32 protein-coding genes, 7 tRNA genes and 1 other annotated feature are annotated in these 43124 nt (G+C 31.2%); all 39 genes read left to right on the top strand.

The features are described 5' to 3' along the window. Positions 1–395 precede the first annotated feature (395 nt). The 39 genes from glmU (at position 396) to murD (ending at position 42571) form a co-directional block, all read left to right on the top strand. Positions 396–1763, top strand: a complete 1368-nt coding sequence (glmU, locus tag CPJCM30710_RS14440) for a bifunctional UDP-N-acetylglucosamine diphosphorylase/glucosamine-1-phosphate N-acetyltransferase GlmU (protein WP_212904874.1) — start codon at positions 396–398, stop codon at positions 1761–1763. Positions 1764–1834: 71 nt separating this feature from the next. Continuing rightward, positions 1835–2794 carry a ribose-phosphate diphosphokinase gene (locus tag CPJCM30710_RS14435; RefSeq protein ID WP_212904873.1) on the top strand — a complete coding sequence of 320 codons (960 nt, stop codon included), beginning with the start codon at positions 1835–1837 and terminating at the stop codon, positions 2792–2794. A gap of 224 nt (positions 2795–3018) precedes the next feature. Next, positions 3019–3705, top strand: a complete 687-nt coding sequence (locus tag CPJCM30710_RS14430; protein ID WP_212904872.1) for a response regulator transcription factor — start codon at positions 3019–3021, stop codon at positions 3703–3705. Beyond that, a complete protein-coding gene (locus CPJCM30710_RS14425; RefSeq protein WP_212904871.1) occupies positions 3706–5127 on the top strand; it encodes a sensor histidine kinase in 1422 nt (473 codons plus the stop codon). Between the two features lie 36 nt (positions 5128–5163). Then, positions 5164–6345: a S1C family serine protease gene (locus CPJCM30710_RS14420; RefSeq protein ID WP_212904870.1), complete on the top strand. Its 1182-nt coding sequence runs from the start codon at positions 5164–5166 to the stop codon at positions 6343–6345. A gap of 244 nt (positions 6346–6589) precedes the next feature. Beyond that, positions 6590–7156 carry an aminoacyl-tRNA hydrolase gene (pth, locus tag CPJCM30710_RS14415; protein ID WP_212904869.1) on the top strand — a complete coding sequence of 189 codons (567 nt, stop codon included), beginning with the start codon at positions 6590–6592 and terminating at the stop codon, positions 7154–7156. Positions 7157–7251: 95 nt separating this feature from the next. Beyond that, positions 7252–10770 (top strand): transcription-repair coupling factor, encoded by a 3519-nt coding sequence (gene mfd, locus CPJCM30710_RS14410; protein ID WP_212904868.1) that lies wholly within the window; start codon positions 7252–7254, stop codon positions 10768–10770. 102 nt (positions 10771–10872) lie between these two features. Next, on the top strand, positions 10873–11868 hold the full coding sequence (locus tag CPJCM30710_RS14405; RefSeq protein ID WP_212904867.1) for a peptidylprolyl isomerase: 996 nt from the start codon (positions 10873–10875) through the stop codon (positions 11866–11868). Between the two features lie 186 nt (positions 11869–12054). Then, on the top strand, positions 12055–12627 hold the full coding sequence (gene spoVT / locus CPJCM30710_RS14400) for a stage V sporulation protein T (RefSeq protein WP_212904866.1): 573 nt from the start codon (positions 12055–12057) through the stop codon (positions 12625–12627). Between the two features lie 141 nt (positions 12628–12768). Then, positions 12769–14310: a putative polysaccharide biosynthesis protein gene (locus CPJCM30710_RS14395; protein WP_212904865.1), complete on the top strand. Its 1542-nt coding sequence runs from the start codon at positions 12769–12771 to the stop codon at positions 14308–14310. Positions 14311–14324: 14 nt separating this feature from the next. Beyond that, positions 14325–15779 carry a bifunctional methyltransferase/pyrophosphohydrolase YabN gene (gene yabN / locus CPJCM30710_RS14390; protein ID WP_212904864.1) on the top strand — a complete coding sequence of 485 codons (1455 nt, stop codon included), beginning with the start codon at positions 14325–14327 and terminating at the stop codon, positions 15777–15779. 221 nt (positions 15780–16000) lie between these two features. After that, on the top strand, positions 16001–16276 hold the full coding sequence (locus CPJCM30710_RS14385) for an HU family DNA-binding protein (RefSeq protein ID WP_212904863.1): 276 nt from the start codon (positions 16001–16003) through the stop codon (positions 16274–16276). 65 nt (positions 16277–16341) lie between these two features. Next, entirely contained in the window at positions 16342–16611 is a 270-nt protein-coding gene (locus CPJCM30710_RS14380; protein ID WP_212904862.1) for an RNA-binding S4 domain-containing protein, read from the top strand. A 524-nt stretch (positions 16612–17135) separates the two neighbouring features. Then, entirely contained in the window at positions 17136–17429 is a 294-nt protein-coding gene (gene yabP, locus CPJCM30710_RS14375; protein WP_212904861.1) for a sporulation protein YabP, read from the top strand. A gap of 8 nt (positions 17430–17437) precedes the next feature. Further along, the gene (yabQ, locus tag CPJCM30710_RS14370; RefSeq protein WP_212904860.1) at positions 17438–17827 is read left to right on the top strand and encodes a spore cortex biosynthesis protein YabQ; all 390 of its coding nucleotides are present in this window, start codon (positions 17438–17440) and stop codon (positions 17825–17827) included. 91 nt (positions 17828–17918) lie between these two features. After that, positions 17919–18215 carry an FtsB family cell division protein gene (locus tag CPJCM30710_RS14365; RefSeq protein WP_212904859.1) on the top strand — a complete coding sequence of 99 codons (297 nt, stop codon included), beginning with the start codon at positions 17919–17921 and terminating at the stop codon, positions 18213–18215. A gap of 56 nt (positions 18216–18271) precedes the next feature. Then, entirely contained in the window at positions 18272–18679 is a 408-nt protein-coding gene (locus CPJCM30710_RS14360) for a S1 domain-containing RNA-binding protein (protein WP_212904858.1), read from the top strand. 275 nt (positions 18680–18954) lie between these two features. Beyond that, positions 18955–19043, top strand: a tRNA-Leu gene (locus CPJCM30710_RS14355). A gap of 9 nt (positions 19044–19052) precedes the next feature. Continuing rightward, positions 19053–19128, top strand: a tRNA-Met gene (locus CPJCM30710_RS14350). A gap of 8 nt (positions 19129–19136) precedes the next feature. After that, positions 19137–19213: transfer RNA gene (locus CPJCM30710_RS14345), tRNA-Met, on the top strand. Positions 19214–19235: 22 nt separating this feature from the next. Then, a tRNA-Leu gene (locus tag CPJCM30710_RS14340) sits at positions 19236–19324 on the top strand. Between the two features lie 9 nt (positions 19325–19333). Beyond that, positions 19334–19409: transfer RNA gene (locus CPJCM30710_RS14335), tRNA-Met, on the top strand. Positions 19410–19849: 440 nt separating this feature from the next. Beyond that, complete coding sequence (gene spoIIE / locus CPJCM30710_RS14330) at positions 19850–22246, top strand: stage II sporulation protein E (protein ID WP_212904857.1); 2397 nt, start codon at positions 19850–19852, stop codon at positions 22244–22246. 260 nt (positions 22247–22506) lie between these two features. Beyond that, a complete protein-coding gene (gene tilS, locus CPJCM30710_RS14325; protein ID WP_212904856.1) occupies positions 22507–23940 on the top strand; it encodes a tRNA lysidine(34) synthetase TilS in 1434 nt (477 codons plus the stop codon). Further along, positions 23924–24463, top strand: coding sequence for a hypoxanthine phosphoribosyltransferase (hpt, locus tag CPJCM30710_RS14320; protein WP_212904855.1), 540 nt, complete (start codon positions 23924–23926; stop codon positions 24461–24463). The genes tilS and hpt overlap by 17 nt, the downstream gene beginning before the upstream one ends. 73 nt (positions 24464–24536) lie before the next feature. Further along, positions 24537–26339, top strand: a complete 1803-nt coding sequence (gene ftsH / locus CPJCM30710_RS14315; protein ID WP_212904854.1) for an ATP-dependent zinc metalloprotease FtsH — start codon at positions 24537–24539, stop codon at positions 26337–26339. Positions 26340–26590: 251 nt separating this feature from the next. Beyond that, a tRNA-Ala gene (locus CPJCM30710_RS14310) sits at positions 26591–26667 on the top strand. A 172-nt stretch (positions 26668–26839) separates the two neighbouring features. Then, a complete protein-coding gene (gene ybaK, locus CPJCM30710_RS14305; protein WP_212904853.1) occupies positions 26840–27316 on the top strand; it encodes a Cys-tRNA(Pro) deacylase in 477 nt (158 codons plus the stop codon). A 366-nt stretch (positions 27317–27682) separates the two neighbouring features. After that, on the top strand, positions 27683–29353 hold the full coding sequence (locus CPJCM30710_RS14300) for a formate--tetrahydrofolate ligase (RefSeq protein ID WP_212904852.1): 1671 nt from the start codon (positions 27683–27685) through the stop codon (positions 29351–29353). A 518-nt stretch (positions 29354–29871) separates the two neighbouring features. Beyond that, entirely contained in the window at positions 29872–31503 is a 1632-nt protein-coding gene (locus tag CPJCM30710_RS14295; RefSeq protein ID WP_212904851.1) for a DEAD/DEAH box helicase, read from the top strand. A 379-nt stretch (positions 31504–31882) separates the two neighbouring features. Beyond that, on the top strand, positions 31883–32662 hold the full coding sequence (locus tag CPJCM30710_RS14290; RefSeq protein WP_212904850.1) for a type III pantothenate kinase: 780 nt from the start codon (positions 31883–31885) through the stop codon (positions 32660–32662). A 16-nt stretch (positions 32663–32678) separates the two neighbouring features. Next, entirely contained in the window at positions 32679–33659 is a 981-nt protein-coding gene (gene dusB / locus CPJCM30710_RS14285) for a tRNA dihydrouridine synthase DusB (RefSeq protein WP_212904849.1), read from the top strand. 62 nt (positions 33660–33721) lie between these two features. Then, on the top strand, positions 33722–34540 hold the full coding sequence (locus tag CPJCM30710_RS14280) for a hypothetical protein (RefSeq protein WP_212904848.1): 819 nt from the start codon (positions 33722–33724) through the stop codon (positions 34538–34540). Positions 34541–34708: 168 nt separating this feature from the next. Next, entirely contained in the window at positions 34709–35191 is a 483-nt protein-coding gene (gene greA, locus CPJCM30710_RS14275; RefSeq protein ID WP_212904847.1) for a transcription elongation factor GreA, read from the top strand. 14 nt (positions 35192–35205) lie between these two features. Beyond that, positions 35206–36708 carry a lysine--tRNA ligase gene (lysS, locus tag CPJCM30710_RS14270; RefSeq protein ID WP_212904846.1) on the top strand — a complete coding sequence of 501 codons (1503 nt, stop codon included), beginning with the start codon at positions 35206–35208 and terminating at the stop codon, positions 36706–36708. A 198-nt stretch (positions 36709–36906) separates the two neighbouring features. Next, positions 36907–36981, top strand: a tRNA-Asn gene (locus CPJCM30710_RS14265). 183 nt (positions 36982–37164) lie between these two features. Beyond that, positions 37165–37333 (top strand) — a binding site (T-box leader). Positions 37334–37554: 221 nt separating this feature from the next. After that, positions 37555–38946 (top strand): glycine--tRNA ligase, encoded by a 1392-nt coding sequence (locus CPJCM30710_RS14260; RefSeq protein ID WP_212904845.1) that lies wholly within the window; start codon positions 37555–37557, stop codon positions 38944–38946. 443 nt (positions 38947–39389) lie between these two features. Beyond that, the gene (locus CPJCM30710_RS14255) at positions 39390–40799 is read left to right on the top strand and encodes an amino acid permease (RefSeq protein ID WP_212904844.1); all 1410 of its coding nucleotides are present in this window, start codon (positions 39390–39392) and stop codon (positions 40797–40799) included. A 392-nt stretch (positions 40800–41191) separates the two neighbouring features. Then, positions 41192–42571, top strand: a complete 1380-nt coding sequence (murD, locus tag CPJCM30710_RS14250; protein WP_212904843.1) for a UDP-N-acetylmuramoyl-L-alanine--D-glutamate ligase — start codon at positions 41192–41194, stop codon at positions 42569–42571. Positions 42572–43124 lie beyond the last annotated feature (553 nt).

The raw sequence follows: 43124 nt of genomic DNA, 5'->3' as shown, positions 1-43124 counted from the left end.
CTTTCTCGTATCATTTGAATAACTCCTATGAAATAAAATTCTATACTTTTAATTTTACTTCATAATTCAGTAAAAACAAAGACTGCTGACACTTTGTCAGCAGTCTGAATAAAAGGAAGTTTTACTTCCTTTTATTTTTTTTGTCTTAAATTACAAAAAAGTCTACGACAAGTTTGATATAATCTACACTATTGTATATTTTCGTGTAAAATGTGATAAAATCCATTAAATTTTATCAAAAATGTATAAATTAAATTTTATTATGGAATGTATAACTTATAAGGTTGCAATACTTTTTTATATAAAATATAATATAATAGGTATAAATATGTCGGTTTGTTTTATAACGAATTTAATTATTTTATAAATGAATGCTTTGCACAAGAGGTGATTTTATGAATAAGTGTGCACTAATTTTGGCTGCAGGCCAAGGAAAGAGAATAAAATCAAACCTTCCAAAAGTTTTACATAAGGTTTGTGGAAAAGAAATGGTAAACCATGTTATAGACACTATGAGAGTCGCAGGACTAGATGAAGTAAATGTGATAGTAGGAAAAGGGGCTGACTTAGTAAGAGAAGGCACAAAGGATAGAAACGTTTCCTATTCACTTCAAGAGGAACAACTAGGAACAGGTCATGCTGTTAAATGTGCTAAAGAATTTTTAAGTGGTAAAAAAGGTGTTATAGCAATATTCACTGGGGATGCACCTCTTATTACTGCAGATACAGTAAAAGATGTTATAGAAACACATATTAAAGAAAACAATGGAGCTACACTTTTAACATCAATCATAGATAATCCAACAGGGTATGGAAGAATAATAAGAAAAGACAATCAAGTAGAAAAAATAGTAGAACATAAAGATTGTAATGAGCAAGAGTTAAAAGTAAATGAGATAAATGCGGGTATGTATTGTTTTGACATAGAACTTTTATTAAGCTCTCTAGAAAAACTTTCGAATAATAATGCTCAAGGTGAATATTATTTAACTGATGTAATAGGTATATTAAAGAGCGAAGGAAAGAAAATAGGTGCAATGGTAACTGAGTTTGAGGAAACAATAGGAGTTAACTCAAGAGTAGAACTTGCTATTGCTGAAAACATATTAAAAGAGAGAATTAATAAAAAACATATGGAAAATGGTATAACAATCATTGACCCTTCAAACACTTATATAGGGGCAGATGTTGAGATTGGTCAGGATACCATAATATACCCAGGGAATATTCTTGAAGGAAATACAAAGATAGGAGAAAACTGTGTGTTGTATCCTAATTCAAGGATAGCTAATAGTACTATAGGTAATGAAGTAGAAATACAAAGTTCAGTTATTCTAGATAGTCAAGTGGGAGATGAAACTACTGTAGGACCATTTGCGTATATAAGACCTGAAAGTAATATTGGTAAAAAGGTTAGGATAGGTGATTTTGTAGAAATTAAAAAATCTACAATTGGTGATGACACTAAGGTTTCACATTTAACTTACATTGGAGATGCAAAGGTAGGAAGTGGATGTAACTTTGGGTGTGGAACAGTAGTAGTTAATTATGATGGAAAGAATAAACATAAGACGATAGTTGGTAACAATGCTTTTATAGGATGTAATACAAACTTAGTATCACCTGTAGAAGTTAAAGATAATAGTTACATTGCTGCTGGCTCAACAATAACTAAGGATGTACCAGAAGGTAATCTTGCTATAGCTAGAGCAAAACAGACAAATATAGAAGGATGGGTAGAAAAAAAATCATCAAAGAAATAGTGGGGTTATAAAAAAGAGAGAGGTAGGGCTTAACCAATATTTTGTTAAAGGTTTAAGGAGGTCTTCAAATTATGATATCCCATGGAAGAAATATTAAAATATTTACTGGAAACTCACATCCAGAATTAGCTCGTGAAATTGCTGAAATATTAGGCGTTTCAATGGGGGATTGTCAAGTAGGAACTTTTAGTGATGGAGAAATATCAGTAAATATTAATGAAACTGTTAGAGGTACTGATGTATTCGTGGTTCAATCAACAAGCGCACCTGTTAATAATAACCTTATGGAGCTACTTATAATGATTGACGCATTTAAGAGAGCTTCAGCAGGAAGAATTACGGCAGTTATACCGTATTATGGTTATGCAAGACAAGATAGAAAAGCAAAATCAAGAGACCCAATCACTGCAAAGTTAGTTGCTGATATTTTAACAGCAGCTGGGGCTGATAGAGTTCTTACTATGGATTTACACGCTGCACAAATTCAAGGATACTTCAATATACCAGTTGATCATTTATTGGGTTCCCCAATTCTTGCTAAGTATTTCTTAGAAAAGGGATTAGGAGATAGAGATGATGTAGTTGTTGTTTCACCAGATCTTGGTAGCGTAACAAGAGCAAGAAAGTTTGCAGATAGGCTACATGCTCCAATAGCAATTATTGATAAGAGAAGACCAAAGGCTAATGTTTCAGAGATAATGAACATAATTGGAGAAGTAGAAGGTAAAATATGTATACTTATAGATGATATGATAGACACTGCTGGAACTATCACTAATGCAGCAAATGCTCTAAAGGACTTAGGTGCTAAGAATGTTTATGCATGCTGCACACATGGTGTTCTTTCAGGTCCGGCTTTCGAAAGAATAAACAATTCATCTATGGAAGAATTAGTAATGTTAAACACAATAGCTCTTCCAAAGAGAGATGATCTTAAAAAGTTTAAATCTCTTTCAGTAGCACCACTTATTGCAGAAGCAATAAATAGAATTTATGACGATCAACCAATAAGTAAGTTATTTGAAGGATAAGAGTTTAGAGAACTAGGGTAACCATAAGGTTGCCTTGATTCTTTATTTTCTGTCATTTCATGAAGTGAAGTTTGACTCAAGCTAAGTAGGCTCGCTATGCCTACTTAGCTTTATTTTTACTTATATAACTTTTATAAATATTTTGTAACTTTTTTGAAAACCTATATAAATAGGAAGGAGAAGTGTGATAAATTTATTATATATAATAGATGAGGAGTGTTAGTATGGATGGAATATTAGGAAGAATTCTCATTGTTGATGATGATGAAAATATATGTGAGGTAATAAAGATGTACCTTGAAAGCGCAAATTATGAAACAAGAGTTGTGCATAATGGAAAGGCGGCAGAAGATGTTTTTGTGGAGTATAAGCCAGATCTAGTGTTGCTAGATATAATGTTACCGCATATAGATGGGATAGATGTTTTAAAGTGGATTAGAAAGGAATATGAAACCCCAGTTATTATGCTTACAGCAAAAGGAGAAACCTTTGATAAGGTATTAGCTCTAGAACTTGGTGCAGACGATTATGTAGTTAAACCTTTTGAACCCAAAGAAATGATTGCAAGAGTAAAAGCAGTTATGAGAAGATACAATGTAGATTCTTCAAGTAAAGAAACAATTTATCATTCAGATCTTGTAATAGATGCAAACTCCTATAATGTTGTTTATAGAGGATCTGAAATAAAGATGCCACCTAAGGAGTTTGAACTTTTGTATTATTTAGCAAGTAATAGAAATAGAGTTTTTACAAGAGAACAATTATTATGTGAAGTATGGGGATACGACTATCCAGGTGATTCTAGAACTGTTGATGTTCACATTAAGAGACTTAGAGAAAAACTTTCAGGAGGTTCAAATTGGCAACTTGAAACAGTATGGGGTGTAGGTTATAAGTTTGAGGTGAAATAGATGAGAAAAAGTAGTTTGGTTGCTAAACTTTTAGGAACTTTTACTATAATTATTGGAATAAGTTTTATTATAACGGCAACAGTACTTTCTTTTTGGTTTCAGGACTATCATTTTCAACAGAGAAAAGATCAGCTTGATAGTGAAGGGAAATTTATAGCTACAGCAGCCATCTCTCATCTAAATCAACAAAAAGAAGATACCTTAGATGAGCTGTTAGGTTTAATGAATTTTGTTAGCAAATCTATGAATGCAGATATTTTAGTTACAGATTATAGAGGCATAGTTTATGCCGTAACTAATTCTCAAGATAGTGATTTGATATTTACGAAGTTGGATATAACTGCAATGGATTTACTACAAAAGGGGCAGCCTGTTGAAGAAAGAAATGTAAAAAACAAGTCGTCGGGAAGGACTGAATATATCTATTATAAGCCAATGTTTTTGGGTAACCAATTTAGTGGAGTTATTATAATGGTGACACCTTTAAGTCAAATTAAAGAGCCGTTGAAGAAAGTATATACAATAATATGGCTTTCAGCAATACTTGCACTTATATTATCTAGTATAGTAATATACTACTTTTCTGAGAAAATTCTCATAAACCCACTAGGTAAAATTAATGTAGCTGCTAAAAGGATTGCAAAAGGTGAAGTTGAAAATCGTGTTTACATAAATTCAAATGATGAAATTGGGGAATTGGCAAAGTCATTTAATATAATGGCAGATTCTCTTGAGGAAGTGGAGAAAAATAGAAGAGAATTTATTTCAAATGTTTCTCATGAACTTCGCTCACCGATAACCTCAATAAAAGGATTTATAGCAGGAATTTTGGATGGAATAATTCCCAAAGATAAAGAAAATTATTATTTAACTATTGCCTATGATGAAATTCAGAGGTTAGCTAGGTTAGTAAATGATCTTTTAGATTTATCAGCTATGGAAGCTGGAAAGTTAAAACTTAATATTTCAAAAATAGATGTAAATGAGATATTAAAGCATTGCGTGATAAATTCTGAACATAAAATTAAAACGAAAAAGCTTAAAGTTGATGTAGTTTTAGAAGGTGACAATCTTTATGCTTTAGGTGATAGAGATAGGCTCATTCAGGTGATAACAAATCTTATTGATAATGCAATAAAGTATTGTAATGAAAATGGTAATTTAAAAGTAATTACAAAATCTAGAGGTAGTAAGGTGCTAGTTAGCGTATATAATGATGGTCCAGGAATACCAGAGATAGAGATGAAATATATTTGGGATAGATTCTATAAATCGGATAAATCAAGGACTAACAAGATAAGTACTGGATTGGGATTACCTATTGTAAGACATATATTAAATCTTCATGGAGAAGATATTTGGGTTGAAAATAAAACTGTTGATTTTGGTGTGACATTTACTTTTACTTTAAAGAAAATTTGATATGTTATATTTTTATGCTAGCATAGGAGGTGCTGCATGGAGAATGAAGATAAGGTTATGCGATTCTCTGTTAAAAGAAATAAGAGGGAGATTTGTAGTGAGGAAGGGGTAATTAGGTTTAAGCAAAATAAAACAAAATCTAACCTAAAATCACTTACTAAAGTTATAACTTTAGTATTAGTTGCTTCAATCACGGGAGCAATAGGAGGAGCATATATTGTTGAAAAAAGATATGGGATAAATCTTAAGGATAATAATCGAACCATATTTCAAATAGTAAATAACAGAAGTAGTTTTATGAACAGTAGTGAAGGTTCTTTTACTACATCAATAGAAGGTGTAGCACCGTCTATTGTTAGTATAAGTAATAAAGAAGAAAACTTTAAGGAAAATAGGGGTATTAATTGCAGTGGAGTAATAATGAGACCTAATGGATATATAGTGACTAGTTCTAGTGCTATTGCAAACTATGAAAAAATTATAGTTAAACTATCACAAATTGGTTCTAAGCCTATTCAGGCCAAACTTATAGGATCTGATCCTATTTCAGATATAGCTGTTTTAAAAATTAATGCTAGTAATCTACCTTCTGCAAAAATTGCTGAAGCAAATAAAGTAAGTGAGGGAGATGTAGTTATTACTGTAGGAAATTCCACTGCTGATGATTACGTAGGTTTTGTTACGATGGGAATTGTTACATCAACAAATAGAAAAATACAAGTAGGGAAAGGATATTCTGCAGATAAAACCACTTTTAAAGTTATTCAAACTGATGCTTTAATAAATCGTGAGAATACAGGTGGTGTACTTATAAATAGTTATGGTGAGGTTATAGGTATTAATAGTGAGGAATTATCAAAAAAATATTCATCAGATGGATTAAGTCTTGTTTTGGAAGTTCATGATTTGAAAAATATTATGAATTCTATAATAAGTTGTGGAGAAGTTAAAAGAATAGCATTAGGTTTTAATGGAGCAACTTTAGGTAAAGGTGCTGAAGGTGTATATGTTCAAACTATAACTCCTAATGGTAGTGCTGCAATGGCTGGAATGAAACCTACTGATATTATAGTGGAGATGGATGGAAAAAAGATAAAGAATTTAGATGACATAATTTCTATAGTTGGGTCCCATAAGGTAGGAGATAGAATCACCTGTAAGGTGCTAAGGACAGGTACTGCTCAGGAATTGACAATAACTCTTGTTGAGAATAAATAAACGTAATATTATTATGTTATATATTTTGGTGTACAAATAATAAAAGTATAATATTATAGAAAAGCGTGCATTCTACAAAATATAAGGTAGAAAATGCATGCTTTTATTTACAAGTGTACTTGCAGAAGGGATAATAAGAAATAAAGGTTTATTTTAAAGGGACTCTAAAAAGTCTCTTTATTATTGCTTTAATGTATTATAATATTAAATATATTGTTTAGTTTTTTTAGAATGGAGGCATATTATGTTTTTGATCGTAGGACTAGGGAATCCGGGAAGTGAGTATGTAGGAACAAGACATAACATAGGTTTTGATGTTGTAGATTACTTGGCAGATAAGTATAATATTGAGATAAATAGGATAAAATTTAAAGGTGTATACGGTGAAGGCTTTATAGCTAATGAAAAAGTGATTCTTTTAAAGCCTACTACATATATGAATCTTAGTGGAGAAAGTATAAGAGAGATTGTTAACTTCTATAAGTTAGATAACGAACAGGTAATAGTAATATATGATGATATAAGTTTAGAAGTAGGAAGGTTAAGAATAAGAAATCAAGGAAGTGCCGGGGGGCATAATGGTATAAAAAGTATTATAGCAAATTTAAATTCAGATACATTCCCTAGAGTAAAAGTAGGAGTGGGACAACCTAAACATGATTTAGTATCTCATGTGTTAGGAAAATTTTCAGGTGACGAGAGAAGCATCTTACAAAGAACTGTTCCAGCTGCTGTTGAAGCTATAGAAACTATTATAAGGGAAGATGTAAAGGAATCAATGAATAAATATAATAACTTTAAATATGAATAAAACTGAATAGGTATAGAACTTATTCAGTTTTAATCAGGTTTCACTTTGTGAAATGACAGCAAATAAAACAAGTGTTAATGAACGGTGGTGTTAGCATGAGATTAAAAGGGCTTATGGCTCCATTGATGGAATGTGAAGAATTTGGAGAAGTATTATCTAATATTGAAATGAATAAATTTCCTATAAGCATATGTGGGCTAGGAGACTCTGGCAGGAATTACTTAATTGATGGGGTTTTTGAGAAAGTAGATAAGTCAATAGTAGTTGTTACTCATAGTGATATAGAAGCTCGTAATTTTTATGAAGATTTATCTTTTTATACAACAGATGTTTACTATTTCCCTTCAAAGGAAGTGGTGTTCTATAATATTGATGCTATTTCGGGAGATTTAAGATGGGCAAGACTTAAAGTTATCAAGGAGATTCTTGATAATAGCAAAAAGAAGATTATAGTAACTTCTATTGAATCCTTTGCATCCTACTATACTCCTATGGAACTCTATAAAAATCATAGATTCTCCTTAAGTGTAAGAGATGAAATTGATTTTAAAGATTTTGCAAAAAAGCTTGTAGAGTGTGGATATGAAAGAATGGATATAGTAGATGGTAAAGGTCAATTTTCTGTGAGAGGAGGGATATTAGATATATATCCTCCTGATTCATCCATACCATTTAGAGTAGAGCTTTTCGGGGATGAAATTGATTCTATAAGAACCTTTAATGTGAAGACACAAAGAAGTGTAGAAAAGGTGGAAAAGATAGATATTTTTCCTGCAAAAGAAATAATATTAGATGAAGAAAGCATAAATGAAGCAGTTGAAAAGATAAAAGATGAGTTAAGTAATTTTATAAAGTTGAGAGATAGAAGTGAGAAAGATATTATAGACAAGATAACTTCTGTTGTTAAGTCTAATTTAGAAAATCTTAAGGAAACTTGGAGTTTTGAAACTATAGATAGTTATCTGCCATTTTTCTTTAAAAAGCCTTCAGACTTATTTCAGTATTTTAAAGATTATATAATCATAATGGATGATTCTCAAAGATGCAAAGGAAAGTTGGATAGTGTTATCTTTGAATTTGAAGAAAATTATGCTGCCTTTCTTGAAAGAGGCGATATCTTACCTTCACAAGGAAACTTGATTATGAATAGGGAGAGAATTATAGAAAATTTTAATACAAGTAATATAATAACTCTTAATCCATTTGCAAATGCTACTGATTTTTTAAAACCACTTTCTGTATGTACCTTTTCACAGTTAACCATACATAACTATCATGGACAGTTAGATTTGCTTATAGAAGATATTAGAGAGAAAAAGAGTAAGGGATATAAAACATTAATACTGTCAGGAACAAGACCTAGGGGAGAAAGATTAGTTGATACTTTAATGGAAAGAGGAATAGAAAGTATCTATAAAGATGTAGTTGGAGAAATTCAATTAGGTGAAGTTATTATAACCTTTGGAAATCAGTTGAAGGGCTATGAGTATCCAGAATTAAAAGTATGTGTTATTTCTGATAAGGAATTTTTTGGAGAGACTAAAAGAAAAACTAGTAAAAAACCTTCTAAGCAAAAGGGTGTTGCAAAGATAAAAAGCTTTGCAGAACTTAAGCTTGGAGATTATGTGGTACATGTAAATCATGGTATAGGTGTTTATAAGGGAATAAAGCAGATAGAGGTTGAAGGGCATAAGAGAGACTACCTTGATATTGAGTATGAAAAGGGAGATAAGCTCTATGTTCCAGTTGACCAACTTGATCTTGTACAAAAATATATAGGAAGTGAAGGGAAATCACCTAAGATTAATAAACTAGGTGGTAGTGAGTGGCAGAAAGCTAAGGCAAAGGCTAGGAAATCGATAAATGAAATTGCAGAGGATTTGGTTAAACTTTATGCTGCTAGATCTACATTAAAGGGACACAAGTTTTCAAAGGATACGGAATGGCAGAGGCAGTTTGAGGATGAATTTTCTTATGAAGAGACACCTGATCAATTAACTTCATTAGAAGAGATAAAAAAAGATATGGAATCTGATAAAGCAATGGATAGGCTTCTATGTGGAGATGTAGGTTATGGTAAGACTGAAGTTGCATTAAGAGCTGCTTTTAAATCTGTAATGGATGGAATGCAGGTAGCATTTTTAGTTCCGACTACTATATTAGCAGAACAGCATTATAATAACATGAAAAAGAGATTTTCAGATTTTCCTATAAAAATAGATATGATATCGAGATTTAGAACTGCTAAGCAGCAGAAAGAAACACTTCAGGCTGTGAAGGAAGGAAATGTAGATATTCTTATAGGAACCCATAGACTTGTTTCTAAGGATATTCAATTTAAAGATTTAGGACTATTAATTGTTGATGAAGAGCAGAGATTCGGTGTAGCTCAAAAGGAAAGGATAAAAAACTTAAAGAAAAATTTAGATGTTCTTACTCTAAGTGCTACCCCTATACCAAGAACTCTACATATGTCTTTAACAGGTGTAAGAGATATTTCGGTTATAGAAACACCTCCAGAGGAAAGGTATCCAATTCAAACCTATGTAGTGGAACAAAATGATCAGCTTCTGAGGGATGCTGTATTGAGAGAAATAAATAGAAATGGTCAGGTTTACTTTGTATACAATAGGGTAGATGACATCCATAACATGGGTGATTATTTAAGAAACTTGATACCAGAAAGCAGGGTAACTATAGCGCATGGACAGATGACTGAACGTCAACTTGAAAATGAAATGATGGCATTCATGAATCATGAATATGATGTTCTTCTTTGTACAACAATTATAGAAACTGGTATTGATATACCTAATGTAAATACTATGATTGTTTATGATGCAGATAAGATGGGACTTTCGCAGCTTTATCAACTTAGAGGAAGAGTTGGCAGAAGTAATAAAATAGCTTATGCTTATTTTATATACAAAAAAGATAAGATTTTAACTGAAGTAGCAGAAAAGAGATTGAAAGCATTAAAGGATTTTACAGAACTTGGCTCAGGTTTTAAAATAGCGATGAGAGACCTAGAGATAAGAGGCGCAGGTAATATGATGGGTTCTGCTCAGCATGGTCATATGGCTTCAATAGGATATGATTTATATTGCAGAATGCTTGAGGATACTATAAAGCTTATTAAGGGAGAAATTGAACAAGAGCCAGTGGAGACATCTATTGATATAAAAGTAGATGCGTATATTTCTTCTGAGTATATTGAAGATGAGCTTCAAAAGATTGAAATCTATAAGAAGATTGCAGCTATAGAAAATCTTGAAGACTATATGGATATTAAGGATGAACTTGAAGACAGGTATTCAGATATACCGCAGCCAGTATATAATCTAATGGATATAGCTTATATAAAGAGTAGAGGGAGAATTCTTGGAATTGAGGATATAAAAGAAAGAGGTAGTGAGGTTACGTTTGAATTCCAAAGTAGAGAGAGAGTTAAACAAAATTTATTTAAAGAGCTTTTAGAAAAACATAAGAATAATATCATTATAAAGTTAGGTGATAAACCTGCTTTTGTATATAAACTTAAGGATATAAAGAAAGTGGATATGCTTGGAGTATTTAAACAGCTTTTAGATAGTTTAATAAAAATTAATAATTAATAGTTGTAAATTGAAATTACACATATTAACTGATATACTAATTTTATCTCTAAAGATTGAGAAGAATAGAAATAATATAAATAGAGAAGTGAGGGATTAAATTTGAGAAACATAAAGAGATTACTTACAATTACTTTAGTTGGTGTTTTAGGATTTTCACTAGCTGGATGTAACATGATTCAAAAAACGCCTGAAGCTATACAAAAAACTGTTGTTGCAAAGGTAGGTAGTGAGAAGATTACGTTAGGTCAAGTGGATGATAGAATGAAATCAATTATTGAACAATTAAAACAACAATATGGAGAAGATTTATCAAAGAATAAAGATGCTAAGGATACCCTTACTGAACAGAGAAAACAATATTTAGATGGGATGGTAACAGAAAAGGTATTTTTAAAGAAAGCTGAGGAGCTAAAACTTGTTCCAGGTAAAGATGAACTTGATAAAGAAGTAAGTAAGAAATTTGATGATATTAAAAAGGTTTATCAAAATGATGATCAGTTTAATGAAGCTTTAAAAAGTGCAAACTTTACAACGGAGTCTTTAAAGAGTTATTTAGCTGAGCAAGTTAAGATTCAAAAGGTAATGGATTATATATTTAAAGATATAAAAGTAACTGATGCAGATATAGAAAAGTATTATAATGAAAATAAAGCTCAATTCACTCAGCAACCAGGAGCACAGCTTGGACATATACTTGTTAAAACTGAAGATGAAGCTAAAAAAATACAGGATGAATTAAACAAGGGAGCAAAGTTTGAAGATTTAGCTGCAAAGTATGGTACTGATGGTACTAAGGATAAGGGTGGAGATTTAGGTTTTATATCCTATGATGATCAAAACTATGATAAGGATTTTATGGCTGCTGCTAAAAATTTAAAAGAGGGAGAAATCTCTGGACCGGTTAAAAGTCAGTTTGGATGGCATATTATAAAGGCTACAAATGTTCAAAAGGAAGCAAAAACAAAATCACTTGAAGAGGTTAAGGATCAAGTCAAGGAGACATTGGAAAATAATGCTAGAGATGCAGCGTATAAAAAGAATCTTGATGAATGGAAAAAGGAATTAAAGGTTGAAACATACGAGAATAAACTTTAAAGAAGTGCTTAAGCCAACTTGGCTTAAGCATTTTTTTGTTTTCTCTGTCATTATTGGATTTAGTTTATAGTAGAAGATAATTATAACCAATCAGTGTATAAAATTTCTATTCTGAAAAATACTATTAATGTAAGCTTAGTGCAAGCAATTAAGGAGTGAAGGCAATTAAGGAGGGAATGAATACTAATGAAAGCTACAGGTATAGTAAGACGTATTGATGACTTAGGTAGAGTAGTTATTCCAAAAGAAATTAGAAGAACATTAAGAATAAGAGAAGGTGATCCTTTAGAAATATTTACTGACAGAGAGGGTGGAGTAATACTAAAGAAATATTCCCCTATAGGTGAGCTAACAGACTTCTCAAAGGAATATGCAGAAAGTCTGCAACAAGCAATTGGACATATTGTTTTAATTGCTGATAAGGATGCTTTCATTTCAGTAAGTGGAGCTTCAAAGAAGGATTTTATAGAAAAGAAGATAAGTAATGAGCTTGAAAAGATAATGGAAGAAAGAAAAACAATGTGCTTAGGTGCAAGTACAGCTACAGCTACAGCTACAGGTAAGGTTGTTCCTTTGTATAATGATGACACAGCAGATGACAAATACGCATGTCAAGTTATTTCTCCTATAATAGCTGAAGGAGATGCAATAGGAGCTGTTATTATACTTTCTAAGCAAGCTGGTGAAAAATTTAGTGATTTAGAAATTAAGCTTGCAGAAACAGCAGCTGCATTTTTAGGAAAACAAATGGAACAATAACTTACTAGTACTCGCATATCAAAACATTTAAATTATTAACAATTTTTCTAAACTCTATTCATTTAAAAGCATTTATTTGTAATAATACCTCCAAATTTACAATAAAGATTAAATAGTTATTATGTAATTTGGAGGTATTGTATGAAAAAACAATCATTGATAAAGGGCAGTTTGGTACTGGGTATTTCTGGTATTTTCACAAGATTCTTAGGTATATTTTTTAGATGGCCTTTAATTATGTTAATAGGAGATGAAGGGTTGGGATATTATCAAATGACCTATCCCCTATACATGTTTTTCGTAGCTGTTGCTTCAGGAATACCAGTTGCTGTATCTAAAATGGTTTCGGAGAGTAATGCAGTTGGAGATATAGAAAGTTCTTTTGAAGTTCTAAAGGAATCGATGATATTAATGCTCTTTCTTGGGACAGGCATGACACTCTTTTTATTTTTCGGAGCTGAAACTATAATAGATGCTCTTAGATGGGATCCTAAATCATATTACTCAATTCTCGGAGTAGCTTTAGCACCACTTTTAATATCGGTTATGACAGCATTTAGAGGGTTTTTTCAAGGACTTCAGAATATGAATCCTTCTGCTATTTCTCAAATAGTAGAGCAGATAGGAAGAGTCGTTGTTGGTGTTGGACTAGCTTTTATTCTTCTTCCATATGGAATAGAATACTCAGCAGGTGGTGCAGCTTTTGGTGCAGCTGTAGGAGGAATAATTGGAGGAATATACTTATGGTTTAAATATATTAATTTGAAAAGAAGCTGGGGAATAAAGAAAATTAAATCAAGTGAAAAGATTATGAGTGAACTTATAAGAATATCTATACCTATATCTTTAGGGTGTGCTGTGAGTACTGTAGCAAGTCTTATAGATTCAATTCTAGTACCGCAAAAGCTTCTACAATCAGGTTTTGATTATAAGCAGGCTACCGTACTTTATGCTCAACTTACAGGGAAAGCTTCAGTACTTGTAAATATACCACTAACTCTTTCTCTAGCATTAAGCACCTCATTAATACCAATAGTTGCAGAAAACTATATACTAAAGAATATGAACGAAGTGAAAGATAAAGTAGATATAGCTATGAAACTATCAATGGTAATTGCTATTCCTTGCTTTCTAGGATTGTTTTTCATGGCAGAGCCAGTAATGAGGTTGATATTTCCTGGAAGACATGAAGGTTATGAAATATTAAAATATTTGTCTGTTTCAATACCTTTTATTATATTAACTCAAACTACTACATCCATTCTTCAAGGGACGGGATTTTTTGCCATACCAGTTATAAATTTATTGATAGGATGTTTCGTAAAGATAATATTAACAATATATTTAATACCTGTGCAATGGCTTAATATATATGGTGCTGTTATAGCATCTATATTAGCTTATTTGGTTTCTTCAATTTTAAATATTGTTTATATGAAGTATGAACTTAAAGTTTCAATAAATTATTTTCAAGCTATAATAAAACCATCTATGGCAGCACTTGTAATGATAGTAGCGGTACTTGGAATATATATAAAAGCATTCCATGTATTTCACAGTAATGCTTTATCTAGCTTGATTTCTATATTTTTCGGTATTATTATATATGTATTACTTATAGTAATTTTTGGAGTGTTTAAGTATCAATATATAATGAGCAAAATTCTTAAAAGATATAGATAAAAGGAGAGAATCCAATGATCAAAATAGTAGGATTAGGCCCAGGGGCAATAGATGCCCTTACACTAGGTGGACTAAGAGCTTTAAAAAATTGTCAGAAGGTTTATCTAAGAACTGAAAAGCATCCAACTGTAGAGTATTTAAAAGAAGAGGGAATAAGTTTTGAGACTTATGATTATGTTTATGAAAAGGCAGATAGTTTTGATGAAGTTTATCAAACTATAGCTACCAATTTAATTGAAAAAATAGACTTAAATAGTACAATGGTATATGCTGTGCCAGGGCATCCGCTTGTAGCAGAAAAATCAGTATTTAATCTTATAAAACTCTGTGAGCAAAAAGGTATAGAATATGAGGTGCTCCCAGCTGTAAGTTTTATAGATGCTATTATGGAGAGACTAAAGATTGATCCAGTGGAAGGTATAAAAGTTATTGACGCTTTTGATATGAATCATCAAGTTTTAGATAAAAGAATTGGAACTATAGTAACTCAGGTATACAATCCATTTATTGCTTCGGAAGTAAAATTAAAACTTCAGGAATATTATAACGATGATACGGAAATATATTTTGTAAGAGCAGCAGGAATAAAAGGACTTGAAAGCATAAGAAAAATTCCTTTATATGAGTTGGATATGCAGGAAGATATTGATTATTTAACATCAGTATATATTCCGAAGGATCTAAATAATAAAAAGGATTTTTATGACTTAATAAATATTATAGAAACCTTAAGAGGAGAAGATGGCTGTCCTTGGGATAGAGAACAGACTCATGAGAGTCTAAAAAAGGCATTAGTGGAGGAAAGCTATGAAGTATTAGATGCTATTGAGAATGAAGATGATGCTGCTCTTATAGAGGAGCTTGGAGATGTACTTCTTCAAGTAGTATTTCATGGATCAATAGGAAAAGAAGATGGGTATTTTGATATTGGAGATATTATAGAAGGCATATGTAATAAGATGATAGAAAGACATCCTCATGTATTTGGCGAAGGCGTTGCAAAGACTTCAGGAGAAGTGGTAGTTAAGTGGGAAGAGATAAAGAAGAAAGAAAAGGGTTTTGTAACTGTAACAGAGGAACTTGAAGGTATAGCTAAGAATCTTCCAGCGTTAATGAGAGCAGCAAAAGTTCAAAGTAAAGCTAAAAAGGTAGGATTTGACTGGGATAGGGTAGAAGAAGCTATGAAGAAGGTAGAAGAAGAACTTCAAGAGATAAGAGAGGTATATAATGGGGAAAATAAGGTAAGAATAGTAGAAGAAGTAGGGGACTTATTATTTGCCTGCGTTAATGTAGCTAGGTTTTTAGACGTAGAAGGAGAATTAGCGCTAAATGCTACTTCTGACAAGTTTATAAGAAGATTTTCTTATATAGAAAAGGAAGCTGAAAAAAAAGGAATTCAATTAACAGAGATGACACTAGAAGAAATGGATAAATTGTGGAACTGTGCAAAAAATGCTGAAAAAAAATAGTTGCAGAGAAGGAAATTTCCTTTTTATGCAGAATAATAAGAATATATATACTTTAAAGTAATGAGCATTACCGTATTATAATATTTGGCTAAAAAGGGTTATTTCTATAGACTAGATAAAAAAGTGGATATATAATATGATAATGTAAGTTATAGTACATTTAGGAATTTATGTGGTACTATAAAACTATACTAACATGTGGTTATAAGGAGGATGTAAAAGTGAATAAAGCAGAATTAATTTCAAGTATGGCTGAAAAAAGTAAGTTAACAAAGAAAGATGCAGAAGTTGCATTAAAGGCTTTCATGGAAAGTGTTCAAGAAGCTCTTGAAAATGGAGAAAAAGTTCAATTGGTTGGATTTGGTACTTTTGAAACTAGAGAAAGAGCTGCTAGAGAAGGAAGAAATCCAAGAACTAAAGAAACTATTCAAATACCAGCTTCAAAGGTTCCAGTATTCAAAGCTGGTAAAGAATTTAAGGAAAAAGTTAATAAGTAATTGATAAAATTGCTATAGAACCCGAAATCTCTCGGGTTCTTTTACAAATTTAAAGGAGATTAACAATGAGATTAGATAAATACCTAAAGGTTTCTAGAATAATAAAAAGAAGAACAGTTGCTAAGGAAGCGTGTGAAGGTGGGCGGGTTTCTATAAATGGAAAAGTAGCAAAACCTTCTTCAGATATTAAAGAAGGAGATATTATAGAAATTGCTTTTGCTAAAAAAATTCTTAAGGCAAGAATAATAAACATTGCTGAACATGTAAAGAAAGAAGATGCTAAAGCAATGTACGAAATACTTGAAGGTGAAGAAGATAATGGTGAAGAAGTATAGCCTCTTTGATTGATATATCAAAGAGGCTTTTTACTTGTTGTCATTTTATGAAGTGAAATTTGACTCAATCTATAGATATACAACTTCATAACTTAATTTATAATTCATGATATAGAAGTTCATATTGAATTAAGAATTTTAGGAAAAATATTGAATGCCGAGACTATTTCCTAAAGTTCGTTAATGATTGAACTTATATATCCTAGAAAAGGCATTGAATGTGGAGGCTATTTTCATGAATTGTTTAAGGATTGAAGTTGTGTATTCTTAGTAGGCTCGGTGCCTACTTCGATTTATTTTCTGTGATTTTAATCTGAAATCTTACTAAAATTGAATAGACTGATGCTATTCAGTTTTACTTAAGTGTGTTTTGGGAAGGTTTTGATATTAGCAATTAATTGGAGATACGTAAATATAGTTTCTAGTACAGTTATATTTATTTAATAATGTAAAGATTATTAGAATTGAATATATAAAAAATAGCTGTCATATATTTTATTATAACAACATATGGGAGGAATAATATGGAGAATAAGAAGGAGTTAAGGGTTCAAGAAAAAAAGAGTAACCTTGTACTTGATAGTAGGAAAAAGTTAACTTTAACTGGTGTTATAGAAGTTTTAAGTTTTGATGAGGCAAAAATATTATTAAATACATGTCTTGGAATGTTAACTATTAAAGGAGAAGGCCTAAAAATGAATAAACTTGATGTTCAGAATGGGGATGTAATTATAGTTGGGCATATAGCTTCTATTGTATATACAGGTAACGAGGTTAAGAAAAATAAGGAGAGTATCTTAGTGAGATTATTTAAGTAGGTGAGGGGATGTTATTACCATTATCAATACAGTTTAGAATAGTAATATACAGTATAATATCAGGAATTTTGACGGGGATATTGTTTGACCTATATAGAGTTATAAGAGGAATTAATACACCCCAATTTATACAATTAATAGAAGATTTTTTGTTTTGGATATTATGCGGTATTGTGATATTTATTTTTTTACTGTATGTAAATTATGCATTTTTAGGTCCATATGTATATGTATTTTTAGTTTTAGGGATTCTTTTATACTTAAGGTTTGTAAGTGTTTTTTTTCAAAGAACTGAACAAAAAATTAGATTAGGGATATTTAAATTTATAAGAATATTTTTGAAAAATTTAATATATGGATTGAAGGTTATTTTTATTGGGAATAAAGATAATAAATAATTGGATAAAAAATTTACTTGAATAAAGATACAATAGTTATTAAAATAAGATTAGAAATGAATTTTAATGGAAATGAAAAAAGGGGTTCATTATGAGAAAAACAATTACCCTTAAGAACATTGTTATAGTTATTTTAATTTCAATTTTTTGTTTTAGTTTTGTTAGACAACAATTAACAATGAGAAAGATTGAAATTCAGATTAATGAAAGCCAAGAAGAGTTAGAAAAAATAAAGCAAAATAATGAAAAGCTTAAAGAAGAAGTAGATCTGTCAAAAACAGATTCTTATATTGAGAAAATGGCTAGAGAAAGATTAGGAATGATTAAGCCAGGTGAAAAAAAAGTTCAACTAAATGGAAATACTAATGATTCAAGCACAAATAAATAGGTTATTATTTAAATAACATATATATTTAATTATTTTTAAGGAGGAGTCTTTTTAACATGACCTTAATGGCAGGAAACATATTAGAAGGAACAGTAGTTAACATCACAAACTTTGGGGCATTTGTTGAAGTGGAAGGAAAGACAGGTCTAGTTCATATTTCTGAAGTTGCAGATTCTTTTGTTAAAGATATCAGACAACATCTTAAAGAACAAGATAAGGTAAAAGTAAAAGTAATCTCAATTGATGACAATGGGAAGATAAGTCTTTCAATTAAGCAAGCAAATATTCAAAGAAAGTCAGCAAAACCAGCAGAAATAGATTGGAATGCTGAAAAGAGAAAGTCATCTTCACATAACTTTGAAGATATAATGTCAAAGTTTTTAAAAGATAGTGAAGAAAGGCTTGCAGACGTAAAGAAAAATCAAGATTTTAAGGCTAGAGGTAGCAAGAAGAATTTTGGCTAAAATTAGTTAATTTATCATACAGTTCGGATAGTAAATCTATCCGAACTTTAGTTTAAATTAAATTAGTATTTAGAGATTAATGGGTTAAGTTTTTAGTCTGTTTTAAAAAGCAGGGGTAACTTCTAATTCATCTCTTACAGAGCTTAAACTGGTATATTATCATAGAAAAATAATTTTATAAAAAATATCATAAAATTATTTTGCGAAAAGTGTTGACAGTATTATTAACATGCCTTATAATAAAACTTGTCGCTGAGAGGCGGCTAAGAAAAAATGCTGGAGTGGCGGAACTGGCAGACGCACAGGACTTAAAATCCTGCGGTGCTAAAACACCGTACCGGTTCGATTCCGGTCTCCAGCACCAATACAATATCGCGGGGTGGAGCAGTTGGTAGCTCGTCGGGCTCATAACCCGAAGGTCGTAGGTTCAAGTCCTGCCCCCGCAACCATATAATGTGGCGGAATAGCTCAGCTGGCTAGAGCATTCGGTTCATACCCGAAGTGTCGTAGGTTCAAGTCCTATTTCCGCTACCATTTTACTAAAAATTATTTTTACGCTGGAGTGGCGGAACTGGCAGACGCACAGGACTTAAAATCCTGCGGTGCTAAAACACCGTACCGGTTCGATTCCGGTCTCCAGCACCAATATAATATCGCGGGGTGGAGCAGTTGGTAGCTCGTCGGGCTCATAACCCGAAGGTCGTAGGTTCAAGTCCTGCCCCCGCAACCATACGTTGACAAGAGTGAAAAGATTACATATCTTTTCACTCTGTTTTATTTTGTGATTAATTATATATTTAATTTGTAATTATTAACTTGATAATATTTATAGTATAAGGAGTTATGACATAAAAGTAATTAATTTATATTATTCCTAAAAAATATCACTATAAATTTTCACAAATTCACTTATAGCGACAAATAAGTATTTCTTTTATGTATTAGAATTATCTAGTTAAAATAATATATTTTAATTAAATAGCAAAAATACTATTTAATTAAGATAAGGAAAAGGGAAGTTATCTTCTTTTTGGTCTATTCTGTAAAAAAAGAAAAATAGATATTGTTGTCCTACGAAAGTTTTCTTTATACGCATCAAGTGACATATATTTCCATATGTATTTGTTATAATGAACATAAACTTCTAATAATGAATTTGGAGGTAGTGTTATGCAATACGGTGTTGATGTATCTACATATAAACGGGTGAGCAGAGGAGATAAAGAGAAGAGAGAGATTAAGTTGCTTGGTTCCCCTTTTAGATTAGCTTTTGATTTTATTGGAGCTTTTCTATTAAGTAGAGTAGTAATCAATATAGGTATAAATACTCTGGAAAATCTAGCGCCTTTTGGAATAGCATTTTTACTTGCCTTTTTAAATCGGGGTGATAGAAAAGAGAGTATAGTAGCTACTGTAGGAGCATTATTAGGATATGTAACCCTTATGTCAAATTTTCAGAATATTCAGTTATGTATCCTTATAGTTACTTTAATAGCGATATTTCAAAACATATCACTTACACTTAAAAGTAGAAATAATGTAATCGTAGGTTTTAGTATTATAATTTTATCTATGATATTCTATAGAGCCTTTGTAAATCATTTTCCTATTGATGTAAATATAATCACGTCTTTAGTTCAAACTATTATAATCTACCCAATATATTATATAATTAAGTATGCTATAACATGCATAGATGATATAAATACAAATCATCTTTTTAATACTGAAGAGATGGTTTCTATGGCACTTCTTATTTGTCTTGTAGTATCCGGAATAGGAGATGTTCAAGTATTTAATGTAGGTATAAGAAATATTGCAGCATTGTTTTTTATTATTACAATAGCATTTGGATTAGGTAGTTCAGTAGGAGCAGCTGCAGGGGTAACCATGGGAATTATAGTAGGATTAGCTACTAATAATATGATGCTTTATATCAGTGTATATGGAGTCTGTGGTTTGATGGTGGGGATTTTTAAGGATACAGGAAAGTTTATAGCTATGATTGCTTATTTAATAATTTATCTTATTTTAGCAATGTATTCCAAGACTTTTGACGGTTTTCAAATTATAGAAGCTGTTGTTTCAGGAATATTATTTTCTATGATTCCTAAAATGGTTTATTTCAAATTAGCTATGGAGTTAGATAATGATAAAAAACAAGATGCTATAAGTGAACTTCATTTTATTAAGATCAAAGAGGAATTTACCAGTAGGTTAAACGATTTCACAGAGGTGCTTTCAACAATGTCATTAACTCTTAATAATCTTATGGACAATGATAGACTTCTTCTTAAGAATAAAAGTAGTGCTCTTATAGAAAATCTTGCTGATAGAGTTTGTGGAAGTTGTGATATGAAATATTTATGTTGGAAGAGAGAATTACACAGCACATATAATGCCTTTGCAGAGCTTATAAGAAACTACCAGGATGGTGGTAGTAAGTTTCCACAGGAACTTGAAAAAAAATGCATCAAAAAATTTGGACTTATAAAAAACACTGAAGAAATAGTAAATAATTATATACTTAATGAAACGTTGAGGAAGAGATTGAGTGAAGGTAGAAAACTTTTAGCAGGTCATATAAGCAATATGGCGGTGACTATCGGAGAGATAATAGACGATTTTAATAGAGATATAACCATTTGTAGTGATGTAGAAAGAACTATAAGAAGGGCTTTAAATAAATTGAATATAAAATATGATGATGTTCTTTGTTACAATGATAAACAAGGAAGGTTAAATATTAAGATTATGATGGATAACTGTCATGGTGGACAACTTTGTATTAAAGAGCTATTACCTATTATTAATAGTAGCATAGGGCGTACAATGAGTGTTGGGGGCGATGGGTGTTCTATAGATCCTACCAATAATAAGTGTACAGTTCGCATTGAAGAAGCCCCAAAATATCATATATCTTCTTATGCAGCTGTTGCGTGTAAGGAAGGAGAAAAGTTTACGGGAGATAGTTACAGCTTTGGAAAGACTAAAGATGGTAACTACATGATAGTGATAAGTGATGGCATGGGATCTGGGCCAGAAGCAGGAGTTGAAAGTAAGGCTGCAGTAGAACTTATAGAAAAGTTTACACAATCAGGTTTTTCTGAACTTACAGCGATAAACACTGTTAACTCAATAATGACAATGAAATTTTCTGAAGATGAAAAATTTGCAACTTTAGACATGCAAAATATTGATCTCTATTCAGGTAATATAACTTTTATGAAGATAGGAGCTGTTGAAAGTTTTATAAAAAGAGGAGATAAGATAGAAGTTGTAAAATCTAATACCTTACCTTTTGGAGTATTAGATTCTCCAGATGTAGATATTGTAGAAAAAAAGGTTTCAAATGGAGATGTTTTGGTTACTATAAGTGATGGAGTTCTCGAAGGAATAGGAGGAGAGTCAAACTGTGAGTGGCTAGTGGATTTTTTGGGAGAAACAAAAAATAAGAATCCAAAGGAATTAGTAAACGATATTTTAGAAAAAGCGAAAGAGCTTAATGGTGGAAAAACTAAGGATGATATGACAGTAGTAGTATCAAAGATTTATGCATTATATTAAAAACAAAGGGATTGATATTTAATGGATTTCAAAAAAGCATTGGCTTACAATGCTTTTTCTGAAATTGTAAATTTAATTATAAGTCATTACTTATAATTGGATTTTGATAATAATTAATAAAAGTAACAAATTTATTATATATTAAACATATTTGAGAAAGCTAAATTAGTTATAGTAAAATTCTATCATTTATTGTTAATAATTATAAGCTGTTATGATATAATTAATTAACAAAACATAATATTAGGAAGTGTTAAGATTTGAAAGATAAGGTTATTAACTTTATTAAGTATAATAATATGATAAAAAAAGGCGAAAAGATTTTGGTTGCTACTTCTGGAGGACCAGATTCTATGTGCCTTTTACATATACTTTATTCCTTAAAAGATGAATTAGATGTAACTGTTTATGCTGCTCATGTAAATCACATGCTTAGAGGAGATGAGGCATTGGCAGATGAAGAGTATGTAAGAGATTTTTGTGAAAACAAGGGCATTTCCTGCTTTGTAAAGAGAGTTGATATAAATGAAGTATCAAAGCAAAAAGGAATTTCTTCTGAAATGGCAGGAAGAGAAGAAAGATATGATTTTTTCAAGCAACTTATGGAACAACATCAATTAAGTAAGGTAGCAATAGCACATAATGCTAACGATCAGGCAGAAACTCTTCTTATGAGAATAATGAGAGGTACTGGTCTTGAGGGGCTTGTAGGTATAAAACCTGTAAGAGATGATATTTTTATAAGGCCTATACTTTGTTTTACTAGAGAAGAAGTTGAAGAGTATTGCAAGAAAGAACAGTTAAAGCCTAGGATTGATAAAACAAATCTAGAAAGTATATATTCTAGAAATAGGGTAAGACTTGAGATGATTCCTTTTATAAAAGAGTATTTTAATAAAGATATAGTTTCTACCTTAAATAGGTTAGCATCCTTAGCATATATAGATAGTAATTATATTGAAGAAGTTGTAGATTTAAAATATAAAAGATTTTGTTATAATAACGATCAACACAAACTAATAATTAGAGAAGAAGCTTTTAGTGAGCATGAAGCCATACTTACTAGGATTATAAGAAGAGCATTAGGTAATTTAATAGGAACAAGCTATAACTTTGAGATGAAACATATTTATGATGTTATCTCGTTACAACAAGGTGAAACAGGGAAAATGCTTTTTCTTCCCAATAAGGTAAAGATAACAAATATCTATGGAGAAATAGCAATAGATTTGAATTCTAATAAGAAAGAATCACTATTAGATTATATATTACAGTATCCAAGAGATATGTTTTCTCATAATGAGGAGAAAATACTAAATGTTCCAAACTTCGAGTATCAAATTTCAATGAAAATACTTAGTAATAAAGGTAATTTAGACTTTATAAAAGATGACTTAATCAAATATTTTGATTATGATAAGATAAAAGAAAACATAATCATAAGAAATAGGCGGGACGGTGATAGAATTATACCTCATGGTATGAATGGAACAAAAAAGTTAAAGAATATATTTATCGATGAGAAAATTCCACAAGATATGAGAGGTAAAATTCCACTGGTATGTTTTGATAACGACATAGCGTGGGTAGTTGGTTTAAAAGTTAGCAACACTTTTAAGGTTACAAAAGATACAAAGAACATTTTACAAATAAAGTTGATAGAAAGGAACTATAAGGATGAGAGAACACATTGAAGAAGTTTTATTTTCGGAGACACAAGTTGTTGAAAAGGTTAAGGAATTAGCAGTACAGATAAGTAAAGATTATCAAGATAAGAACTTAGTAGTTGTAGGAGTACTTAAAGGATCTGTAGTGTTTACATCAGAACTTATAAAGTACATAACAGTTCCTTGTGAGTTAGACTTTATGTCAGTATCAAGTTATGGGAATTCTGCTGAAACTTCAGGTGTTGTAAGAATTCTTAAAGATTTAGACAGTGATATTGAGGGTAAGGATATACTTATTGTTGAGGATATAGTGGATACAGGACTAACTTTAAATTATCTTTTAAAAATTTTAAGAGATAGAAAGGCTCAAAGTATAGAGATAGTTTCATTACTCAATAAGCCAGCAAGAAGAAAAGCTGATATAGAAGTTAAATATTATGGCTTTGAAGTTCCAGATGAATTTATAGTTGGATTTGGGATTGATTATGCTGAAAAGTATAGAAACTTACCTTTTATAGGAACTTTAAAAAGGGAAATATATAATAAATAATAATTACTAATTATTGTAAATAAAATAATGGTATGGTAAAATTTTTAGTAGTGAGAAGAGAGGGGGGCCTAATATGAAAAAGTTCTCAAGCTTAACGGCCTGGATTGTAGTAATGATAATGGTTATTGTTTCTGCTGTTTTTCTTGTAAAAAGCGGAGATGTAGGAAGTAATATACCTTATAGTGAATTTCAGCAGAAATGGATTAGTGATGAAGTAAAAAGTATACGTGTTAAACAGGATAAGATGACCATTGAAGGAACATTATCAAGTGGTAAGAATTTCAGTACTTTTGTTCCTGTTGAAACATTGAATATATTATTAAAGGAAAATTATAAACCAAATGTAACAGTATTATTTGAACCACCAACTAATATTTCAGCATGGGTTCAAATAATACCAACAATTTTGGTAATTGTATTATTTTTAGCTTTCTTTTTCATATTCATGCAGCAGTCACAAAGTGGAGGTGGCAGTAGAGGAGTTATGAATTTTGGTAAGAGTAGAGCAAAAATGGCTACTCTTGATAAAAAGAGAATAACTTTTAAAGATGTTGCAGGAGCCGATGAAGAGAAAGCTGAGCTTGAAGAGATCGTCGATTTCTTGAAGCAGCCTAAGAAATACATTGAGATGGGAGCAAGAATACCAAAAGGAGTACTTTTAGTTGGTCCTCCAGGAACAGGTAAAACACTTCTTGCAAAAGCTATTGCTGGAGAAGCTGGAGTACCATTCTTTAGCATATCGGGTTCAGATTTTGTGGAAATGTTTGTAGGAGTAGGTGCTTCAAGAGTAAGAGATCTATTTGAGCAGGCTAAGAAGAATTCTCCATGTATTGTATTTATTGACGAAATCGATGCTGTTGGTAGACAAAGAGGTGCTGGTTTAGGTGGAGGACATGATGAAAGAGAGCAGACATTAAACCAACTGTTAGTTGAAATGGATGGGTTTGGAGTTAATGAAGGAATCATAATGATTGCTGCTACAAATAGACCTGATATCTTAGATCCTGCATTATTAAGACCAGGTAGATTTGACAGACAGATAGTGGTTGGAGCTCCTGACGTTAAAGGAAGAGAAGAAATACTTAAAGTTCATACTAGAAATAAACCACTTTCAGAGGATATAAACTTAAATATACTTGCAAAGAGAACTCCAGGCTTTACTGGAGCAGATTTAGAAAACTTAACGAACGAAGCAGCACTTTTATCTGTTAGAAGAAGTAGAAAGCTTATAACTATGGAAGAGATGGAAGAGGCAATTACAAGAGTTATTGCTGGTCCAGAAAAGAAGAGTAGAGTTATAAGTGAACATGATAGAAAGCTTACTGCATACCATGAAGCTGGTCACGCAGTAGTAATGAAACTTCTTCCGAATGCTGATCCAGTTCATCAAATAAGCATAATACCAAGAGGTATGGCTGGTGGATACACTATGCATCTTCCGAAAGAAGATAGAAGTTATACTTCTAAGTCAAAGCTAAAGGATGAAATGATAGGACTTCTTGGAGGAAGAGTTGCTGAAAAGCTTATTATCGGAGATATAAGTACTGGTGCTAAGAATGATATTGATAGAGCAAGTCATATTGCTAGAAGTATGGTTATGGAATATGGCATGAGTGAAGACCTTGGACCAATTTCATTTGGTAGTGATCATAATGAAGTATTTCTAGGCAGAGATATAGGAAGAAGCAGAAACTTCAGTGAACAAATTGGAGCTAAGATAGATAGAGAGATAAAAGGTCTTATAGATGAAGCTTATGAGAAAGCAGAGAAACTTCTAAATGAAAATATGACTAAGCTTCACGCAGTAGCACAAGCACTTCTAGAAAAAGAAAAGCTTGAAGCTAATGAATTCGAAGAATTATTTAATAATGCATAATTAAAACCCACAGGCGGGAAGCTTGTGGGTTTTAATTTGTTGCTATTTAATAAAGTGAAATCTGGCTTCAATTTAATGGTTTTGATGTCTATTAATTTTGCTATTAATGAATTGTTTAAGGATTGAAGGGGTATATTTTATGGATAAACGAATTTATAATTCATTATATATAAGTTCGATAATTGTTTAACTTTATATAATTTGCTTGATAAATTTAACAAATATTGTATAATAATAATATAACTATATGTGGGGATATAGCTCAGTTTGGGAGAGTGCTTGAATGGCATTCAAGAGGCCGTGGGTTCGAGTCCCATTATCTCCACCAAGGTCGTATTAGATACGACCTTTTTTGTTTTCTACTATTTCATAAAGTGAAATATTTATGAATTGTTTAAGGATTGTTTAAGGATTGAAGTTATGTATCTTTAATAGACTAGATGTCTATTGAATGTTATTTTAGAAAAAAAATATTGGATTATTTGAAGGGAGTTTTTGAAATGTCCAAAATTAAAACGAATGCTATGCGTATTCTTGATCAAAAAAAAATAGATTACAATGTCATTACCTATGATAACAATGATGGAAAAATAGATGGTATTTCAGTTTCAGAAAAAATAGGTAAGAGCCCAAGTGTTGTTTATAAGACATTAGTGGCTCAGGGAAACAGTAAGAATATTTATGTTTTTATAATACCTGTTAAAGAAGAGCTTGATTTGAAAAAAGCTGCAAAAGTTGCTGAAGAGAAGAAGGTTGATATGATACCAGTTAAGGATATTTTAAAGTTCACAGGCTACATTAGAGGAGGTTGTTCTCCTGTAGGGATGAAGAAGAATTATACAACTTTTATTGATGCTAGTGCTTCTAAAATAGAAGAGATTGTTGTTAGTGGAGGAAAGATAGGTATACAAATAGAACTATTAACATCACAATTAGCTAAAGTTATTGAAGCTAAACTTGAAGATATAGTAAAATAAGTCACTTACTAAAATAAGGTGTATGTTTAAGCATAAATTTTATATAATATATGTTATATTACGAAAAACAATACGACTATATAAAACAATTTTCGATAAAATATTTTATTTTATACGTATTGATGATATAATGATTGTTGTAACTATTCGTATTGGAAACAATATCAAGGATGAATTAAAATGTGAATTATAGAAGAAAATAGATATGTTACGCTGAACTTCTAGAGATAGGGAAAAATAGTTTTTAGAGTAGAAGTATGAGATGAACATAGAAAAATTGGGGAAAGAATCCATACAAGATACATAGTTAATACTGAAGAATTTTTAAATAAAGTATATATGAAATGAAAAGAGGGGTGCTATTAAATGAGAAGTGATATTGAAATAGCTCAAAGTGCAAAAATGGAACCTATAATTAAGGTTGCAGAAAAGATGGGTCTTACTGAAGATGACATCGAACTTTATGGAAAATACAAATGTAAGATCAATTTAGACGTTCTTCAAAGAAATAAGGACAAAAAGGATGGTAAGCTTATCCTTGTTACTGCTATTAATCCAACTCCAGCAGGAGAAGGTAAATCAACTGTAACAGTAGGACTTGGTCAGGCACTTTCTAGAACTGGAAAGAATGCTGTTATAGCTTTAAGAGAACCATCACTTGGGCCAGTGTTTGGAGTTAAAGGAGGAGCAGCTGGGGGCGGATATGCACAAGTTGTTCCAATGGAAGATATTAACCTTCATTTTACAGGAGATATGCATGCTATAACAGCAGCTAATAATCTTTTATCAGCTGCAATAGATAATCATATTCATCAAGGTAATAGTCTTAGAATAGATTCAAGAAGAATAATCTTTAAGAGAGTTATGGATATGAATGACAGATCTTTAAGAAGCATAGTAATTGGTATGGGTGGAAAAGCTAATGGTTTTGTAAGAGAAGATGGTTTTATGATAACTGTTGCTTCAGAAATCATGGCAATTTTATGCCTTGCATCAGATCTTAAAGATTTAAAGGAAAGAATGGGCAATATTTTAGTTGCTTATAACCTAGATGGTCAGCCAGTATATGCAAAGGATCTTGGAGTTCAGGGAGCTATGGCACTTTTAATGAAGGATGCTGTAAAACCAAATCTTGTTCAAACTCTAGAAAATACACCAGCAATAATTCATGGTGGACCATTCGCAAATATTGCTCATGGATGCAACTCGGTATTAGCAACAAAAATGGCATTGAAAATTGGAGATTATGCAGTTACAGAAGCTGGCTTTGGCGCAGACCTTGGAGCAGAAAAGTTCTTTGATATAAAATGTAGATATGGTGGATTAAAGCCAGACTGTGTAGTATTAGTTGCAACAGTAAGAGCATTAAAGCACCATGGTGGAGTAAAGAAGGATGAGTTAAATACCCCTAATGTTGAAGCATTAGCAAAGGGGATTAAGAATTTAGAAAAGCAAATTGAAAATGTTAGAAAGTTTGGAGTTCCTGTAGTTGTTGCTATAAATAAGTTTATAACTGATAGCGAAGAAGAAGTAAACTTTATTCATCAGTTCTGTGAAGCTGCAGGTGTTAAGGTTTCACTTGCGGATGTTTGGGCTAAAGGTGGAGAAGGTGGTTTAGACCTTGCAGAAAAAGTAATTCAAACAATGGAAGAAGAAAAGGTAAGCTTTGCTCCAATATATGATGAAAAGTTAACTATTAAGGAAAAAGTAGCAATAATAGCAAAAGAAATTTATGGTGCTAACGGAGTTATATATACGCCTGCAGCATCAAGACAAATTAGTGAGCTTGAAGGCTTTGGGTTAGATAAGCTTCCAATATGTATGGCTAAAACGCAATATTCATTAGCAGATAATCCATCACTGTTAGGAAGACCAGAAGGGTTTGAGATAACAGTTAAGGAAGTTAGAGTGTCTAATGGAGCTGGATTTATAGTTGTTCAAACAGGTGATGTAATGACTATGCCAGGACTTCCAAAGGTTCCTGCTGCAAATAAGATGGATATATTAGAAGATGGAGAAATAGTAGGTTTATTCTAATGTTAGTTAAATCGACAGGTATATCAAACCTGTCGATTTTTATTAAATATTATTTAAAAAATAACCTGTAAGATTATAGATTAATATTTTGACATAAAAATGCGTATATGATACAATGAAAATTCGTAGTAGAGTATATTTTTTTGAATATTAACGGTGATTCTACTTATTACAGAATATTAATTTAAAATTTTAGGGTTTTTGGTAGTTTTATGAACTTTGGGGATAGAGAATTTCAGTGGTCGAGTTTGAAAATCCTTTTATGAAATAATCAGGATTTTTAATTCGACTTTTTGTGCTGAAAAAAATTAACATCAGAATTTAAATAATATTAGTTGGATAAAATAATAGTGAAGATATAAAAGTTTAATGGTTAATAAATTGGAAAAATGCCCTTAGTATTCAATAGTTTTTCTAAATTCAATGTTTAATTACGAACCTGTCTATTTATTGGATTTAGATGTATGTTTTATTATGGAAAATAAATACTAGAATTTAAATGTTAAAGGAGATAATAGATGAGTAAGGTAAGATTTAGTGAATTAAATTTATCAGTTGAAGTTAACAGTGCGTTAACAGATATGGGGTTTGAGTATGCAACGCCAATACAGGCACAATCAATCCCAGTAATTTTAGATGGAAAAGATGTTTTCGGACAAGCGCAGACAGGAACAGGAAAAACAGGGGCTTTTGCAATACCAACAATAGATAAAGTAGATACAAGCAAAAAAGAAATTCAAGTTTTAGTACTTTGTCCTACAAGAGAGTTAGCAATTCAGGTTGCTGAAGAGTTCGTTAAACTTGCAAAACATAAAAAAGACTTAAGAATTCTTTCAGTATATGGTGGAGATTCCATGGAAAGACAAATAAAAGGTATTAAAAGAGGTGTTCAAATAATAGTTGGTACACCAGGTAGAGTAATGGATCATATGAGAAGAGGTACTATTAAGCTGAATAACTTAACTACTTTAGTACTAGATGAAGCTGACGAAATGTTAAATATGGGCTTTAGAGATGACATTGAGGAAGTAATGAACAGTATAGATCAACCTATACAAAAGTTACTATTCTCAGCTACTATAAAGCCTACAATAATGGATATAATTAAGAAGCACTTAAATAATCCTGAGAAGATAAAAATTGAGAACAAGGAAGTAACTACTCCAAACATTACTCAAAAATATGTAGAAGTTAAAGATAAGGATAAATCAGAAGTAGTTTCAAGACTTCTTGATATACATAATCCTAAGCTTTCTTTAATTTTCTGTAATACAAAAATGAAAGTTGATGAATTAACTGATGCTTTACAATCTAGAGGATATAGCGCTGATAAAATTCATGGTGATATGAAACAGTCAGTTAGAAGTAATGTTATAGAAAAGTTTAGACAAGGAGATGTAAGGATTCTTATAGCAACGGATGTAGCTGCTAGAGGTCTTGATATCGATGATGTTGAAATGGTATTTAACTATGATGTACCTAATCATGAAGAATACTACGTACATAGAATAGGAAGAACAGGTAGAGCAGGAAGACAAGGTACTTCCTTTACATTAGTAAATTCAAGACAGATGCGTGATTTAAGAGACATAGTGAATTATACAAAAAAGAAAATGGAGCCTGAAAAAATTCCTACATTAAAAGATGTAGAAGAAGTAAAAACTAATGTATTTATTGATGAAATTAAGAAGCAATTAGAAGAAGGAAAACATAAGAAATATATGTCTGTTATAGAAAAACTACATACTGAAGGAGTTTCTCCAATAGAACTCGCAGCAGCTATGCTTGAGAGAGAATTAAAGATATCTGATGTAGAAGAAATCCAAATGGAGACTTCATCAACTAAATCTACATGGGCTAAAGATTCTGGTATGGCTAGAATGTTTGTTAATATAGGTAGAGATAAGAAGTTAAGACCTCAAGACTTAGTTAAAGCAATAGCTAGCGAAACAGGAATAGCAGGTAAAGAAATAGGTACTATAGATATTTATGATAAGTATACTTTCTTCGAAATACCAGAAGCATATGCAAACAAGGTGATAGATGTTATGAGTAAGAGCAAAGTAAAGGGAGTAAGAATAAATATGGAACTTGCTCAGAAGAAGGGTGCAAAGGGCAGCACTACTAGAGGTAGAAGAAAAAGTAATTAAACAGAACCTTATATAATTCATAATAGTTTAGTAAACGAAATATAATTTTTTGTTTAAATAATATTCTAAAATGATTATAAACTTAAGTATTTATAATTTAATTAGAACTGTAATGCAGAAGAAAACTCAGTGTAAGCTGAGTTTTCGCTTATTTTGCTGCTATTTCACAAAGTGAAGTCTAGATTTACATTTACTCTTATTAGAAATAATGAAAACTTGGTAGAAGCTTGACAAAAGATATGTACTTGTTAAAATTATATTGATAACTAAAATAGTATTTATGTTAAATAAAAAACTTCAAGATAGTATAAACCCAGGTGAAGTTTAAGTTAGGCAGCTTTAAAAGCTGCTTTTAATATATAATTTGGAGGACTTTATCATGATATTGTTAGTTGATGTTGGGAATACTAATATAGTTTTAGGAGTTTATAAAGGTCAAAAGTATGTCGCAAGCTGGAGGATTTCAACAGATGCAAAGAAGACTTCAGATGAATATGGTATACAAGTTATGCAGCTTTTTGCACAGTATAATCTTAATCCACATGAAGTAGAAGGAATTATACTTTCATCTGTTGTACCGAATATAATGTATTCTTTAGAGCATATGTTAAGAAAATGTTTTAAGATGGAACCTATAATAGTTGGTCCTGGAATTAAAACTGGAATAAATATAAAATATGATAATCCTAGAGAAGTTGGGGCTGATAGAATTGTAAATGCCGTTGCAGCTCATGAAATATATAAGAAAAGTACAATCATTATAGATTTTGGTACAGCAACAACTTTTTGTGCTTTAACAAAAAGCGGAAACTACCTTGGTGGAAACATAGTACCAGGACTAAAAATATCAGCAGATGCATTATTTGAAAGAGCTGCGAAGCTTCCGAGAATAGAACTTGAAAAACCTAATTCAATTATATGTAAAAATACCGTGAACAGCATGCAGGCTGGTATAATATATGGGTATATAGGTCAGGTTGAATATATAGTAAAAAAAATGAAACAAGAGATGATGGCATTAGGTGAAGATGAACCATTTGTATTAGCAACAGGAGGACTAGGTAATTTAATTGCAAAAGAGACAAAAACAATTGATAAGGTTGATCCAGATTTAACTTTAGAAGGACTTAAAATAATTTACCAAAAGAATAAAGAATAGGAGATGAGTTTCTCTTATGAAAATAGATAAGTTAGAGTTTAAAAACAATGTATTTTTAGCACCTATGGCTGGTGTTACAGATATATCATTTAGAGGGCTGTGTAAGGAGTTAGGATGTGGATTAGTTTATACTGAGATGGTAAGTGCAAAGGCACTTTACTATGGAAGTGAAAATACCCAGCAGCTCCTTAGGATAGCGGATGAAGAAAAGCCAGTAGCTGTCCAAATGTTTGGAAATGATCCTAAGATAATGGCTGAAGTGGCGGATAGATTTTTCAATAATAATGATGATATATGTATAATTGATATTAATATGGGATGTCCAGCGCCTAAGATTGTGAAGAACGGTGAGGGATCAGCTCTTATGAAAACTCCAGAGCTTGCTTATCAAATTGTAAAAGAGGTAAAAAGTATTGCAAAAAAACCTGTTACAGTAAAGTTTAGGAAGGGTTTTGATAAAAATAATGTAAATGCTGTGGACTTTGCGAAGATGATGGAAGATGCAGGGGTAGATGCTATTACTGTACATGGTAGAACTAGAGAGCAGATGTATGAAGGAAAAGCTGATTGGGACATCATAAGACAAGTAAAGTCAGCGGTATCTGTTCCTGTTATAGGGAATGGTGATATTTTTACTGCTGAGGATGCTCTCAGAATGAAGGAAGAGACGAAGTGTGATGCTTTAATGGTCGCTAGAGGTAGCATGGGCAACCCTTGGATTTTTAAACAGGTTGGCGAGAAACTTGATGGAAAACCTGTTTCCTATCCTACGCCTTCAGAAAAAATTGCAATGTGTATAAGGCATTATGAGCTTGCTTTAAAATATGATGGTGAGTATAAAGCTGTAAGAGAAATGAGAAAACATTCTTCATGGTATATAAAAGGTTTAAAAAATTGTACAGAAGTAAAGAATTTAATTAATGCTGAGGATAATAGCAAAAAAGTTATAGAAATATTAAATCAGTACAAAATATCTTTAAAGAATGAAGAAAATTAGAGAATTTATTAAAAAGAAAGAGAATAGATATAGGATATAATCAATAAATAAAAGTGGTAAGTTTGAAGATAGTACTAAGTTTTCAGCTGATTAATGAAAAACCATATAATAAGTTTAATGCTTTTTCTAGAATGTTAGATAAGTTGAAGATTAAGGTAGAGGGTAGGAGTATTATTGAGCCTCTTAATGTAGAGATACATCATATAAAGATACCCTTTAATTTAAGTTATGATGCATATATTTATAATGTAAATACAATAATAAGGAAATACAAGGATATATATCCTGTAGTTAGTATTAAGGGAAATAGAATCTATGATATTAATTTAATAACTAAATTTCAAAGAAAACTTTTGGCTTATGGAGTAATTGTTAGTATAAAAGCAATACTCCTTAAGTCAGGTAAGTCTTTAAAGAATAGTATTATACTTGTAGATGATGCAGTTGATCCTATAAGTCAGGAGTGTATTGAAGAACTTGCAAAAAACACAAAACATATTATTCTATACTCGAAAAATATTAGAGCCACTAATAAATTAAGGGAATATTTAATAGCTAATTATGGAGTTTCTCCGGAAATTATATGGGATGAGAATTGCTTTAAATTAGCTGATTTTGTTATAAGCTCAAAAAAAAGGGAATACGAATGTGCAAGAATCTGGTACTTAGATAATTTTTATAGACCAGAAAATTGGGATAAAGTATTAGTTAATGATATTACGTATGAAATTCCTTGGAACTTTAAAGAAAAAGAGATGAGCGCGGAACTTTTAGGCGCTGTAATCGATAACAATAAGAAAGTTGATATTGAAAAGGTACTTAAGTACAATGGTATTACAATAGAGAAAATCAAGTTTAATGACAAAGTTGTTATTCTATAGTAAAAAAGTTAACTATATCATCTTACTGGTTGACATTATTGGATTTTGGCATTATAATATGTAAAATAATTGACAGAATACTGGAAAAATATTGCTGTGTAAATTTGTATGTTATTTTGTAAAAATATGATATAGTATTATAGTATCACTATCGAAGGGGAGAAAGATATGAGTGAAGCAAAAAAATATATAATGACTTATGAAGGTGTTAAAAAGCTAGAGGAAGAATTAGAATATTTAAAAACAGTAAAAAGAAAAGAAATTACTGAAAAAATAAAAGTTGCATTAGGATATGGAGATTTAAGCGAAAACTCAGAATATGATGAAGCAAAAAATGAGCAAGCATTTACTGAAGGTAGAATAATTCAGCTTGAAAATATGTTAAAGAATGCTGTAGTAGTTGATGAATCTGAGATATCAACTGATACAGTTAGTATAGGTTCAATAGTTAAAGTTAAGGATTATGATTTTGACGAAGAAGTTGAATATACATTAGTTGGTTCAGCAGAAGCAGATCCAATGAAAAATAAAATTTCAAATGAATCACCAGTAGGTAGTGCTTTGATGGGTAAGAAGGTAGGAGAAATAGTTGAGGTTAATGTACCTGGAGGGGTTAGTAAATTTGAAATTTTAGGAATAAGAAGAGATTAACGGAGGGATCATTAATGTCAAATGAGGAAATGAATATCCACGAATTAGAGGCTCAATTCAGCGAGCAAGAAAGACTTAGAAGACAAAAACTTGCTGACCTACAAGCAGCAGGAAAGGACCCATTTGATGTTTATAAAGTTGAAAGAACACACTCATCTTCTCAAGTAAAAGAGGGATTTGATACATTAGAAGGTCAGGATGTTAAAATTGCTGGAAGATTAATGTCTAAAAGAGGTCAAGGTAAAGTTGTATTTGCTGATATTCAAGATAAAGATGGAAAGCTTCAACTTTTTATAAAGATAGATGAAGTGGGAGAAGAAGCTCTTAAGGAATTTAAGACATTGGATCTTGGTGACTTGATATGGGCAGAAGGAGATGTATTCAAGACTAAAGCTGGTGAAATATCAGTTAAAGTTAAGAAGTTTCAACTTATATGTAAGTCATTAAAGCCATTACCAGAGAAGTGGCATGGGTTAAAAGATCCAGATATGAGATATAGACAAAGAGAGGTTGATGTTATAACTAATCCAGAGGTAAAATCAACTTTCTTAAAGAGAGTGCAAATTATAAAAGCTATAAGAGAATTCCTTGATAACAGAGGTTTCTTGGAGTTTGAAACTCCAATACTTTCACCAATAGCTGGTGGTGCAGCTGCAAGACCATTTATAACTCATCATAATGCTTTAGATATAGACATGTATTTAAGAATTGCAACAGAACTTTATTTAAAGAGACTTATTGTTGCAGGTTTTGAAAAAGTATATGATATGGGTAAGAACTTCAGAAATGAAGGGGTAAGTATAAGGCATAATCCAGAGTTTACAATGATAGAGCTTTATGAAGCATATTCTGACTATAACGACATGATGGAAATAATGGAAAATTTAGCTGCATATGCATGTCAAAAGGTTAATGGAACTACTAAGGTTACATATGAAGGTACTGAAATAGACTTTACACCACCATGGAGAAGAATCACAATGGTGGATGCTGTTAAGGAGCATGCAGGAGTAGATTTCAATTCAATAAGCAGTGATGAAGAAGCACAAGCTATTGCAAAAGAAAAGGGACTTGAGTTTAAGAAAGATCTTAAGAACGTAACAAAGGGAGAGGTTTTAAACTCATTATATGAAGAGTATGCTGAAAAGCATATGATTCAACCAACTTTTATAATTGACTATCCTGTAGAAGTATCACCTCTTACTAAGAAGAAGAGAGGCAATGAAGCATTTACTGAAAGATTTGAAGGATTTATATATGGTAGAGAAGTATGTAATGCATACTCAGAGCTTAATGATCCAATAGTGCAAAGACAAAGATTCGATCAACAAGCTAAGGAAAGAGAGCTTGGTGATGACGAAGCTTATATGATAGATGAGGAATTCATGAGTGCTCTTGAAACTGGTATGCCTCCTACAGGCGGATTAGGCATAGGAATTGATAGACTTGTCATGTTCCTTACTGATTCAACTTCAATAAGAGACGTTATTATGTTCCCAACAATGAAACCACTATAAGAGGATAAAAGCAGAGTTTTGCTCTGCTTTCTAATTTCCTGCTATTTCATAAAGTGAAACCTGACTAAAACTGAGAGACTTGATGCTTGGTCGGTTTTTTACCTTAAAAGATGAAATTTAGCTAAATTTTTTATAAAAAGTTGAAAAAAGCACTTGCTTTTAAAAAAAAAGTTGGTATAATAATAAATGTAGAAACGTTCCGCGGTAGCTCAATGGTGGAGCACTCGGCTGTTAACCGATAGGTTGGAGGTTCGAGCCCTCTCCGCGGAGCCAATTTTAATTAGTATACAGAGTCTCATGCGTAGCATGGGACTTTATTTATTTTAGTGAATTTGTAGTAAGTTCATATTGTAATTTTATTAAGAATAGTTAAGGTGCATTTTTTTTATTTTATAAAATATGATAAGTCATTCTTGACAACATACCATATTTTGATAAAATTATATGTATAATTTAATATGCATTATGATAAAGAATAGTAATCTTAAGAACTTTTTAGAGAAATGGTGGATGGTGCAAACCATTATGGACTTATGATGAATGGCACTTTTGAATGCAGTGTATTTAAAAGTTGGGCTTGAGCCAAGAAGGGTGGAACCGCGGAAAGTAACTTTTCGTCCCTTTATGGTATAAGGCTTTTTTTATTTTATACTAAATTATGTTAAACTTATTTTATTTATAACTTAGTAAATTTTTACTTAGAAGTAGGAATTACTATGATAATATAATTAAGCAAAAAAAAGATTTCCAAACCTATAATTGGTACTTTTAACTGAAAAGTATTTAAATAAACAAATTGGGAAAAATTAAACAATAGCTATAAAAAATATATGGAGGTATATACGTATGACGGTAGAAAAGACTATGGATAAGATTGTTGCTCTTTGTAAAAATAGAGGATTTATATTTCCAGGTTCAGAAATCTATGGTGGTCTTGCAAATTCATGGGATTATGGTCCTTTAGGAGTAGAGTTCAAGAACAACGTTAAGAAGGCTTGGTGGAGAAAGTTTATTCAGGAAAGTCCATATAATGTTGGGGTAGATTGTGCTATTCTTATGAATAGAGAAGTTTGGGTGGCTTCAGGTCACGTAGGTGGTTTTTCAGATCCACTGATGGATTGTAAGGATTGTAAGGCAAGATTCAGAGCAGATAAGATTGTTGAAGATCACATGACCGAACAAGGTGTTGAGGTTGCTTCCGCAGATGGGTGGAGCAATGAGCAACTTAAGCAGTATATTGATGAGAATAATATAGAATGTCCTAAATGTGGTAAGAAAAACTTTACTGATATAAGAAAGTTTAATCTTATGTTTAAGACATTTCAAGGGGTCACTGAGGATGCTAAATCAGAGATATTCTTAAGACCAGAAACAGCACAAGGTATATTCGTAAATTTTAAATCAGTGCAAAGAAGTTCAAGAAAGAAAGTTCCTTTTGGTATAGCACAAATAGGTAAGTCCTTTAGAAATGAGATAACTCCAGGTAACTTTACTTTCAGAACAAGAGAGTTTGAACAAATGGAACTTGAATTTTTCTGTAAGCCAGGTACAGACTTAGAATGGTTCAATTACTGGAAGGACTATTGTTGGAACTTCCTATTAAATCTTGGCGTGAATAAGGGAAATCTAAGAATGAGAGATCACGGTGCAGAGGAACTTTCATTCTATTCAAATGCAACTTCTGATATAGAATATCTTTTCCCATTTGGTTGGGGAGAACTTTGGGGAATAGCAGATAGAACTGACTATGACTTAAAGAAACATCAAGAGCATTCAGGTCAGGATATGAGCTATCTTGATCCAAGTACAAACGAAAGATATGTTCCATATTGTATAGAACCATCACTTGGTGCAGACAGAGTTGCTCTTGCATTTTTAGTAGATGCATATGATGAAGAAGAACTTGAAGGCGGAGATGTAAGAACGGTACTTCATCTACATCCAGCATTAGCTCCATTTAAGGCTGCAATATTACCACTTTCAAAGAAGCTTTCAGAAAAGGCAGAAGCGGTGTATGCTAATCTTAGTAAGAAATTCAACATTGAATATGATGAAGCAGGTAGCATAGGTAAAAGATATAGAAGACAAGATGAAATAGGTACTCCATTCTGTATTACTGTTGACTTTGACACACTAGAAGACAATGCGGTAACAGTAAGAGATAGAGATACTATGGATCAAGTAAGAATTAAAATAGATGAGTTAGAAAAATATATAGCTGAAAAGTTAGAGTTCTAAGAATTTATAAAAATCACAATAACCAAATTAATACATTAATAAAGTTAATAATAAATACAGCTTATTTTGAAAAAGTATTAAATATTAAATTGATTTTCACTCCATAATTACTAAAGTCATAAAAACCTTGGTTTTGATAAAAAGCCAAGGTTTTTTTATTACAATTATGAAAATGATAAAAAAATTTTATAGTTATAAAATATTGTATTAAGAAAAGTATATATTTCTATGGATTTTCAAAATAAAACCTCCATTGTAATAATAATTATAAAAATAAAGTAATTTGTCGAATTTACTACAATAAATTATTATTTTATTGATATTTCAGTACAGAATATATAATATTAGTGAGAAAATTTTAAATTTAATTGTAATTTTACTTGTAAATTTGCAATTTTCCCACCAAATATTTTTGGTTGAATATAACTAAGGGGAGGCATTTTATGAACATTTGGAAAAAGAAGTCGGTAGAGCAGATACTTGAAGGTGCTAAAAAAACAGGCTTAAAGAAAAACTTAAAGGCTAAAGATATAGCAGCTCTAGGTATTGGAGCGGTAGTTGGTGTAGGTATATTTGTTGCTACAGGTGAAGGAGCTCATATGGCGGGACCCGCTGTTATTATTTCCTTCATTTTAGCAGGAATAATAGCAGCTCTTTGTGGGTTATGTTATGTGGAACTTGCAACAATGTTCCCTGTAGCAGGTAGTACATACTCATATTCTTATATTGCTTTTGGTGAAATTATGGCAATGATAATTGGATGGTGTTTGACAGCTGAATATTTAGTTGCAACTAGTGCTGTTGCTTCAGGTTGGTCTGGAACTTTTGTTGGTATTTTAAATTCAATAGGAATTAAGTTGCCACAAGTTTTTATTTCATCACCGAGTAAGGGTGGAATAGTAGACCTACCAGCAATTTTAATAACAATAATTCTGACTGCTCTTTTATGCTATGGAATGAAAGAGAGTGCAAGAATAAATAACATTATTGTTGGAGTGAAAATATTTATAATTCTTCTTTTTGTAACTCTAGGAGCAAAACATATAAATACAGCAAATTATGTTCCTTTTATGCCTTTTGGATGGAAAGGAGTTTTTGCAGGAACAGCAACAATATTCTTCTCTTATATTGGATTTGATGCAATTTCTACTGCAGCAGAAGAAGCTGAGAATCCAAGGAAAGATATACCAAGAGGGCTTATAGCATGTTTAGTGGTAGTTAGTATACTTTATGTATCCGTTGCTTTTGTACTAACAGGAATGGTTCCATTTAAAGAAATAATTTCAGAAAATGCAGTACCTGGTGCATTGGCAAGAGTCGGTATAACATGGGGATCAGCTTTAGTAGGAACTGGTGCAATACTTGGAATGATTTCTACAATAATAGCGGTACTTTATGGACAAGTTAGAGTGTTCATGGTTATGTCAAGAGATGGATTATTACCTAAGGCATTCTCAAAAATACACTCCGTACATAAAACTCCATATATTGCTACAATGATAACTGGTTCTACAGCGGCAATAATAGCGGGATTTTTACCACTAGATATTATTGTACAGTTCTTAAGTATAGGAACGTTATTAAGTTTTATGGTTGTATCTTTAGGTGTTATAGTACTTAGAAAAACTATGCCTGATTTTCCAAGGAAGTTTAAGTGTCCAGGAGTGCCATTTACGCCTATAGTAACGGTAGTAAGCTGTGTAGTATTATTATCTAAAATACCAGTTAGAACTTGGATTGGATTTACTATATGGCTAACATTAGGATTAGTTATATACTTTACTTATGGAAGAAAGAATAGTATCGTTCAAAATGAAGGAAAATCTTCACATAAGTCCAGAAAAATTGCATAATAAGTTCAATATTTTTTAAATAAAATTTAGATGGACTGTAAATCAATATAGCTAACATTAAGTAAAAACTTAATGTTAGCTTTTTTTTAAAGAAGTTCTAGAAAGTAACTGTGATATTTAATATTGTTTATTAAATTCTTAATTCAATATGAGCTTGTATATCTATGGAATAAAGTAATATAGAGTGTTATAATTTAAAATAAGTATGTTAAATTTTTAGTGACTTTAGAAAATAATATATATTTATATTAATTCATAAGATTGTAATTTTGTTATATATATTAAAGATAAACAATTTCAATAGTTAAAAGATTTATGAATTTGTAATAGGTAAATGCTACAATATTAAGAATAACTAATAAAATGTATTATATATGGTTGGAGGCGCGAGGATGAAAAAAGATTTTAAAGAATTTAAGGAGTTTATAAAAGGTAAAAATACAGCAGTAGTAGGAATAGGAGTTAGTAATATTCCATTAATAAATTTCTTATTAGAGCTTGGGGCAAAAGTTAGTGCTTTCGATAAAAAAACTGAAGAACAACTTGGGGAAGTTGCTGTTGATTTTAAAGATAAAGGAGTTACTTTGTTTTTGGGGGAAGGATATTTAGATAAACTTTCAGGCTTTGAAGTAGTGTTTAAAACTCCTTCTATGAGAATAGATAGTGAAGCGTTAGTAAAAGTAAAAAGCGAAGGTGCTTACATCACTTCAGAAATGGAGGAATTTGTTAGGTACTGTCCAGCGAAGGTATATGGAATAACAGGTAGTGATGGAAAAACAACTACAACTACTATTATATCTAAAATTTTGATGGAAGAAGGATATAATACTTGGGTAGGTGGTAATATAGGAACTCCACTATTTTCAAATATTGAAGAAATTAAAAAGAATGATATGGTGGTTCTTGAACTTTCCAGCTTCCAACTTATGACTATGAATAATAACATTGATGTAGCAATAGTTACAAATTTAGCGCCTAACCATCTTGATATGCATAAGGATATGGAGGAATATATAGATTCTAAGAAGAATATTTTCAGGTTCCAAGAAAAACAGGATTTACTTGTTTTAAATAGAGAAAATGATATTACTGCATCTTTCAAAAATGAAGCTAAGGGTAAAGTTATAGAGTTCAGTTCAAAGAGAATTACAGAAGAGGGAGCTTATTTCAAAGATGGTGCTTTATATGTATTTGATAAGGAAGTTTGCAAAAAGAAAGATATAGTTATAAAGGGTATGCATAACGTGGAAAATTATCTTGCAGCTTTTGCAGCAACATATAAAGATGTTTCTATAGAATCTATGAAGAAGGTGGCAATAACTTTTGGTGGGGTAGCCCATAGAAGTGAATTTGTAAGAGAAGTTGATAAAGTAAAATACTATAACGATTCAATTGCATCAAGTCCAACAAGAACACTTGCAACTTTAAGGGCCTTTGAAAAGCCAGTAATATTAATTGCTGGAGGATATGATAAACATATACCTTTTGAGCCACTAGCTTTTGAAGGTTACCCATATATTAAACAACTTATTTTACTAGGAGTAACAAAGGATAAAATAAAAGAGGTATTTTTAAAACTTAAAGATGAAAGTTCTGTAGATGTTCCAATTATAATTGTCAATTCTTTAGAAGAGGCGGTCTATAAAGCTAGAGAAATTGCTAAAGAAGATGATATAGTTGCTCTTTCACCAGCTTGTGCAAGCTTTGACATGTTCCCAAACTTTGAAGTAAGAGGAAATAAGTTTAGAGATATTGTTAATCAATTAAAGTAACTTTAAAGAATAATATTATAGCTATTTTAAGAACAAATAATCGATGGAATACTATCGGTTATTTGTTTTTTAGAGTTTATTTGCTGGCACTCATAAAGTAAAATATAATACTCCCTAATTATTATTAGAAATTGAGTATATTAGTTTAAATTTCAATATGATTATTCAGTAATTTTAGATAAACTCATCCAAGAGTATCATTAAGTGAAAAACTGATAAATATAAAGAAATAATGAGAAATATAAAGATACCTTTTTTAGAATTAATTTTGTAAAATGTGTATATAATATTAAACATGGTACTATAATACACGTCGCTGATGCAAAGCAACAAGTTGTAGATATGCGATAACAGAAAGTTTTAAATTAGTCTACAAAAAAGTGTTGACAGATTAAAACTTAGATGTTAATATAAATAAGCGGTCGGGAACGATTGCTAAATGGTCTTTGAAAATTAAACAGAGGAAATTAAGTACAGCAATTCTTTTGAGAGCAAGAGATTAAACTTTTAAATTGAGAGTTTGATCCTGGCTCAGGACGAACGCTGGCGGCGT

Origin of the sequence: Clostridium polyendosporum (assembly GCF_018332455.1) — a bacterium.
Lineage (GTDB): Bacteria > Bacillota > Clostridia > Clostridiales > Clostridiaceae > Clostridium_AY > Clostridium_AY polyendosporum.
This window is presented reverse-complemented; position numbering and strand designations above follow the sequence as displayed.

Coding starts and splice junctions, on each gene's coding strand:
- glmU (WP_212904874.1), top strand. CDS start 396: ATGAATAAGTGTGCACTAATTTTGGCTGCAGGCCAAGGAAAGAGAATA.
- CPJCM30710_RS14435 (WP_212904873.1), top strand. CDS start 1,835: ATGATATCCCATGGAAGAAATATTAAAATATTTACTGGAAACTCACAT.
- CPJCM30710_RS14430 (WP_212904872.1), top strand. CDS start 3,019: ATGGATGGAATATTAGGAAGAATTCTCATTGTTGATGATGATGAAAAT.
- CPJCM30710_RS14425 (WP_212904871.1), top strand. CDS start 3,706: ATGAGAAAAAGTAGTTTGGTTGCTAAACTTTTAGGAACTTTTACTATA.
- CPJCM30710_RS14420 (WP_212904870.1), top strand. CDS start 5,164: ATGGAGAATGAAGATAAGGTTATGCGATTCTCTGTTAAAAGAAATAAG.
- pth (WP_212904869.1), top strand. CDS start 6,590: ATGTTTTTGATCGTAGGACTAGGGAATCCGGGAAGTGAGTATGTAGGA.
- mfd (WP_212904868.1), top strand. CDS start 7,252: ATGAGATTAAAAGGGCTTATGGCTCCATTGATGGAATGTGAAGAATTT.
- spoVT (WP_212904866.1), top strand. CDS start 12,055: ATGAAAGCTACAGGTATAGTAAGACGTATTGATGACTTAGGTAGAGTA.
- CPJCM30710_RS14395 (WP_212904865.1), top strand. CDS start 12,769: ATGAAAAAACAATCATTGATAAAGGGCAGTTTGGTACTGGGTATTTCT.
- yabN (WP_212904864.1), top strand. CDS start 14,325: ATGATCAAAATAGTAGGATTAGGCCCAGGGGCAATAGATGCCCTTACA.
- CPJCM30710_RS14380 (WP_212904862.1), top strand. CDS start 16,342: ATGAGATTAGATAAATACCTAAAGGTTTCTAGAATAATAAAAAGAAGA.
- yabP (WP_212904861.1), top strand. CDS start 17,136: ATGGAGAATAAGAAGGAGTTAAGGGTTCAAGAAAAAAAGAGTAACCTT.
- yabQ (WP_212904860.1), top strand. CDS start 17,438: ATGTTATTACCATTATCAATACAGTTTAGAATAGTAATATACAGTATA.
- CPJCM30710_RS14365 (WP_212904859.1), top strand. CDS start 17,919: ATGAGAAAAACAATTACCCTTAAGAACATTGTTATAGTTATTTTAATT.
- CPJCM30710_RS14360 (WP_212904858.1), top strand. CDS start 18,272: ATGACCTTAATGGCAGGAAACATATTAGAAGGAACAGTAGTTAACATC.
- spoIIE (WP_212904857.1), top strand. CDS start 19,850: ATGCAATACGGTGTTGATGTATCTACATATAAACGGGTGAGCAGAGGA.
- hpt (WP_212904855.1), top strand. CDS start 23,924: ATGAGAGAACACATTGAAGAAGTTTTATTTTCGGAGACACAAGTTGTT.
- ftsH (WP_212904854.1), top strand. CDS start 24,537: ATGAAAAAGTTCTCAAGCTTAACGGCCTGGATTGTAGTAATGATAATG.
- ybaK (WP_212904853.1), top strand. CDS start 26,840: ATGTCCAAAATTAAAACGAATGCTATGCGTATTCTTGATCAAAAAAAA.
- CPJCM30710_RS14300 (WP_212904852.1), top strand. CDS start 27,683: ATGAGAAGTGATATTGAAATAGCTCAAAGTGCAAAAATGGAACCTATA.
- CPJCM30710_RS14295 (WP_212904851.1), top strand. CDS start 29,872: ATGAGTAAGGTAAGATTTAGTGAATTAAATTTATCAGTTGAAGTTAAC.
- CPJCM30710_RS14290 (WP_212904850.1), top strand. CDS start 31,883: ATGATATTGTTAGTTGATGTTGGGAATACTAATATAGTTTTAGGAGTT.
- dusB (WP_212904849.1), top strand. CDS start 32,679: ATGAAAATAGATAAGTTAGAGTTTAAAAACAATGTATTTTTAGCACCT.
- greA (WP_212904847.1), top strand. CDS start 34,709: ATGAGTGAAGCAAAAAAATATATAATGACTTATGAAGGTGTTAAAAAG.
- lysS (WP_212904846.1), top strand. CDS start 35,206: ATGTCAAATGAGGAAATGAATATCCACGAATTAGAGGCTCAATTCAGC.
- CPJCM30710_RS14260 (WP_212904845.1), top strand. CDS start 37,555: ATGACGGTAGAAAAGACTATGGATAAGATTGTTGCTCTTTGTAAAAAT.
- CPJCM30710_RS14255 (WP_212904844.1), top strand. CDS start 39,390: ATGAACATTTGGAAAAAGAAGTCGGTAGAGCAGATACTTGAAGGTGCT.
- murD (WP_212904843.1), top strand. CDS start 41,192: ATGAAAAAAGATTTTAAAGAATTTAAGGAGTTTATAAAAGGTAAAAAT.